Origin of the sequence: Dechloromonas sp. CZR5, from assembly GCF_008711155.1 — a bacterium.
In the GTDB taxonomy this organism is placed as follows: Bacteria; Pseudomonadota; Gammaproteobacteria; order Burkholderiales; family Rhodocyclaceae; genus Azonexus.
The window spans coordinates 1-57,671 of sequence record NZ_VUYQ01000012.1 but is presented as its reverse complement, the minus strand read 5'-3'; the positions used below and the strand labels follow the sequence as shown (position 1 = coordinate 57,671).

General features: G+C 58.5%; 55 protein-coding genes and 1 tRNA gene (1 of these 56 running past the window's edge). 24 read left to right on the top strand and 32 right to left on the bottom strand.

The genetic code is table 11. The features are described from left to right. A protein-coding gene (locus F1002_RS19720; protein ID WP_150430761.1) for a DUF1376 domain-containing protein crosses the window boundary here: on the top strand, positions 1 to 393 show its 3' portion. It extends 27 nt beyond the left edge of the window; the window shows 393 of its 420 coding nt (coding positions 28-420); the start codon falls outside the window, past its left edge; it ends in the stop codon at positions 391 to 393. A gap of 872 nt (positions 394 to 1,265) precedes the next feature. After that, positions 1,266 to 1,736, top strand: a complete 471-nt coding sequence (locus F1002_RS19715) for a hypothetical protein (protein WP_150430760.1) — start codon at positions 1,266 to 1,268, stop codon at positions 1,734 to 1,736. Between the two features lie 277 nt (positions 1,737 to 2,013). Here F1002_RS19715 and F1002_RS19710 read toward each other — a convergent pair. The 3 genes from F1002_RS19710 to F1002_RS19700 form a co-directional block, all read right to left on the bottom strand. Then, positions 2,014 to 2,106 (bottom strand) — tRNA-Ser (locus F1002_RS19710). Between the two features lie 55 nt (positions 2,107 to 2,161). Continuing rightward, positions 2,162 to 3,382: an aspartate kinase gene (locus tag F1002_RS19705; RefSeq protein ID WP_150430759.1), complete on the bottom strand. Its 1,221-nt coding sequence runs from the start codon at positions 3,380 to 3,382 to the stop codon at positions 2,162 to 2,164. Between the two features lie 83 nt (positions 3,383 to 3,465). Then, positions 3,466 to 4,392, bottom strand: a complete 927-nt coding sequence (locus F1002_RS19700) for a histone deacetylase family protein (protein ID WP_150430758.1) — start codon at positions 4,390 to 4,392, stop codon at positions 3,466 to 3,468. Between the two features lie 120 nt (positions 4,393 to 4,512). On the opposite strand from F1002_RS19700, the gene F1002_RS19695 reads away from it, so the two are divergent. From F1002_RS19695 to mltB, 4 genes are read left to right on the top strand one after another with little or no spacing between them, the layout of a single operon-like run. Then, entirely contained in the window at positions 4,513 to 5,460 is a 948-nt protein-coding gene (locus tag F1002_RS19695; protein ID WP_150430757.1) for a MoxR family ATPase, read from the top strand. Between the two features lie 3 nt (positions 5,461 to 5,463). After that, entirely contained in the window at positions 5,464 to 6,417 is a 954-nt protein-coding gene (locus F1002_RS19690) for a DUF58 domain-containing protein (protein WP_191090480.1), read from the top strand. Next, entirely contained in the window at positions 6,414 to 8,354 is a 1,941-nt protein-coding gene (locus F1002_RS19685; protein WP_150430756.1) for a DUF3488 and transglutaminase-like domain-containing protein, read from the top strand. Before F1002_RS19690 ends, F1002_RS19685 begins: the two co-directional genes overlap by 4 nt. Then, a complete protein-coding gene (mltB, locus tag F1002_RS19680; protein WP_150430755.1) occupies positions 8,351 to 9,397 on the top strand; it encodes a lytic murein transglycosylase B in 1,047 nt (348 codons plus the stop codon). The genes F1002_RS19685 and mltB overlap by 4 nt, the downstream gene beginning before the upstream one ends. On the opposite strand, the gene rpoS is transcribed toward mltB, so the two are convergent. The 5 genes from rpoS to F1002_RS19655 are packed head-to-tail and all read right to left on the bottom strand — an operon-like array spanning position 9,360 to position 12,923. Then, positions 9,360 to 10,292, bottom strand: a complete 933-nt coding sequence (gene rpoS, locus F1002_RS19675; RefSeq protein ID WP_150430754.1) for an RNA polymerase sigma factor RpoS — start codon at positions 10,290 to 10,292, stop codon at positions 9,360 to 9,362. The two genes, mltB and rpoS, sit on opposite strands and share 38 nt — an antisense overlap. Then, the gene (locus F1002_RS19670; RefSeq protein WP_150430753.1) at positions 10,289 to 11,209 is read right to left on the bottom strand and encodes a peptidoglycan DD-metalloendopeptidase family protein; all 921 of its coding nucleotides are present in this window, start codon (positions 11,207 to 11,209) and stop codon (positions 10,289 to 10,291) included. The genes rpoS and F1002_RS19670 overlap by 4 nt, the downstream gene beginning before the upstream one ends. After that, on the bottom strand, positions 11,206 to 11,838 hold the full coding sequence (locus tag F1002_RS19665; RefSeq protein ID WP_150430752.1) for a protein-L-isoaspartate(D-aspartate) O-methyltransferase: 633 nt from the start codon (positions 11,836 to 11,838) through the stop codon (positions 11,206 to 11,208). The genes F1002_RS19670 and F1002_RS19665 overlap by 4 nt, the downstream gene beginning before the upstream one ends. A 26-nt stretch (positions 11,839 to 11,864) precedes the next feature. Then, positions 11,865 to 12,605: a 5'/3'-nucleotidase SurE gene (surE, locus tag F1002_RS19660; RefSeq protein ID WP_150430751.1), complete on the bottom strand. Its 741-nt coding sequence runs from the start codon at positions 12,603 to 12,605 to the stop codon at positions 11,865 to 11,867. Positions 12,606 to 12,608: 3 nt separating this feature from the next. Next, entirely contained in the window at positions 12,609 to 12,923 is a 315-nt protein-coding gene (locus F1002_RS19655; protein WP_150430750.1) for an H-NS family nucleoid-associated regulatory protein, read from the bottom strand. Positions 12,924 to 13,258: 335 nt separating this feature from the next. On the opposite strand from F1002_RS19655, the gene F1002_RS19650 reads away from it, so the two are divergent. Continuing rightward, positions 13,259 to 14,695, top strand: a complete 1,437-nt coding sequence (locus tag F1002_RS19650; protein WP_150430749.1) for a site-specific integrase — start codon at positions 13,259 to 13,261, stop codon at positions 14,693 to 14,695. A gap of 226 nt (positions 14,696 to 14,921) precedes the next feature. On the opposite strand, the gene F1002_RS19645 is transcribed toward F1002_RS19650, so the two are convergent. From F1002_RS19645 to F1002_RS19635, 3 genes are all read right to left on the bottom strand, one after another. After that, a complete protein-coding gene (locus F1002_RS19645; RefSeq protein WP_223879699.1) occupies positions 14,922 to 19,640 on the bottom strand; it encodes an AAA domain-containing protein in 4,719 nt (1,572 codons plus the stop codon). A 322-nt stretch (positions 19,641 to 19,962) separates the two neighbouring features. Then, entirely contained in the window at positions 19,963 to 20,268 is a 306-nt protein-coding gene (locus F1002_RS19640) for a hypothetical protein (RefSeq protein WP_150430748.1), read from the bottom strand. Then, entirely contained in the window at positions 20,261 to 21,295 is a 1,035-nt protein-coding gene (locus F1002_RS19635; protein WP_150430747.1) for a PRTRC system protein D, read from the bottom strand. Before F1002_RS19635 ends, F1002_RS19640 begins: the two co-directional genes overlap by 8 nt. A gap of 1,175 nt (positions 21,296 to 22,470) precedes the next feature. Between F1002_RS19635 and F1002_RS19630 the strand changes: the two genes are divergently transcribed. Next, positions 22,471 to 23,670: an integrase domain-containing protein gene (locus tag F1002_RS19630; RefSeq protein ID WP_150430746.1), complete on the top strand. Its 1,200-nt coding sequence runs from the start codon at positions 22,471 to 22,473 to the stop codon at positions 23,668 to 23,670. Between the two features lie 140 nt (positions 23,671 to 23,810). Here the strand turns inward: F1002_RS19630 and F1002_RS19625 are convergent, their stop codons facing one another. Both F1002_RS19625 and F1002_RS19620 read right to left on the bottom strand, forming a co-directional pair. Then, the gene (locus F1002_RS19625) at positions 23,811 to 24,083 is read right to left on the bottom strand and encodes a hypothetical protein (RefSeq protein ID WP_150430745.1); all 273 of its coding nucleotides are present in this window, start codon (positions 24,081 to 24,083) and stop codon (positions 23,811 to 23,813) included. Positions 24,084 to 24,122: 39 nt separating this feature from the next. Beyond that, entirely contained in the window at positions 24,123 to 24,335 is a 213-nt protein-coding gene (locus F1002_RS19620) for a hypothetical protein (RefSeq protein ID WP_150430744.1), read from the bottom strand. A 201-nt stretch (positions 24,336 to 24,536) separates the two neighbouring features. Here F1002_RS19620 and F1002_RS19615 point away from each other — a divergent pair, with 201 nt between their 5' ends. Further along, positions 24,537 to 24,833: an integration host factor subunit beta gene (locus F1002_RS19615; protein ID WP_150430743.1), complete on the top strand. Its 297-nt coding sequence runs from the start codon at positions 24,537 to 24,539 to the stop codon at positions 24,831 to 24,833. 18 nt (positions 24,834 to 24,851) lie between these two features. Here F1002_RS19615 and F1002_RS19610 read toward each other — a convergent pair whose 3' ends face one another. From F1002_RS19610 to F1002_RS19570, 9 genes are all read right to left on the bottom strand, one after another. After that, a complete protein-coding gene (locus F1002_RS19610; RefSeq protein WP_150430742.1) occupies positions 24,852 to 25,640 on the bottom strand; it encodes a PRTRC system ThiF family protein in 789 nt (262 codons plus the stop codon). Then, entirely contained in the window at positions 25,628 to 26,332 is a 705-nt protein-coding gene (locus tag F1002_RS19605) for a PRTRC system protein A (RefSeq protein WP_150430741.1), read from the bottom strand. The genes F1002_RS19610 and F1002_RS19605 overlap by 13 nt, the downstream gene beginning before the upstream one ends. Beyond that, positions 26,329 to 27,069, bottom strand: coding sequence for a PRTRC system protein B (locus F1002_RS19600; RefSeq protein ID WP_150430740.1), 741 nt, complete (start codon positions 27,067 to 27,069; stop codon positions 26,329 to 26,331). The genes F1002_RS19605 and F1002_RS19600 overlap by 4 nt, the downstream gene beginning before the upstream one ends. 17 nt (positions 27,070 to 27,086) lie before the next feature. Beyond that, positions 27,087 to 28,106, bottom strand: coding sequence for a PRTRC system protein F (locus F1002_RS19595; RefSeq protein ID WP_150430739.1), 1,020 nt, complete (start codon positions 28,104 to 28,106; stop codon positions 27,087 to 27,089). Then, positions 28,103 to 28,537, bottom strand: coding sequence for a PRTRC system protein C (locus F1002_RS19590; protein ID WP_150430738.1), 435 nt, complete (start codon positions 28,535 to 28,537; stop codon positions 28,103 to 28,105). Before F1002_RS19590 ends, F1002_RS19595 begins: the two co-directional genes overlap by 4 nt. A gap of 89 nt (positions 28,538 to 28,626) precedes the next feature. Next, on the bottom strand, positions 28,627 to 29,052 hold the full coding sequence (locus tag F1002_RS19585; protein WP_150430737.1) for a PRTRC system protein E: 426 nt from the start codon (positions 29,050 to 29,052) through the stop codon (positions 28,627 to 28,629). Positions 29,053 to 29,128: 76 nt separating this feature from the next. Then, positions 29,129 to 30,895 carry a PRTRC system ParB family protein gene (locus F1002_RS19580; RefSeq protein WP_150430736.1) on the bottom strand — a complete coding sequence of 589 codons (1,767 nt, stop codon included), beginning with the start codon at positions 30,893 to 30,895 and terminating at the stop codon, positions 29,129 to 29,131. 109 nt (positions 30,896 to 31,004) lie between these two features. Next, positions 31,005 to 31,244: a hypothetical protein gene (locus F1002_RS19575; protein WP_150430735.1), complete on the bottom strand. Its 240-nt coding sequence runs from the start codon at positions 31,242 to 31,244 to the stop codon at positions 31,005 to 31,007. A gap of 1 nt (position 31,245) precedes the next feature. Continuing rightward, positions 31,246 to 31,821: a hypothetical protein gene (locus F1002_RS19570; RefSeq protein ID WP_150430734.1), complete on the bottom strand. Its 576-nt coding sequence runs from the start codon at positions 31,819 to 31,821 to the stop codon at positions 31,246 to 31,248. Positions 31,822 to 32,121: 300 nt separating this feature from the next. On the opposite strand from F1002_RS19570, the gene F1002_RS19565 reads away from it, so the two are divergent. From F1002_RS19565 to F1002_RS21090, 3 genes are read left to right on the top strand one after another with little or no spacing between them, the layout of a single operon-like run. After that, positions 32,122 to 32,577: a hypothetical protein gene (locus tag F1002_RS19565; protein ID WP_150430733.1), complete on the top strand. Its 456-nt coding sequence runs from the start codon at positions 32,122 to 32,124 to the stop codon at positions 32,575 to 32,577. Between the two features lie 17 nt (positions 32,578 to 32,594). Next, the gene (locus tag F1002_RS19560; protein WP_150430732.1) at positions 32,595 to 33,572 is read left to right on the top strand and encodes a hypothetical protein; all 978 of its coding nucleotides are present in this window, start codon (positions 32,595 to 32,597) and stop codon (positions 33,570 to 33,572) included. Further along, a complete protein-coding gene (locus tag F1002_RS21090) occupies positions 33,481 to 33,972 on the top strand; it encodes a hypothetical protein (RefSeq protein ID WP_191090479.1) in 492 nt (163 codons plus the stop codon). The genes F1002_RS19560 and F1002_RS21090 overlap by 92 nt, the downstream gene beginning before the upstream one ends. 64 nt (positions 33,973 to 34,036) lie before the next feature. Here F1002_RS21090 and F1002_RS19555 read toward each other — a convergent pair whose 3' ends face one another. Beyond that, positions 34,037 to 35,503, bottom strand: a complete 1,467-nt coding sequence (locus F1002_RS19555) for a hypothetical protein (RefSeq protein WP_150430731.1) — start codon at positions 35,501 to 35,503, stop codon at positions 34,037 to 34,039. A gap of 198 nt (positions 35,504 to 35,701) precedes the next feature. Then, a complete protein-coding gene (locus tag F1002_RS19550; RefSeq protein WP_150430730.1) occupies positions 35,702 to 37,117 on the bottom strand; it encodes an OmpA family protein in 1,416 nt (471 codons plus the stop codon). Between the two features lie 117 nt (positions 37,118 to 37,234). Here F1002_RS19550 and F1002_RS19545 point away from each other — a divergent pair, with 117 nt between their 5' ends. After that, a complete protein-coding gene (locus tag F1002_RS19545; RefSeq protein WP_150430729.1) occupies positions 37,235 to 38,578 on the top strand; it encodes a hypothetical protein in 1,344 nt (447 codons plus the stop codon). 58 nt (positions 38,579 to 38,636) lie between these two features. Here F1002_RS19545 and F1002_RS19540 read toward each other — a convergent pair whose 3' ends face one another. The 3 genes from F1002_RS19540 to F1002_RS19530 are packed head-to-tail and all read right to left on the bottom strand — an operon-like array spanning position 38,637 to position 39,590. Further along, positions 38,637 to 38,912, bottom strand: a complete 276-nt coding sequence (locus tag F1002_RS19540; protein ID WP_150430728.1) for a hypothetical protein — start codon at positions 38,910 to 38,912, stop codon at positions 38,637 to 38,639. Further along, complete coding sequence (locus tag F1002_RS19535) at positions 38,903 to 39,412, bottom strand: hypothetical protein (protein WP_150430727.1); 510 nt, start codon at positions 39,410 to 39,412, stop codon at positions 38,903 to 38,905. The genes F1002_RS19540 and F1002_RS19535 overlap by 10 nt, the downstream gene beginning before the upstream one ends. Continuing rightward, positions 39,405 to 39,590, bottom strand: a complete 186-nt coding sequence (locus F1002_RS19530; RefSeq protein ID WP_150430726.1) for a hypothetical protein — start codon at positions 39,588 to 39,590, stop codon at positions 39,405 to 39,407. Before F1002_RS19530 ends, F1002_RS19535 begins: the two co-directional genes overlap by 8 nt. Positions 39,591 to 40,047: 457 nt before the next feature. Here F1002_RS19530 and F1002_RS19525 point away from each other — a divergent pair, with 457 nt between their 5' ends. Continuing rightward, entirely contained in the window at positions 40,048 to 40,299 is a 252-nt protein-coding gene (locus F1002_RS19525) for a hypothetical protein (RefSeq protein WP_150430725.1), read from the top strand. Between the two features lie 8 nt (positions 40,300 to 40,307). On the opposite strand, the gene F1002_RS19520 is transcribed toward F1002_RS19525, so the two are convergent. Next, positions 40,308 to 42,020, bottom strand: a complete 1,713-nt coding sequence (locus tag F1002_RS19520) for a phospholipase D-like domain-containing protein (RefSeq protein ID WP_150430724.1) — start codon at positions 42,018 to 42,020, stop codon at positions 40,308 to 40,310. 604 nt (positions 42,021 to 42,624) lie between these two features. Between F1002_RS19520 and F1002_RS19515 the strand changes: the two genes are divergently transcribed. From F1002_RS19515 to F1002_RS19500, 5 genes are all read left to right on the top strand, one after another. After that, on the top strand, positions 42,625 to 47,637 hold the full coding sequence (locus tag F1002_RS19515) for an Eco57I restriction-modification methylase domain-containing protein (protein WP_150430723.1): 5,013 nt from the start codon (positions 42,625 to 42,627) through the stop codon (positions 47,635 to 47,637). Positions 47,638 to 47,852: 215 nt separating this feature from the next. Next, positions 47,853 to 48,308, top strand: coding sequence for a hypothetical protein (locus F1002_RS19510; protein WP_150430722.1), 456 nt, complete (start codon positions 47,853 to 47,855; stop codon positions 48,306 to 48,308). Beyond that, a complete protein-coding gene (locus F1002_RS19505) occupies positions 48,305 to 49,774 on the top strand; it encodes a caspase family protein (protein ID WP_150430721.1) in 1,470 nt (489 codons plus the stop codon). Before F1002_RS19510 ends, F1002_RS19505 begins: the two co-directional genes overlap by 4 nt. A 460-nt stretch (positions 49,775 to 50,234) precedes the next feature. Then, complete coding sequence (locus F1002_RS21085; RefSeq protein WP_191090478.1) at positions 50,235 to 50,408, top strand: hypothetical protein; 174 nt, start codon at positions 50,235 to 50,237, stop codon at positions 50,406 to 50,408. Positions 50,409 to 50,410: 2 nt separating this feature from the next. Next, the gene (locus F1002_RS19500) at positions 50,411 to 50,632 is read left to right on the top strand and encodes a hypothetical protein (protein WP_150430720.1); all 222 of its coding nucleotides are present in this window, start codon (positions 50,411 to 50,413) and stop codon (positions 50,630 to 50,632) included. On the opposite strand, the gene F1002_RS19495 is transcribed toward F1002_RS19500, so the two are convergent. Beyond that, positions 50,603 to 50,833: a hypothetical protein gene (locus F1002_RS19495; protein ID WP_150430719.1), complete on the bottom strand. Its 231-nt coding sequence runs from the start codon at positions 50,831 to 50,833 to the stop codon at positions 50,603 to 50,605. The two genes, F1002_RS19500 and F1002_RS19495, sit on opposite strands and share 30 nt — an antisense overlap. 128 nt (positions 50,834 to 50,961) lie before the next feature. Here F1002_RS19495 and F1002_RS19490 point away from each other — a divergent pair, with 128 nt between their 5' ends. From F1002_RS19490 to F1002_RS19470, 5 genes are all read left to right on the top strand, one after another. Continuing rightward, positions 50,962 to 51,465, top strand: a complete 504-nt coding sequence (locus F1002_RS19490) for a hypothetical protein (protein WP_150430718.1) — start codon at positions 50,962 to 50,964, stop codon at positions 51,463 to 51,465. A 247-nt stretch (positions 51,466 to 51,712) separates the two neighbouring features. Beyond that, positions 51,713 to 51,952, top strand: coding sequence for a hypothetical protein (locus F1002_RS19485; RefSeq protein ID WP_150430717.1), 240 nt, complete (start codon positions 51,713 to 51,715; stop codon positions 51,950 to 51,952). Positions 51,953 to 52,064: 112 nt separating this feature from the next. Next, a complete protein-coding gene (locus tag F1002_RS19480; RefSeq protein WP_150430716.1) occupies positions 52,065 to 52,736 on the top strand; it encodes a hypothetical protein in 672 nt (223 codons plus the stop codon). Positions 52,737 to 53,111: 375 nt separating this feature from the next. Then, positions 53,112 to 53,693, top strand: coding sequence for a DNA repair protein RadC (gene radC / locus F1002_RS19475; protein ID WP_150430715.1), 582 nt, complete (start codon positions 53,112 to 53,114; stop codon positions 53,691 to 53,693). Positions 53,694 to 53,964: 271 nt separating this feature from the next. Next, a complete protein-coding gene (locus F1002_RS19470) occupies positions 53,965 to 54,270 on the top strand; it encodes a hypothetical protein (protein WP_150430714.1) in 306 nt (101 codons plus the stop codon). 18 nt (positions 54,271 to 54,288) lie between these two features. On the opposite strand, the gene F1002_RS19465 is transcribed toward F1002_RS19470, so the two are convergent. The 3 genes from F1002_RS19465 to F1002_RS19455 all read right to left on the bottom strand — a co-directional run bounded on the left by F1002_RS19465 (position 54,289) and on the right by F1002_RS19455 (position 57,368). Next, on the bottom strand, positions 54,289 to 55,260 hold the full coding sequence (locus tag F1002_RS19465) for a DUF2726 domain-containing protein (RefSeq protein WP_150430713.1): 972 nt from the start codon (positions 55,258 to 55,260) through the stop codon (positions 54,289 to 54,291). Next, positions 55,257 to 56,924, bottom strand: coding sequence for a glyoxalase superfamily protein (locus F1002_RS19460; RefSeq protein ID WP_150430712.1), 1,668 nt, complete (start codon positions 56,922 to 56,924; stop codon positions 55,257 to 55,259). The genes F1002_RS19465 and F1002_RS19460 overlap by 4 nt, the downstream gene beginning before the upstream one ends. 210 nt (positions 56,925 to 57,134) lie before the next feature. Next, entirely contained in the window at positions 57,135 to 57,368 is a 234-nt protein-coding gene (locus tag F1002_RS19455) for a hypothetical protein (RefSeq protein WP_223879698.1), read from the bottom strand. Positions 57,369 to 57,671: the final 303 nt, after the last annotated feature.

Below are 57,671 nucleotides of genomic sequence, written 5' to 3'. Positions count from 1 at the left end.
GACCGCCTGTCGTGGTTCAAGATGGATGCTGGGGCATTCCTTGCTGACACTACCGGCCTCCCTACCGCTCACGTTGGGATGTACGCTCGATTGCTCAACTTGTACTGGACTCAAGGGTGCCAACTTCCCGACAACCCGGTCAGATTGAGACGCCTGATCGGCGCCAGCACTCCGGAAGATGAGCAAATCCTTCAGGAGGTTCTAGAGGAGTTCTTCCCCGGCAACCGTAACGAACGCCTCGACATTCAGCTTGAGGAGGTTGCAGAGAATAGCCGGGCGCAATCGGAAAAGGCCAAGGCACGTTACAGTAAGGTAGCACCTGAACGGAAGGAGGAGAGCCGGGCAGCGAATCAAGCCCGTAGCACCGCCCCAGACGACTCAGCAGATTTTTAATCTGCCATAACTTGCCAGTGCTGTGCAGTGGCAGTGCATGTGCATGTGCATGTGCTATGCGATAGAGAAATAAATAACCAGAAAGACAGCAAGAGAAAAATCTTGGCGACCTCAATCTGGTAACTGATGGTAGTTGTAAACCTTCAGCACACCTTGCTATCGCTTCCATCAACCGGCAATCCCACTTTGTTGAAGTACCAAAGTTACCTGCGGCGAAACAGAAATGAAGCCTCAACTTTGATGTCTTCCCTGCCGCGCAGGATTCTGTCTTCCCTAGCCAGACCCAAGCAGCAAGCCCCCTCAGGTCAACGCAGCATCCATATTACCAACCGACCTCATAGCAGCACCCACACGCTCACTCTAGGCATCCCTGCCACGTCCACCGCTACACAGAGCAATCCAACCAACCAGCCCGATTCGTAAAGCCCGTGTGTCGCCATGTCAGTCCCCCATAGTAGCGGGTGCTGGTGGCTGGCATGGATGGGACTTCACGCGGGTATTACCGATCCGAAAGCTACCAAAATGACCAATACCCGTACCGGCGCATCCGTGCGTCACAGCCCTAGCAACTGCCCAGCCCACCTCGCAATCACTTGCGGCTTTACCGAAGAGCAAGCCCAGCGAATGATCCGCGTCCGTCGAGTGCTTCCGTTTTCCGACGATCGATCCACTCCCTACCTTGACGCTCGGAAGCTCTGGGGACGGCTCGGCAAGCCCCACGGAAGATTTAACGATTGGGCCGATGCTTACATCAAACCGTTAAAAACCGTCCTGATCTTTATACGGAGATTTCCGTAAAACTCACCAAGGGTGCAAAGGGTCGTCCTCGCGTTCACTATGACCTGAGTCGAAACATTGCCGCCCACATTGCCATGATGGTCAGCACACCTCAGGCTGAAGACATCCGCTGCTACTTTCTAGACATGGAAGAGTTAGCCCTGAAGCTGGCGGTACGTATTCTGCTTCGTGTCTCATTGATCATGGAAAACGACAAGGCGGCGACTGCTTACCTCAGGAAGCACAACGGTGACAAAGCCAAGGCCGGTAAGTTGAGCCGTGGCGAGGTTATTCCTAAGTCACTTGAGCAGGAACGACACCTGAAGAGCATGGTCTGCGAAGTCCTTACCGGATACCCTACCAAGGTCTTCAGGGAGACTCACGGCAAAGGCGTTCGGGACATCTTTGAGACGGACGATTTGGCTATCTACTCCAATGCCTACTCGATCGCCGTCTGCGTAATGAAGGCTGGCAAGAATCGCTGTGACGTTCGCCCGATCCTGCTGCCTAGCTTCGAGAATCGGATTGATCCGCACAAATACTGCATCGGCCTGAACGGCTTCTAACCATCAGCAACACCAAAGCCCGTACATATCGATTCACTTCGGTATCTACGGGCTTTTTTCGCAAAGCTGGCACGTTTCCTGTGAGCGTGCGTCAGTATCTGTCTATTTTCGCTTATACCTTCCGTGACACGAATATCGCCAAAGTGGTTATTCCGGCTATTTGGAATGGGCTGATTCTGACGAAATCGAGGATGTGGTAAGCACTAGTGGTAAACAACCAAACCCAAAAAAGCAAAAAGCCCTTAATAATCAGGGCTTTATGCATCGTTGCAGGTACTGGCGGAGACGGAGGGATTCGAACCCTCGATGCAGGTTTTGCCCGCATGCTCCCTTAGCAGGGGAGTGCCTTCGACCTCTCGGCCACGTCTCCAGTCCCGCTACAACGAGGCGCGGATGATAGCCATTCCGCGCCTTTTGGTCAAACCTTACTGATCCAGACCGAAGGTACGGTGCAGGACGCGGACAGCCAGCTCCAGATATTTCTCGTCGAGAACGACGGAAATCTTGATCTCGGAGGTCGAAATCATCTGGATATTGATGCCTTCGTCAGCCAGTGCCTTGAACATCTTGGAGGCGACGCCCGGGTGGGAGCGCATGCCGACGCCGACGGCCGAAACCTTGCAGATTTTGTTGTCGCCGGTGATCTCACGGGCACCGAGCTTGGCCTTGACGGTTTCCAGGAGGCCCTGAGCCTTGGCGAAATCGCCGCGATTGACCGTGAAGGAGAAATCGGTCGTACCGTCATGGCCGACGTTCTGGATGATCATGTCGACGTCGATGTTGGCGTCGGCAATGGCACCGAGAATTTGATAGGCGATGCCCGGGGTATCCGGAACGCCGAGCATGGTCAGCTTGGCTTCGTCGCGATTGAAGGCGATACCGGAGATGATCGGTTGTTCCATGTTCTTGTCTTCCTCAACAGTGATCAGCGTCCCTTCCCCTTCGTCCTGGAAGCTGGAGAGAACGCGCAGTTTGACCTTGTACTTGCCGGCGAATTCGACGGAGCGAATCTGCAGCACCTTGGAGCCGAGGCTGGCCATTTCCAGCATTTCCTCGAAGGTGATGGTATCGAGCTTCTTGGCTTCCGGCACGACGCGCGGATCGGTCGTGTAGACGCCATCGACATCGGTGTAGATCTGGCACTCGTCGGCCTTCAGTGCAGCCGCCAGCGCAACGCCGGAAGTGTCAGAACCGCCACGGCCGAGCGTGGTGATGTTGCCGTCGGCATCGACGCCCTGGAAGCCGGCAACGACGACAACCTTACCCTCGTCCAGATCGCGGCGCATGTTGCTTTCGTCGATCGACAGGATGCGTGCCTTGGTGAAGGTGCTGTCAGTCAGAACCTTGACCTGGCCGCCGGTGTAGCTGCGGGCCGGGACACCAACAGATTTCAGTGCCATCGACAGCAGGCCGATGGTGACCTGTTCGCCGGTGGAGCAAATCTGGTCCAGCTCGCGCGGGTCTGGATTGGCCTGAATTTCCTTGGCCAGTGCAATCAGCTTGTTGGTTTCGCCGCTCATTGCGGAAACGACCACCACGACCTGGTGGCCCTGCGCGTGGAACTTGGCTACGCGCTTGGCAACGTTCTTGATGCGTTCGGGGTTGCCGACCGACGTGCCGCCGTATTTTTGAACAATCAACGCCATGGATTTATCCGGTTAAACGTTGCAAACATAAAAAAGAGGCTGGATTTTAACCCAGCCTGCCCTTTTCCTAAAGGCTTTAGCGCTTAGAGATCGGCCAGTGAGCGCAGATGCGCGCCGACGCTACGGGCCAGCGAAGTCATCACGTAACCGCCTTCGAGCATGGCAACGATGCGCTTGTCGCACATTTCGGCGGCCAGTTTCTTGAGATGGTCGGTCACCCAGGCATAGTCCTTTTCGAACAGCTTGAGCCCACCCATATCATCCTCATAATGGGCATCGAAGCCGGCGGAAATGAAGATCATCTGCGGTTTGAATTCGCGCAGGCGCGGCGTCCACACCTGCATGACGGCGTCGCGGAATTCCTCTCCGCCGCTCCCTGCCGCCAGCGGCACGTTGCACATATTGGCCGCCGGCTTGTCGGTTCCGCTATACGGGTAGAACGGATGCTGGAAAATGCTGCACATCAGTACCCGTTCGTCACCGGCAAAGCAGTCTTCGGTCCCGTTGCCGTGGTGCACATCGAAGTCGATGATGGCAACGCGCTCCAGGCCATGGGCCTTGATGGCATGCATCGCTGCGACACCAATGTTGTTGAAGAAGCAAAAGCCCATCGGCGTGGACTTTTCGCAATGATGGCCCGGCGGGCGAACCGAGCAGAACGCATTCTCGATCTCGCCCTTCATGACGAGATCCACAGCAAGGCATCCGGCTCCGGCAGAACGTAGCGCCGCTTGCCAGGTATGCGGATTCATGGCGGTATCGGGATCAAGATGCACAACGCCCATTTCGGGAGAAGCACGCTTGATGCGCTCCAAGTGCGAAGCCGGATGGACGCGCAACAGCTGTTCGAAAGTTGCCAGCGGTGCGTCGTAATAGACGAAGTAGGCATCGATACCCTGAGCAATCAGGTGGTCATTGATGGCGGTGAGACGTTGCGGGCATTCCGGGTGATGCGATCCCATATCGTGCAGCTGACAGTCACGATGGGTGATGAAGGCAGTGGTCGTCACTTGTTCTCTCTCTGCGAACCGGCGCACGAAGAGGCGCACGTCGAAATGTCATTATCGTCCCAATATATCGGCTGCTTCAAGCATTAGAATCGTGTAACGCTGCAACGACGGACATCGATGATGCTAAAAAGCAAAATTTCGGCTCTCCCCGGCCCTCCCCAGCCCTTCGACAAGATACTGAACGATGCCGGACAAATCATTCTCGGCAAGCACACCGAGATAAGGCTGGCCCTCTCCTGCCTGCTCGCCGGCGGCCATCTCCTGATCGAAGATTTGCCCGGCATGGGCAAGACGACGCTGGCTCACACGCTGGCACGCCTGCTCGGGCTGCAATTCTCGCGCATCCAGTTCACCAGCGATTTGCTGCCGGCTGACATTACCGGCGTATCGATCTTCGAACGCGACAAGAGCGAGTTCCGGTTCCTGCCCGGGCCGGTCTTCGCGCAACTGGTGCTGGCCGACGAGATCAATCGCGCCACGCCGAAAACCCAGAGCGCCCTGCTCGAAGCCATGGAAGAAGGCCAGGTCACCGCCGAGGGTCAGACCCGCCCGTTACCGCGGCCATTCTTTGTCATCGCCACGCAGAACCCGACCCACCAGATCGGCACATTTCCCTTGCCCGAATCCCAACTCGACCGCTTCCTGATGCGTATCGAACTGGGCTACCCGGACCGTAGCGCCGAAAGGGAGTTGCTCGCCACTGGCAGCCAGCGCAATCGGGCGGAAGCACTGTCCAGCCGGATTTCGCCGGCCGAATTGCCAGCCATTCAGCAGGCCATCGCCAAGCTTCATGCGGCATCCCCGCTCATCGACTATATTCAGGCGCTGGTCGATGCGACACGTCACGACCCGGCTTTCCAGCACGGCCTGTCGCCCCGCGCCGGACTGGCATTGCTGTCGGCCGCCCGCGCCTGGGCCTGGCTGGATGGCCGAGAGATCGTGATTCCGGATGACGTGCAAGCCGTGCTGCCGGCAGTGGCCCGCCATCGCCTGCGTACGGCGCAGGCCGGTGGCCAGGCCCAAATGGAAGACATCGGCCGGCTGATTCGCAGCGTGGCGATTCCCTGATCCGTGAAAATCGCGCCATCTCTCAAGCAACTACTTTTTCGCTGGAAGAGCGATGGAACGGGGCCGCTGCGACTCGGCCAGCGGCGCATTTTCATCGTCCCTTCGCGCGGCGGCCTGCTCTTCGCGCTGGCCCTGGTCGTCATGCTGCTCGGCGCCATCAACTACAACCTGGCGCTGGGTCACGCCCTGGTTTTCCTGCTGGCCGGACTCGGCATCGTCGGGATGATCCACACCTTTCGCAACCTGTTCGGCCTGACGATCACGCCGGGACGTTGCGAACCCGTATTTGCCGGCGAGATCGCATTTTTTCCACTCTCGCTCGACAATGACCGGACGGCCCCTCGCCTGGCGCTTGAACTGGCCGCCGATGCAGCATTCCCCGTCGGAGCGGCCGTCGACAGCCTTGGCAAGGCCCGGGTTCGCGTACCGCTGCCAGCGCCTCGACGAGGCTGGCTGGCCTTGCCGCGGGTACGCCTGACAACCCGCTATCCGCTCGGGTTGTTTACCGCCTGGTCCTATCTTCAACCCGAGATGCAATGTCTGGTCTACCCGAAACCCATTGACGCCCCCTTGCCGTTGGCAGGCAGCAGCGATTGGGGCGGCGACCGGCATGGCGACGGCGGGCAGGAGGATTTTTCCGGATTTCGCGAAAGACAGCCTGCCGACTCGCCACGGCACGTCGCATGGAAGGCCAGTGCCCGCCATGCCGGCGAAGCGCCGCTGCTGATCAAGACATTCGCGGGCGGCACCCAGAGCAAACTGGTTTTCGAGTGGCAACACACGGCACCTGAACTGTCGGACGAAGTGCGCCTCGGCATACTGACCGGATGGATACTCGCCGCCGAGGCGGCAGGCAATGCTTACGGACTTCGCCTCCCCCACCTCTCCCTGCCGCCAGAGCGTGGCAGCCGGCACTGCCAGCGTTGCCTCGAGGCACTGGCCCTGTTTCCGTCATGAGCACGCGCGCCGAGGAAGCGCTCGACCGGCAAGCGACGCCCTGGCTGTTTGCATGTGCGATAGCCACGGCGCTACCGCACGCTGCGCATCAGGCTTACTGGTTGAGCGCTGCAAGCCTGTTGTTGCTGGGCTGGGCAGTAGGCTTGTGGTGGAAGAACGAGCGCCTGCCCGGCCGCTGGCCGCTGATCCTGCTCGTCATCGCCGGCTGTGGCGGCATTCTGATCGAGTTTCGCACCTTGTTCGGACGCGATGCCGGCGTCGCCATGCTGGTGCTTTTCATGGCGATGAAACTGCTCGAACTGAAGTCGCGACGAGATGCCATGGTCGTCATCGTGCTCGGTTACTTCCTGCTGCTCACTCACTACCTCTACTCCCAGAGCATCCCGACCGGTATCTGGCTGCTGTTGGCGCTCTGGTTGCTGACGGCCACCCTGATCCGCCTGCACGGGGGCGCATCGAGCACCAGGAGCATGAGCCTGCGTTACGCAGCGAGGCTCTGCCTGCAGGCCGTTCCGTTCATGCTGGTCCTCTATCTTCTGTTCCCCCGGATATCCGGCCCGCTCTGGGGACTCCCCTCGGATGCGCATGCAGGCATGACCGGCCTGTCCGACACCATGTCGCCCGGCAGCATCTCCCGCCTGGCACAAAGTGCCGACATCGCATTCCGAGCCCGCTTCGTCGACACGCTGCCGGCAAGGCACAAGCTCTATTGGCGCGGCCCGGTGCTGGAGAATTTCGACGGCACGACCTGGCGGCCACACATCGGCCAAGGCACCCCGGCCGCGCTGGACAAACTGTCGCCTCCGGTACGCTACGAACTGACGCTGGAACCGCACAACCAACGCTGGATCCTGGCCCTGGATGCCCCCGTCCATCTGCCCGAGGGTCTGTTGCTGAATGCCACCCTCGCGGCCACCCAGCGCCAGCCAGCCACCGAACGGCAGCGTTTCCAGCTTGCCGCCAGCCTGGACTATCGTTTCAATGTTGCCGAGGATTCGCGAACCCTGCAGCGCAACCTGTCCACGCCCCGGGAATCGAACCCGAAGGCCCGCGCCCTGGCACTGGGCTGGCGGCAAACAAGTGGTGGGCCGAAGGAGATCATCCGCAAAGCGCAAGACCTGTTTGCCGCCGAATTCACCTACACCTTACAACCGCCCCTCCTCGGCCAAAACGGTATCGATGAATTTCTGTTCACGACCCGACGCGGTTTCTGCGAACACTACGCCGGCGCCTTTGTCTTCCTGATGCGAGCAGCCGGCATCCCGGCTCGCGTCGTTACCGGCTATCAGGGCGGTGAATTCAACCCGCTCGATAGCCATCTGGTTATCCGGCAATCCGATGCCCATGCCTGGGCAGAAGTCTGGCTGGATGATCAGGGCTGGCTGCGCGTCGATCCGACTGCATCGGTCTCGCCGGCCCGCATTGAAACCGGCATTGTCGACGCCCTGGCTTTCGACGAACCCCTGCCAGCCCTCGTCCAGCTGCGCACCGACTGGCTGCGCAACCTGCGTTATCGCTGGGAAGCGGTCAATAACGCCTGGAATCAACACATCCTCGGCTATGATCCGCAACGCCAGCGCGAACTTCTCTCCCGCCTCGGCCTCCCCGAAACCGACTGGCGCAGCTTGGCAACGCTGCTGGGCATTGCCTGCAGCCTGCTCGTTGCGGCCATGACGGCGTGGACACTCTATCAGCGACCGCGACTCGACCCGGCCCTACGGCTCTGGCAAAAAGCCCTGCGCCAACTGGCCCGAAGACAGGTACACTGCGCGCCCTGGGAAACGCCGATGGCATTGGCGCAGCGTGTACGGGAACAACACCCGGCGCTGGGTGAACCTTTCCAGAATGTCGTTGATGCCTACCTTCGGGTCCGCTACGACGACGCCAACGACAACCTGACCCCGCTGCGCGAGGCCATCGCGCGACTCCGACGATGAATCTCAAACTCAAGAATACCCTGGCAGCCCTGGCCCTCGTGTCGACAGCACTACAGGGCCACGCCGGCACGCCGGCCGCCAGCTTTGCCGACGAACCGGCTGTCATCGACTTCGCCCGCGATCTGGAACAGCGCCACGGTTTCAATGCCGACACGCTGCTTTCCCTGTTTGCGCAGACCCGCCCGAATGCGAAGGTTTTGCAACTGATCAAGCCGCCCAGCTCGCCGCTGCAACGCTCGTGGGAACGTTACCGCCCACGCTTTCTGAACGACCGCCGCATCGATGGTGGCGTGCGTTTCTGGCAGGAAAACGAGGCCCAGCTCGTCAAGGCCAGCGCCCTCTACGGCGTGCCGCCGGAAATCATCGTCTCGATCATCGGCGTCGAGACGGAATATGGCCGCAACACCGGTGGCTTCCGTGTCCTCGAAGCGCTGGCCACGCTCGCCTTCAAATACCCGCCACGCGCCGAGTTTTTCCGCACCGAACTTGAGCAATTCCTGCTCCTCTCCCGCGAAAACGGCCTCGACCCGCTTGCCGTGAAGGGCTCTTTTGCTGGCGCCATCGGGATCCCGCAATTCATGCCGGGCAGCCAGCGCCGCTATGCCGTCGACTTCGATGGCGACCAGCGCGTCGATCTCGGCAACAGCGTCGACGATGCCATCGGTAGCGTCGGCCGCTTTCTCGAGCAACATGGCTGGCAAGCCGGACAGGCCATCGCCGTACCCGCCGCAACGAATGGCACGCCCGATCAGGCGCTGATCCAGGCCGGTATCCGCCCCAGCCTGAAGGCTGGCGACCTGGCAGCCCACGGCATTCGTGCCGATACGGATCCGCAAGGCACGGTCGCCCTGATCGATCTGGTCTCGCCCAACAAGGAAACCGAATATTGGCTGGGTTTCGAGAATTTTTACGTGATCACCCGCTACAACCGATCGACTTTCTATGCGATGTCGGTTTTCCAGCTGGGCGAGGAAATCCGCAACCGGCTGTGTGCCCAGTTGCCGGCTACAGCAGAGAATCGCGGGAGATATTGCCGCGCTTGATGATCTTGCGCAGGCGATCCAGCCCCTCGATCTGGATTTGACGGACCCGTTCGCGGGTCAGTCCGAGGTCGGTGGCAATGGCATCCAGCGTCGCCACGTCGGCCCCGTTCAAACCGTAGCGGCGCTCGATCACCGAGCGCTGACGCTCCGAAAGCTGCCCCAACCACTCATCGACCAAGGAGCCGATTTCGCTGACCTGCAGCAATGACTCCGGATCGGCACCGCTATCGTCGGCGATGTTCTCGCCTATCGTATGGTTGGGATCGATTTCCAGCGGCGCATCGAGCGACGCGATGTGTTCGTTGAGCGACAGGATACGGCGTACATCGTCGACCGGCCGGTCGATCAACGCCGCGACGCGCTCCACCGTCGACTCGCGCTTGTCCTCGGACTCCAGATGCCGCATGGCACGGAGCACAACGTTGATTTCCTTGACGATATGGACCGGCAGCCGAATGGTCCGCGACTGGTTCATGATGCCGCGCTCGATATTCTGGCGTATCCACCATGTGGCATAGGTCGAAAAGCGGAAACCACGTTCCGGGTCGAATTTCTCAAGTGCGTGGATCAGCCCGAGATTGCCCTCCTCGACCAGGTCGAGCAGGGGGATGCCGCGATTCAGGTAATGCTTGGCAATATTCACGACCAGCCGCAGGTTATGCTCGATCATCCGCTGGCGGGCAGCAAAATCCCCCTGGCGCACCAACCGCGAGGTCGCCAATTCCTCTTCCGGGGTCAGCAAGGGCTTGGCGCCGATTTCGGTCAGATAAAGCTGTGTGACATCCTCGAGCAGCTCGATTTCCGGGGTCGCGACCTCCGGCTCCGGCGGCAACAGGGATTCATCGGGTTGCCCCTCGAAATCTCCCTCGATGTTGTCGCCGCTCTCACTCGTCATCGTTTCGGGAGATACGCCGAAGGATCGACCGGTTTGCCCTGCTTGCGGATTTCGAAATGGAGCTTGACCGAATCGGAATCGGTATTTCCCATTTCCGCGATTTTCTGGCCTCGAGTAACCTGCTGCCCCTCCTTGACCAGAATCTTGCGATTATGGGCATAGGCCGACAGGAAGGTTGCGTTGTGCTTGACGATAACCAGTTCCCCGAAGCCCCGCAAACCGCTTCCGGCATAAACCACCTTGCCGTCGCCTGCCGCGAGAACCGGGTCGCCTGCCCTGCCTGCAAAATCCAGGCCCTTGTTGCCGGAGTCGCTGTACTGCGCCGACACCTTGGCCGTACTCGGCCACATCCAGGCCACATCGTCCGGCCCCGATGCTGGCGCTGGAGCAGCAACCGGCGGCGGTGCCTCAGGCTTCGGCTCGGGCTTGGCTTCGACTGGTTTGGATGTCTCGGCGGGCTTGTTCAGGCGAGCATAGGCTTCATCGGAATAGGGCTCCTTGCCAACTCGCGGCTCCCGTTTCAAGGCGCCCGAACTGGCAGCCACCGATGGTGCTGGCTGATCCAGCGACCGCGTCTCGACACCGGAAGCCGTGGCGATCGGCTTGCTCACGGCCCCGTCAGCCGGCTCCGCAGCCCCCGGCGGAACGACCCTGAGCACCTGCCCCTCCTTGATGGCGGAAGGGTTGGCAATATTGTTCCAGGCGGCAATATCGCGATGATCCTGCCCATGATCAAGCGCAATACGATACAAGGTATCCCCCCGCTTGACAGTGTAGTAGCCCGGGCCAAGCGGCTGTGTGGCAGCGGTCGAGCGGGTCGCCGCCGTACCCGCACGATCCACGGTGGGTGCCGGCTGCTGGGATAGACAACCGGTCAGCAATACAGTCGGAATAACGGCAGCAAAAAAACGAATCATTGTGTTCCTGACAATAGCGGGACGAAACGCACGGCATCGAGACGGGTTTCGATATAGCCCTGCGTTGTGTGCTCAATGAAACTAAGATACTGCTCACCGGCCCCTACTGGCAAGACCAGACGCCCATCCGGTGCCAATTGCTGCAGCAGCGCCGGCGGCACCTGTGCACCTGCAGCGGCGACAATGATGCTGTCGAACGGCCCTGCCTCGGGCAACCCAAACTGCCCATCCGCATGCTTGAGGCGAACGTTGAACTGCTGCAAGGTCCGCATATGAGCCTTGGCCTTCTCCAGCAACGGCCCCAAACGCTCAACCGCATAGACCTCGTTGGTCAACTGAGCGAGGACAGCGGCCTGATACCCGCAACCGGCACCGATCTCCAGCGTCTTGCCAAGGGTTTTCCGGCCGTTGAGCAACAATTCGATCATACGGGCAACCACATAGGGCTGCGAGATGGTCTGCCCCATGCCAAGCGGCAATGCCGTGTCTTCATAGGCACGCGACGCCAGCGCCTCCTCGACGAACACGTGTCGCGGCACCGCAGCCATGGCCTTCAGGACGGCCTCGTTGCGAATTCCCTTTTCGCGCAGGCGTTCAATCATGCGCGCCCGCGTGCGCTGCGAAGTCATTCCAATGCCGTGCAACACCAGTTAACTCACTTCATCCACTGAATGATGGAGGGGACTTGAACCGAATGCGTCAGATCGATCTGCAAAGGCGTAATCGACACAAAACCGCGCTCAACCGCATTGAAATCGGTTCCCGGCCCGGCATCTGCAGCAGCCCCGGCGGCACCGATCCAATAAAGCGTTTCATTACGCGGAGAAATCGTTTTGACAACTGGCTCAGCCTTGTGACGCCGCCCGAGGCGGGTAACTTCAAAGCCATTCAATTCAGAATAAGGAATATCCGGAATATTCACATTCAATAATACCGGTTCCCGCAACGGCTGGCGCAGATGGCGCTCGACCAATTCACGTGCCACCCGCCCCGCCGCAGCAAAATTTTTCCCTTCAAAACTGGTCAGGGAAATCGCAATGGATGGAATACCAAGCAGATATCCCTCAGTTGCTGCGGCAACCGTACCGGAATAAATCGTATCGTCGCCCATGTTGGCACCTAGATTGATTCCGGAAACAATAATATCCGGCATCATTTCCAGCATGCCGGTAACCGCCAAATGGACGCAATCCGTCGGCGTGCCATTGACGAAATAAAATCCGCCCGGGGCTTTCTTCAAACTCAACGGCCGATCAAGCGTCAGCGAATTGCTGGCGCCGCTGCGATTCTGCTCAGGCGCCACGACCACCACATCGCCCAGATCGCTCAGGGCCTCGGCCAGAGCGATAAGCCCTGGCGCGAAATAACCGTCGTCGTTACTCAGCAGAATGCGCATAAGTCAAACCAAAAGGCTTTCCAGGGTATTTCCGCCCGCAACCCATGCCTCAATCCATTTCGGCTTGCGGCCACGGCCGGTCCATTCCAGTTCCGCATTTTCCGGGTGGCGGTATTTGACCTTGACCTTATTTCCCGCAACCTTGACTTTGGTTTCCTTGGCCAGCAATTCCTCAATGGCATAACCACGGGCTTTTGCGAAAGCACGCAATTCATTCAAGACATTTACTTTTTCTTGGGCTTCGCGGCGTTTTATTTCAGCCGGAATCTGTTGCTGCAAATCGCGCAATTGTGAAACACTCAAACTGGACAAATCCATGATTACCTCCTTAATTAAATTACAGTAATAATTTAATTTGTCCTGATATGTTTTTCAATGCCATAAATTAAAAAACCGGCCAAGGCCGGTTGATTAATTTGGTCGGGGCGGCGGGATTCGAACTCGCGACCCCTTGCACCCCATGAGGGTAAAAGTGCATCCCAGAGCATCCAACGGCATCCCAAAAACCAAGACAACACATTGTTTTGTATGTAGAAAAAGGCCTTTACCATTCCAGCATCGTCTCATACAATCCAACCACATCCGGCAAAGTTGTGGGGGGAAATGTGGGGGGAATTTTAACCCACTGACCTCCCCCGGGCAAGGAGGCAAGCATGAGTAAGCTGACCGTCAAGGAACTTGAGGCACTCGGCACCAAGGACCACGGCAAGAAACTTCGCGAAGATGGTGGCCTGATCGGGTCGGTACGCTGCGGCACCAGCGGGGTGTCGGTCTACTTCGATTGGCGCTACCGCTTCGACGGCAAGGTGAAGCAAATCGCTGTCGGCGCTTGGCCAAAACTTTCTCTCGCATCAATCCGCTCCGAACGAGACCGGCTGAAAGTCGAGGTTGACGATGGGTCCGATCCAACCGAACGCCGCAAAGCAGAACGGCTCAAGACCAAAGTCGACCAGTTAGAAGAAATAGAAAAACAACAGAAGCGCCTTGACGAAATTGTCGCCCAGCAGACGAGGCTCACCGTCCAAGGACTATTCGAGCATTGGAACGACGTCGATCTTGTACGCCGCAAAGATGGAGGGAAAGAGGTCCGGCGCATGTTTGAGAAAGATGTGCTGCCGAAGCTAGGCTCCCTGCCTGTCACGGACGTCAAGAAAGGTCATATCACACTGGTCACTGATCCTCTGCTTGCAAGAGGTGTAAACCGGATGGCCAAAGTTGTATTTTCTTTAGTGCGGCAGATGTTCCGGTTTGCGGTCGATCGAGACTACATTGAAGCCGACCCGACCGCCAGCATCCGAAAGGTCAAGATCGGCGGTCCGGACACGGAACGTGAGCGCGTTCTGAGCCGCGCCGAAATTCAAACGCTGCGCCACCAATTGCCCAAGGCAAGACTGATGCCACAAACAGAGGCTGCGGTCTGGATTGTTCTTGCAACACTCTGCCGTATCGGGGAGTTGTCGAATGCGAAATGGGCTGACATTGATCTTGATAACCAACGCTGGCGCATACCTGAAACCAAGAATGGCAAACCTCACGAAATCTACCTCTCGGACTTCGCCGTGGAGCACTTCCGTAAGGTGAAAGCACTTAGCAATCCCAATATCGCCTGGGTTTACCCAGGCAGAGATCCCAAGAAAGCACTCTCAAGCAAGTCGATTACCAAGCAGCTAGGCGATAGGCAACGTAGCAGCGAGCCGATGAAACGGCGATGCAAATCTACGTCGGCCTTGGTGCTACCAGGTGGCAAATGGGGACCTCATGACTTAAGGAGAACTGGCGCCACAATGATGACCCAGCTACATGTGCTACCCGACGTCGTTGAGCACTGCCTGAACCATATCGAAGAGAATCGGACAAAGCGCGTTTACCAACGGCATACATACGAGCACGAAATGCAGGCAGCCTGGAAGGCCCTTGGTAAGCACTTGACTCGCCTAGTGACGCTCCATGTGAGCACTGCAAACTCCACCACCGACGACACCCCGCCCTCCAAGCAATCACCCGAGGCTCGCAAAAACACCGCCTCACCAGGGGCCAAAACACTACGTCAGCGCCGCAAACCGTCGCTGGAAACTGCACCCACAGCATAGATAGACCGAACGCTAACATCGGGAGGTTGCTTTGCTGCCATTCTGCAGAAGAGCGGCCAATGGCAGCTTTATACAAAACTCCGGACACGCCTGCTGCTCCATGTCGAAGTCTTCCGCTGGCGATTGGAAGCCCACTAAACGTGGGCCTATTCGCCCCGTCCAATCCTAGAAATCACCCCACAGTCATTCGGTTGTTCAAACCCCGAGGTCCCCTCAATATAAGACTTCAAAATCCGACCGACGGAAGAGACCACGTCCTTCTCTGCACTGATGAATCCGACGGGAAAGCTGACAGGGTACCCTGGTTGAACTTCTGGCGTATCAGCCGCTTTTGTTCGGCATACATGCAGATGACACCGATCAGCGCATCATCCTTGTCCTTGAGGTCTGAAAGGTCGTTCAGGAATTGTCCGCTTTCCGAAATCTGCTTAAGCAGATCAATGACCTGTTCTGCCTCGCAACGGTTGTAAATACTGACGCCACGGTCGCTCTGGTGATTCGCATGTTCGCCAAGCGATGATGTGTCTAGCCATGTCACGGTAGAGCGAAGCGGACTCGGAGCACCCGCATAGATATCGGGAATTGCCCGACCCCCATTATTCAGTTTGCCGTCGTAGAAGGTATGGGAAACCAGATTGCCGATGGGAGGAGCCATCCGATACTGGGTTAACAGTGTGGCACTCGCCTGCTTTCCATATTCCGAATTGAAGGCACGAGCAAAGTCGCTTCGCAGCACTTCATCAAGTTCGGTGTGCTTGTCGTTGATACCGAGTCGGCGAGCCAGTGCAGACTTGTGAGCGTCGGAATACAAGGGGGGCAGTTGCAAATGGTCGCCGACCAGAAGAACGCGTTTTGCGGACTGCATTGCGATCGCCAGTTCGCTCGCGATTGAACGAGCCGCCTCATCAATGATTACAAAATCGTAGATGTTGTCGTGAATGCCAATGTGTCCTTGCCCGATACCGACACAGGTACCTGTTACCAGTTGTCTTGAACGAGCATAAAACTCGTCGATATTGACCCTCTCAGCCGACAGTGCATCCTGGATGTCACGGGATATACGAGCCAACGCCCGAACCCTTTTGGCTTCATTTGGACGGACTCCATACTCGGAACAGATATTTGAGAGCAGGATGGATTTCGCTTCTGAAACGGAGCTTTCCTTCGAGAGCGTGATTCCGTAGTCCGTGTAAAGTTTGGTTCGGATGCCTTCATCCAGTTCAACGGCGATCGGTTTCAGGGCTTTGATATCACCCTCGTCGTCAACGTTTTCGAAGCTCTTGAGGAGAAATTCGAGATGGTCAATTTGCTTGAACAGCTTCAACTCAGCGTCGACGACCTTGGAGATGAATTCGGCGTCGAGACCTAGAGCATCCGACAGTGCCTCAACTCGGTAGCGGTATTCTGCATTGAACAACTCGCGCTTTTCTGCGGTGATGGCGTGGGAATACACGTCTTTCAGACCATGCGAAACCGCACCTTCTCGGTTGCTGAATCTGACGACCTCAAGCGTAGTCCCCAACCTTCCACAGTGCTTTCTTATCCGCTCAGCAGCCGTATTGACCGCTTCGTGAGACTGGCTGACCAGCAGGATTCTTCGCACGTTCAGTTTTTCAACGAGAAAGTGGACGAATGCGGCGATGAATTCCGTCTTCCCTGTTCCAGGCGGTCCCTGCAAAAGCGACAGAGGACCGTAGTTCAGGAGTTTGGTGAAAGCCTCCCGCTGCTGCTCATTAAGGCTAATCTTGTTCCCGTGCAGGTCTTCGCGGTCGTATCTCGCGAAGTCCTTGTCAGTAACGGCAATGTTATAGGGGGTTGCATCCTTATTGCAGGCTGGGTCGAACAAATCGAGGAGTTCAGGCAATACCCCTTCCCTATCAAGCAGCCTTTCAAGAGCAGCTTTCCGCTTGCGGTATGAAGCTCTGTCCTGTTTGGTCCTGAAGAACACGGAATCGCCATCTTTAAGACCATATGCTGAACTGCGCACCTTGTTCAGGCGGACTTCGTTCAACGCTGATTTTTTGAGGAAGACCTCCCCAATGACTTTTTCCGCACCATCCTGGTCAATGAGTAGAGCCTCGACTTCATCCGTGCTTGCGAATGTTCCCAAGGGGTCGATGTCTGCTTCATAAGGAAGCACCAGTTCGGATTCAGAGTCCGACGGCTTGAATGAGACACCACTCAATTCGATATTCGGGCTTGACTCAGTCTCCGTGGCGAGGATTGCCCGCCAAAGTGCCTGTGTCGAAATATCGACCGTAATTTCAGAGTGATCTTCTCCAATGGAAGCTTCCGCCCTCTGAAAAACGTCTTTGAGTTGCTGGCTCAATACCGATTCATCAATTTCGGGCGGAACCATCTGGAGCATCTCGATAGCACGATGGAAGGCGTCATCATCGCGAAGATGCTCCGACAAGCCTGAAAATTGTGCCGGTCGTCCTGGTTTGATGCGAATTGCCGAACTGATTTCGAATTGGCTCTCTTCCGCCACCCTGAAATGAACATCAGGTCTGATTCGGGGGGCTAACGCTCCGACAAAGCATCGCTGCTCCTTGTCGTAGAAGGCGACAAACGAACCCCCAATGCCAGAAAAAGTCACCGAGAAATCAGTCTTGCCAGGCTTCGGCGCCTCCACCTTGACATAAAGATGCCCGTTGTCGGGCAAAATCGTAATCGGCTCACTAACATTGGTGTGTGTTATTTCGACGAATTGCTGTGCCTGCACTTCGTCTTCGGTCGTCAAAGCTTTTTTGAACCGACCCAAATCCCTGAAACCAAACGCCAGATCGTTCAGTTCCGACTGAACAACCTCCGAAATTCTTGGATAGGCATTGGACTCCTCTCCCCACTCCAATCCGAGCAACTCGCAAGACATACGGAGTACAGCAAAGATGTCACGCTGTTCGGATGAGCTTCCGTCGATATTCTCGGGGCTATACCGATGATTTTTGGATTCGGCGGTGTTGTGGGAAAAGTCAGGAATATCTACCAGATACACATTCCCGCTTTCCCTCCCCAGCATCACATTGCCAGGGTGAAGGTCGCCATGCGAAATGCCGAGTCCATGAAGATGCTCGACGGCATCTGTCAGCTTCTCGATTACCCCTAGTTTGTCCGCATCATCAATGTCAGCGTCCGCCCACGTCGTTCCATCAACAACGTCGGTCACCAAATACATGCTGCCCGACCTCGAAGCCAGTCCGTACTCATGAATGCGTGGCAGGTAGGTAGGATTCACTGCTGCCAACTTGTCCATTCGCTTCAAAAAAGCAAGGACACGGAAATTGCTTACCGAATCATCCCCTTTGCCACCGACATTCAACCAAGCTTTAACCAGCTTGCCTTCCGAAACATAGACCTCTTTGTCATCGGTCGAGACAAGAAACTCACCAGGATCGGGGAACTGCCGCATGTGGTTTATCGAATGACGATATGCTTCAAGTTCCGTGTCATCGAAAGTCGGTATCGACTCGCCTTGCGGTTCTGCCCTCTTCAAAGCATCAAAGAATGCCGATGCATCCTTGAATTGCCCTGCCACTGCTTCAAGAAGAACCCCTGCGTACCATTCGCTGCTTGAAAGTATCTCGTTCTGAATGTTCTCCAAGCTCTTCGGAGACATTCTCTGTGCAGTTAGGAGATGCCATGAGACAAGTCCGAGGGCATGAACGTCCTTCTGAAACGGGGTTATTGATGCATCGTCCAGCATCTCTTTAACTTCAACAGCCCCCACCGAAAGGCTGCTCCGATAATCGCCAACCGTACCAATTGGCTGGTGGTAAGCGGAGATGAAGTTGGAGAGCGCAATTTCCTTGGACGGCGACAGCCACAGGCTGTGGTCAGCAATGTCGCGATGGGCAATCTTGATGCCATGCAGGTCAGCAAACTTCGCAATCAGTAGCTTCGTGAGGTTCAGTCGATCGGTCTGATTAAACGACTGACCGTACTTGCCCACGAATTCATTGAACCGCACATGTCCAGGCGGCAGTTCATATACCTCACTGTACTGGGATGTAACCTCATCCTTTTCGAAACTGGTCAATGAGCGAAGACAGTGGTTGTACAGGTCGCGATTCTGGTGGTTGATGAACTGCAACACCTCCCTCTCGCGGGACACGATTTCAGCCCTGCCCTGTGAGGTTATTGCCTTGTTGCCATCGAGCTTCTTGAAGTTCCATACTCGCAGCAATGCTTCGGTACCCTTGGATATCTCAGAACTTGCCAAATACTCTTTGTAAACAGAGTTCGGATGTTGGAAAACCTCTTCGACCGCCGTGTACCCACCAATTTTCAGGGCTTTCGGTGCCGTGTTGCCATTCAGGAACAATTCGTCAAATATCGGAAAATCTTGATTTAGCACTTTTGCGGCGGGATGGGGGCGAAAGTGCTTTTCGAAAGCCCCCTTGTCTGCAAACTTGAGAAAGTCCTTCAGGGACATCGTATGGCGAAGTTCGACCTCGGGAAGCTGACTGAAATCAGCATTCCCCGTCATCACCACGAAGTATTCAACAAACGGGGTGAATCCCTTGTTTGTAAATCTCTGACTAAGCTTTTTTAGTTTGTTAGCGAGCGTGTATTGCTTACTTCTCGTGACGCTAACAGGCGACCGCCCCATGTTCTTGTCGCCTTTGAACCAAATGTCGCCATTTGCCGTGATGGGGGCATGGTTCCAGTCCTTCAATTCTACGATGATGACATTACAGTGAGTCACGATCACCAGATCAAACTCACCTTCCTTGCCCTTCGAATCGACAAACCTGAATCCGGCATACCCTTTCCACGGGAACATGCCGTTGCGCCCGAGCTTGTTTTGAAGCTGATCTCGAAGTGAACCGCCTCTTGCTTGGGACTTGTCATCAGGCTGGGCATCAGAGAACGCCGCCCCGATTTTTTTGATTGCCTCAATCTCTTGTTCTTGAAGACCGCCGTCCCAAATTTCGATTTCCAAGTTGCTTCCTTTGTCTTTGTTTTCTGTGAATCTGCCTGATAGGCTGGCTGCTCATGCCGAACGAGTAAGTCTATCTCACAAAAGTCACGGCATGACACCGAATCCGCCTATCAGAGCCGGTTTACGTCCAATTTTCGGTGTATATGGAATCTTGTGAAAAGTAGGCCGCGATGAGCAAAAATGAGACATTGGCCAGCACTTGCCGGTGATAATCCAGATCAAACGTCTGTTGTGTCTAAGTAAACCGATAGCGCGGAGTGTCTTGCACTCGATCGTGAATGATCACGGGTATGTTTTTTGAATAAATTGATTCTCCTTTTTCTCAACGGTCCGTAATGGGTTCGCCAAACACCTCTGAGGCGAGCGGCATGGGAATCGCCGGCCTGCTCGGCGGTTCGGCGGAGGAAACATTGGCTGCAGAAACCTGAACCACGCGCTGGAGAACGCCCCCAGCAGCCAGACCGAGTTGGCCGAGCACACCTTCGCGAGCCAGCAGTCGTAACCGGTTGATTCGCTTCGTCCCTTTCTTGAAGCGGATCAGGTCGTCATAGAGCTGAGGGTCATCCACGCGATCCAGTTCGAATAACAGGCGGATCGTTTCGCGCTCAGGCATTGTCTTCTCACTCATCACGCCCCCCTTGAGCCACAGCGCTGGCCCCACCGAAGATCTTGTCCACATGGTTCATCCCGGCGATCTGGAAGCCACGCACGTTGGCATGCAGTGGATCCTTCACTTCCAGAATTTTGTGCTTCGGAAATGCCTCTTTCACCGCCTTCTTGAAGAGGTAGGCTCCGCCGCCCACCAAGATGATGTTCTGGAAGCTGTAGCTCGCATCGATCCAGCGCATCATCGACGCCACAGCCTGCTGGGAGATGGAGTGCGCCATCGGCATGGCCCGCGAGATGTCATAAGGCTTCTGGTAGATCATCGGGTTCTTGCCGGTCCGCAAGGCTAGGTCGATGGCCTCGATATCGTTGTAAGGCGTGCCGATGTCGTGGCCGATCTCCCCTGCAATCGCTTGCAGGATGTCGAACACCCCGCGGTTCACCGAATGGCTTTTGTTCTGCACCAGCCGCATGCCCCGCGCCACCAGCCAGTCGAAGGTCCGTGATCCTGGGTCGAGGATCAGGCTCTGCTCCCGCTCGATGCTGGCCGTCTTCCCGTGCTGCACGGCGAAATCGACCAGGGCACCTTGAGGCTGCGCAACAGCCAACGCTTTACGGACTATCACGCTCTTGCCGTTGCCGATGTCGTGCGTTCCGGTCACCGCCTTCTCGAGGGCGGCTTTCTTGGTCGTGAGTGCCGCCACCGGCAGGCCGACCACTAGCAGATCGATGGCAGGCTGTTTCATCAATGCCAGGGCCCCTCGCAACAGAGCCATGTACTCCGGCGTCTCGGTGTAGCGATCGTGCATCTGGGTGGCACGAAAGGTATCCGCGGCCAGTTCGACCTCGGGACCGACCTCATAGAAGAGGCCGTTGACCGGGATCGCGACCGTCTTGCGCCGCTCGTAGCCGGGCTGGCCCGAAGGTTCGCGCATGGTTGGATAGGCAACCGAAGGAAAACTGGCGCAGCGGATGTCACCGCCGACCACGCTGCTGACATACTTGGTGTTGCCGAATCCGACATCCACCGCTCTGACGACATAGTCCATATGAGGCTCCAATAGAGGGTTACGAGCGGCCAGCATCGGCATCCCGACCTGGCCCGTCCAAGCGAAATTCGGTCTGCTTTGCCCGGCTATCGCAATCAGCCTCGACTGCATTCGAAGCCCAATCGATCTGAGCTTCGATGAAAATCGAGTTCTTGCGCCGGGAGCAAAACCGCCTTTCGCGTCGATGTAAGGTCTCACTGAACTGGGGTGCGTCAAGGTCACATTTCCAGCGGTCGAACCACCCAAAACAGCAGTACGTGATCGAAACCCTCACAGTGGAAACCAGAGGCCGAGTTGGTGCCCGTCAAGCCCTGATTCAGCCTCGGTTTGGTCGTCCCGCGAAAAATAAACGCACCCTGAGTTTCAATTTCAAGTGCCATCCGCAAGCCCCAGCATCCAAGGCCTGTCGGCGGTTCAGCCCATTGACCTTCGCTCCTTCAAGGAGTGAACTAAAGGCTCCCGAGGCCTCCTGGCCTGCTCCATCGCGGAGTAAAAGGCGTTGCGGTCGTTACCCGCCTCTTCAATCCCGACCCCGAGTCGGGTTGGCATGGTCCCCGAGGCCATGCGTGAAGCCGCTCCACCCGTAGTGCAACGCTAGACCTTGCCGGCAATCCGTCTCGGACGCTCCTCGAGGGCGCGTCTTGCGTTCAGTTCAAATGGCCGGCACCCGATGCCGCACCACTGCTCCCCGTCATCGTTCGAGCACGCGCATTGCGCAGCACACGTCGTGCGGCCCCCATGGGCTCCGCGTGTGAAGCCGCTCGTACGCCTGTACTGCCCTGGACTTTCGGTCAGGGGCGGCCCCATGCAGGTGGATGACGCTACGAATCGAGGACTGATCCCCCTACTGCGCAAGGCGAGACCTTTGCGCCGATGTTGTCCCCACCTTCGAGGCGAGGCTGCATCACCCATCCCGTCGAACGCAGAAATGCGGAAGCGGACAGATCACCGTTTCATTTTTAAGACCGACCGAGCCGGAGGGATAACGCATGAGATGCGACACCGGCAAACCCTGGGTAGGCACGGTGTGCTCGTGGTCGCACACCTTGCCGAAAAACTCGACCACGCCTTACGGACGCGACGGAATCTGCACCCGTACTGAACTGATAGATTCCACCCAACACATCTGCTGTGGGCTGACGGGACAGCACACGGTTCGCTTTCGGAGATTTGCGATGTCTGAATCCAACGTTCGTCATACCACCAGGCGGGTCCAAGGCACCATCGGCACCGGCCGTGCCACCAATCACCAACCACCGCGCCGTCAGGAATGGGCGCTAATGACGCCAGCCGAAATCCTGGAACGTTACCGTCCGGGTAAAGCCGACCCGCTGCGGGTGCTCGACGTCCTGCTGGAGCTATTCAACTCCCAGCACACCGCACTGGAAAAGACGGTCTCGCACAAAACACGGCAGGAGCGAGCCGACTTCCTGCGCCGCTTCTTCCGCGACCTCAAGATAAAGGCCCGGTTCGCCACCGTGCCCGATCCGCGCAACCTGGGTGACCGCCACATCCGTGCCATGATCAATGTCTGGCAGCAAGAGCAGCTCGCTCCCGCCACCATTCAGACTTACCTCAGTTTCCTGCGTGGACTGGCGCTGTGGCTGGGCAAGCCTGGATTCATTCGCACACCGGCCCATTACGGGCTGACCCCGGCCGAATACCAGCGCCATGAATATGCCCAGCGCGACAAGAGCTGGACTGCGGCGGGCATCGACATCGATGCGTTGATCGAGCGAGTCAGTGCTTATGACCGCTACGTCGGCGCTTCACTACGGATGATCCGCGCAATGGGGCTGCGACGCAAAGAGTCGGTCATGTTCCGGCCTCATCAATGCGTGCTCTCCTTCGAAGCAACGGGACTGCCGCTCGAACAGCGTCAAGCGGATCGCTACGTGCGAATCAAGGAAGGAGCGAAAGGAGGGAGACTGCGCTTCGTGCCGCTGAATTCAGCGCAACGCATCGAGGCTTTGGCGTTCGCCCAGGCAGTTGTCCAGGGTGATGACGCACACCTGGGCGATCCTCGCCACAGCCTGAAACGCAATCTGCGACGTTTCGACTACGTGATGGCCCGCTTTGGGATCACTGCAGAGGGATTGGGTGCTACGGCGCATGGACTGCGCCATGAAGCGATGATCGACCACTACACCGACAAGGCCGGCGTCGCGCCGCCAGTGCGTGGCGGAAGCGACGTGCCTCCGGACCTGGACGCAGCAGCGCGACTCTCGGCGGCACATCTGGCCGGGCACAACAGGGTCAGGGCATCGGGCGCTTATTTAGGGGGGCTACTCGCCCGGCAAGCAGCGCGAGCGGCAGAACGGCAAGACAATACTTCGGGCATATCCGGCGATGAAGGCTTGCTTGAGGGACGTTGAGCTTGGGGTATGCGGCCTGCGGCCAACAGGAACATGGGCTTTGCGGCCCATGTTCCTGTTGGCTATTCAGAAAATGGTCTGCAATCTGCCGTGTGAAGAGCAATCTGTAGCAGCATTGGCAAAGCTACGGCGCTGGGTCTCTAAGCAATGGTTGCGCGTGTCAGATCATGGAAAATGATTTCAGGCAAAGCTATTGCCTCCCTTGCTTTTTTGAATGCGCGCAGCACTGAGTAACGCTTAACGGCTGGTAGCGTGTGCGCAGAGAGTGGGGTCTTGTTCTCCACAGCTTCGCGGACTAGTCCGCGGTATTGCTCTGGCATGTTCTCCAAGAGGAGTGCGAGTTGTTCACCGCTAATGGTGATGATCGGCCGTGCAACTGGCCGTTGGCGTGGTTTCACCACTGGCTTTTTCATAGTCAATGAATCCTTTCGCTGTAACGCAGTATCAAAAGATCACGGTTTCATTCCCATGCGGCGCCGCAGTCCTTCGCGATAGAGCACCGCCCCGATGTGGCAGAGTAGTGCTTCATCATCCTCGGAAAGATCGAGACCATCCATCCAGGCCGCCAACTGAACGATGGCATCGTCAATAGCTTCGACACTACCGCTGATGTCCAGCAATTCGGCATGTACTTCGAACTGCTTGATGATGGGGTGGTCGATCATGGGGCACCTGCCGCTCTCGGAAAATGCGATGGAAATCATGGTAGTACGAAGCCACTGAAAGCGATAATCCGATTCGTCATTGTGCTTACCCTCTTTTCCCTGCCGCCAAAGAGCGTAAACGGCTGCACCGTTCTGAACCGGTACGGCCTCGGGCAAGGTTCGCCGCTTTGCCCAACACAGTCCCCACATTAAAATATCGACATGACCCGCTCCGAACTCATCATCCTGCTTGCCGAACGTTTTCCGAAACTCGTTCAAAAGGATGCTGAGATAGCAGTCGCGGAAATTCTCAAGGCGATCCATGCTGCACTGGCAGACGGAAATCGCGTGGAAATTCGCGGATTCGGCACCTTCGGCCTGAACTACCGGCCGCCCCGTCAGGCTCGCAATCCAAAAACCGGCGCGGCAGTAGCGGTCCAGGGAAAATGGGTTCCCGCATTCAAGGCCGGCAAGGAACTACGGGAACGCGTAAACGTTGCGGTAACCCCTACCCCTTAAAGTTCTCGGGGAACAAGTTCAGGCCACGCTTCTGCAGCCAAAACGCTCCCAGGTTTGCGGATCGACGTCGATGGGGCCGGCCCGTTTCGACTCCAGATTGACGACGACGCCGTGCTGGCCGAGCCGCCCCTTTGAAAAGAGCTCATACAGCAACTGCGCCGCAAAGCGCACGGCCACGTCGTTGATGAAAAGCCCCTGGGAAGCGAGCGACACCCGGACCGAGCACGATGGCCGGTTATCATCCGGGACGTTGGCGTCCAACAGTTCGGGAAACAATTCGGTGACACAGGGCAGGCGCAGGCTTCCCTCCCCCTTCGCCTTGCCCACCCCCTGCCCAAGCACTACTTGGGCACTCGCCTCGGTGTTGCCGAGATCCAGCCAATACTGATAGCGCCCGCCCCCATCGAACACAGCTTCATGCAGAGTCCGCCGAGCCGCCCGGCTATCCACGCAACTGATCAGAATGTCGGTGTTCGGCGGTGAGTAGCGGTTGGTCTCGAAGGCCTCGTAGCGCACCGGATGCGCGATCCAGTCCAGTCCGTAGAACTGGTTGAGGCGGTGAATCGTCACGATGGCCTTGTGTCTACCGATGTCGGCAGGGCTGTAGAGTTGTCGGCCCACATTGGCTTCGCTCACCCGGTCGGCATCGAAAGCGGTGACGTGCAGGCCGTGGGGATGGCCGAGCGCCTTCATGGCGATATCGAGCCGCGCAAGGCAGCCCGCCATCTGCGCCCCATTGCCGCCGACGCCGACCAGATGAATGCCGACGCGACGGTCGAGCAATACGGGATCGATCAGGTGTTCCACGGTCCGAACCTCCTTCCTTGGTAGAAATTCAGTATCCGGCGCAACAGGCTGGGCTCAAGGTCGGGCACCGCGTCATACGCTGAGTCGGTATCGTCCTGCCAAGGATGGGGCAAAGGGCGGAACTTGCCGTTGACCACCAGCCGGAACAGGGCTTGTGGTTTGGTCTGATGCAGGCAGCCGAACACGCCGGCCACCTTGATGCCCTGATCGTCGCCGTCGTCCTTGGCCGACCAGAACGCTCTGCCGTAGCCATGGGTGTGCAGGTCCACGGCCAGCGTTTCGTCGGCATCCATCGCCGGTAGCCGGTAGTCGATCTGGTGGGGCGACACGACAATCGGTTCGCACAGCGCGAGCCGCAGGCTTCGGCTACGCCGGGCATAGATCAGCGCCCCCGCCACTTCGTTGGGAAGGCCCCGGCGACCAGCTTCGAGGAATGCCTCGATCAAACGGATGGGCAACACACCGAAGGTGAAGGCCAGCCGCTCCTCGATACCGCCATAGGGCAACGGGAGCGGCAGCGCGGGTGAAAGCCGCTGGATGCAGTCCAGCCAGTCGAGCTTGATCTGCACAAACACGCCATTGGCGGCGAGGATAATGCGCTGTCCGTTCGCCATGTCGGGCAATTGACCGAAGCGCGGGGCGGCGATGACAGGGCAGGCCGTTTGCAACGCGAGGTCGCGTACGTCCATCATGCGCCCTCCTTCAACCCCAGGAGTTCCCCCAGCGTCGTCTTGACGTCGACCAGCACCCGCTCGGGAAAGCGCCGGAATCGCCCGTCGAGCATGTCCCGCCAGAAGGCGTAAGCGCCGCCGCGATAACGCACCAGCTTGCCGGGGCCATTCGGGTGGGTGAAATAGCTGCGCAGAAAGGCATCGTTCCACGCGGCGATCTTCTCGACCGTCGTGCCCTCGGGCACCGGTGCGTTGCCTTGGCAAATGTTGCCCCGCACATCGACGTTGAAGTAAGGCACTTGGTACAAGGCAGTGGCCGGGGTCGGGCGCACCGCTCCCTTCACCGCCCATACCCGCCAGACCCGGCCGGATGCCGCAAAGACCAATCCCGGATGAGGTACGCTCTCACCGCGTTCCCGCCCGCCAAAGGCCTCGACATGATCCTCGTCGACACGAAAGGCGATGTGGCGGCGGGCCGGGGGTACCCACCAGACGATTAGGTCTCCCTCCATGTAGAGTACCGTCTCCGGCAGAAAACCGCCGTGGGCGGCGCGCTTGAGCAGCGCCTTGGCAAGCTCCATCGCCGCCCGCGGCGTCATCGCCTGCCCAGCGCCGATGACGGCTTCGCCATCGACTTCTTCGATGTCATGCACGGTCGCCAGCGCACTGCCCTGCTGGCCGTCGTAGATCAGGACCGCCCGGCGCAGATGCACGGTGCCGGTGCTCGGAGCCTGTATGAAAAACTCGGCTTGGTTCATGGTCGTTACCTCCACGATCAGTTTCCTGCCGAGAGGTGGTGAATCAAGCGGTCGATCAGCCGGATGGCCTCGAAACGGCTAGCCATTGCCCGCTGCCACGCGGCAAAGGCACCGGGATCGTCGAGCGGCACCCGAATCTCGCCCATGTGCTCACAGTATTCGCCTTGATGGGCGAGGTTGAGCAGGTCGTCGTAGATGCGGGTGGTCACGTCCCCTTCTCTCCACGACAGCACGGCACCAAAGCCGACGAACTCGCCATCGATGTCAGGACGAAAACTGTCGTCGACCTCCAGGCGGGTCAGCGCCAGTGCATCCTCGGCCATCGCCTTGGCACTCGGATCGGACAGCCGCTTGATCGCCCGGCGCAGAAAGCGGGCGCACTGCGTCAGTTCCAGCCCTCGGGGCCAGCGCCGCGCCCAAGCCGGGAAAGACGCTTCCAAGGTCGCCTTGCTGACCATTTCAGCCCGCATCGCCTCGCGTTCTTCCTCGTCCTCGCCACAGTTCATGTCGAGTGCGGTTTCCTCGTCATCCTCTCCACACCAGTAGAGATAGGTCGTTACGTCACAGGCGATGTCGGGTGTGAACAGCGGATAGACGAAGGCGCTCTGGCGGCACAACACATGCAGGATGACGCCCCCCAAGCCGGGTAGGCGGGCGCTCAAAGCCTCCAGCCCAGGCCCCACAGGCCATTCCTGCTCGTGGTATTCGCACCACGATGCCTCCACTGCACCGAAATCGAAGTCCTTGGGCGGCTGGCTGCCGTAGTAGCGGTAGTAGTCGCCATCGCGAGACACCATATGCAGTGCAAAGCGCGGCGTGAGGCAATGCAGTGCGCCGATCTGGCGTTTGAGCCAGCCATCGAGCGCCTGCCGACACGCATCGAGAGAGTCGCTCCAAGTCACCGGGATGTCATCCTCGTCGAAGGCCTCGGCCTCGATCAGGAAGCGCGACACCGTGGCATTGGCCGCCAGCAGCGGCCCCGGTGCGATGCTGCGCGGCACCTGCTGGCCGATGCGGGGCAGCGCCAGGGCCATCATGGCAGCGGTGCCAGCATGTCGCTGGGCGGCAGAATGCGGGCCGTCTGGCGTTCGTTCGCATCGCGCCGGGTGCGCAACACGAAGGCCCCCCAAGCGCTACCGCGCTCCTGCGTACCGCGCCGGGTCAGTGCCCTGACGAGCTTGCCAGTGCTGTCCGTCCGCCCCTCCGATTCCACTGCCACAGCAGCCTTGAGTGCGGCGAGCCGCTCGCCTGCGCCACCGGTCTGGCCCTTCGTGCCCACGGCTTTGCGGAAGGTGTATTCCTGCACGCCATTCACGATCTCCCCCGCCTCGACCTCGGCGCTAATGAGCTCGGGATATTGGGCGCTGTAAAGGTCGCGGACCTCACGCGGTTCCATGCCCGGCACGTCGGGCAACTGCACACCGTTGTAGCGGAAGACCCGCCGGATTTCGTTGATGGCAATGCTCATCGTTGGACTCCTGTCGTCTGGATGGCCTCCCGAGGAGGAGGCCCTTGCGATCAGTCTCTCGCCGCCCTGCCCGTTTTCAAGGCCGGGACTCAACCGAACAGATCGTAGGGGGCGCCGCTGGCAGCGGTCGCGGCAGCTTGTTGCGGCACGTTGCCCCCCTCTTCGGCATCGCCATCGCCCAAGTCACCGACTGTGACTGCCTTGCTCATTGCCTCGCCAGCCTTCTTGGCCGACGCTGACTTGGCCGCTTGCAGCACTTCCTGCGTGGCTTCGGCCTGCTCGGCGAGGCTCTGGCGAACCTCCCGGTAGCCCTTCAGCGCATCTACGAAACCGGCATCGAACTCGGCGGGCGTTGCAGTCAGGCTCAACGCCTTGGTCAGCGCCGGCTCGTTCACGTCCTTCTTTGGCTTGGGAATCACATTGATCGTCATCCGCCCGGTCTTCTCGTCAGCACTGAGCACCATCGTCAGGGTGGCGTTGGTTGCCAAAACAAACATTTCTTCGAACATCGTCATGTCATGCTCCTCCAAAAAAGGAATGCCTTCGAGACCATGCTACGAAGGCATTGGGGGTTTTCCAGTGGGTTGCCGATCACTCGGCGAGAGCCTCTTCCTCGGCGACTTCGAGCAAAGCGCCAGGAAATTCCTCGTCTGTCCGCCCGCTGGATGCTGCGGAAACGACGCTGCGCGGGTATTGCATGACGGCGGGTACGGTGCCCTCGTAGACAAAACCCGGTGCCGCAAGTAGCGATTTGATGAAGTCGCCCTTCTTCTTCGCCCGTGCCAACTTGAAAGCCATTCCCATCTTCGCTTTCAAGCCACTCTCTTCCGCCAGGGATTCCAACTCGCTCATGGTGAACAGTTCGAGGAACTCGGTGTTCCATTTGAAGTGGTGGCCCTCGTCGACCTCAAGATAGTTGAGCAAGGATTCCAGGTCGCGCAAACCGACGCCAAATGCTGCCGAAGCGGTGACCGCCAGCATCAACGGCTCCAGATGCCGCGCATCGATGGCATCGGCCTCGGGCAGGATGCCGGCGAAATCAAGACGCTCGACCACCCACGGCCCGGCGATCCGTTTAGCCGCTGCCCCGAACTCGATGGTTTTTACATCGCCGGTATGGCCGGAGCGGGCCAGCGCGATCATCACGCGCCGGTTGCGCTCGGGCTGCGCCATCAGTTCCTTGGCTGCCCATTTGCGCCACTGCGCAATGCGATAGTCCTTCACCCGCTGTGGGGTCTGGTTCGATAGCGTCGCGTTGGGCTTGGCTGTACCGGAGGTATCGCGCTTGGCTGTCACCTTCGTCAATGCTGGCGGCTCTGCTTCGCGTTGTGCCTTGCGCCAGGCGGCGACCTTCTGGACATTGCAGGAGGCATCGAAACACTGAGAGTGCGTCACATCGCCGTAGCTACCGGGCAGTCCCGACACCGCGCAACCGAACGATGCGCAACCTTGGCAAGCGGCATACTGGGCGGCTCCGACGCCGAACTCGCCATCTGCCGAGACCGGCAGACAGGGACTGCCATCGCTCACTTTGACGATCTGCACCAGCGGATATTGGTCGCGCAGGACTTGAGCCTTGGCCTCGATGCTTTGTATGGTCAGTTCGTCGTAGTGGGAGGGATGCTGGCAGTAACCTTCGCCGAGGGATTCGTCGAAGAGGCCCGCCTGCCGGGCGGAATTATGCGGACAGGTCGAACATTGGGCGGTGTCGAAAATGGCAGCGGCCAACTGGCGGGCGAAGCGGCCCAACTGCTCTTTCAGTACGCCCACCGGCACCCTGTGCGCGAGCACGCCAGTCAGCACGTTGTCTTGCTTGTCGGGGGGTACGCCGGCCAGCAATTCGGCGTGGCCGAGTTGAATCTGGCGGTGCGTCAGCGCGGACAGCACGGTGGGCGTGCAGGTCAGGAGCGCCAGCCGGCGTTCGAGCAGTTCTGGCTTCCAACCGAGGCTTGCTGCCGCCTCTTCCTTATCCCCCTTGTTCCGCATTAGCTGGCGCTTGGCGGCCTGCGCTTCCTCGGCATGTGACATGGGGGCGCGATGGTGATTCTCGATGACGGCAATGGCTTCCGCTTCCTCGTCGCTCAAGGCCTCGATCACCACCGGCATGTCGTAGCCGTCGCCGAAGACGTTCTTCGCCGCCCGCCAGCGCCGCTCGCCGGCGACGATCTCGTAGACTTCCGAGCCGGGAATGGAGCGGACGATGATGGGCTGGACAACACGACCGGCGGCGCGCAGGCCGGCCTCAAGGTCGGCCATCTCGACCGGATCGAAGTATTCACGGGGGTTCTTGCCTTGTACGATACGGTGCAGGGGTAAGGTTGGGTTGGCGAGGGGTTCCAGATTGGACGGGGCTTCCATGAAGGTCTCCTGCTGTGGGATACCTTCATGTTCTCGCGGGATACTCGGCCAGCAAGGGCAGCCCCGGGGCGCGTCTTCCATCGCTTCGCTCTCAGGCCCAGCATCAAATTTATATTGGCTTGCCCACTCCCTGGGTCAGTTCGATCAACTCATCCACAGCCTGCATGCCCCAACGCAGGCAGTACGCCAGTGAACTTTCCTCATGGTGCATGGCATTGAGTTCGCATCGCTTGCCGCTATCGATCCGATGCCATGCCTGCTCCACTTTCGAAAGCAGACCGCAAACTTCCAACAACGCTTTGCGATCTTCAAGCGTGATCCGGTCGAGTAGTTGTTGCTCCATAGGCATGTCAGACCTCCATTGAATGGGAGCGGCCAATGAAACGCTTCAAGCGCTCGATCAACCGCCGATGGTGATCGGGAAAACGGGTCAGGTTCGGGTCAGAGGCATCCTGCTTCCACCAGATGCTCGCGTAGTCTGAGACGACGCCGTTGTAGCCACAGTCTGGCCCATCCGCATCGAACTCGGCGCACAGGCTCCTGATGGCTTCCCGGTGGCTGAGGCGGCGCACTGATACCAGTGCGTTTGGTCTCCATACCACCCAGACGTTGCCGCTGAAGCTGCGCACCGCATCCATACCGGAGGACACAAAATACGCATCCCAGGCATTACCCTGCGTGCAGCGTCCATCGACGCGATCCGTCCAATGGGTAGCCGGCGAAAGCCATGCCTCCAGCACACAACCGCCCGTCTCGTACATGCCGTACTCGTAGGCGACGGTGAGCGACTCGCTAAGGCAGATGCCGGTGCCGGTGTAGCTGCGTGAACGGGAACGCCGGAAGCCATCGCGCAGGATGGTGCGGGCTGCTGCTTTGCGGGTGCCGTGGTACAGGGGACCGATGGCTTGAACAGTTGAGGTATTCATGTCCCCCAGCGTCTCACCGGCCCCAAGTCATGCAAGGTCGCCCCCACTCGCAAGCACCCTCCCCACTACGTGGGTGGGTCACGACACCGCCCCATGGATAGCCGCCAATTACGTCGATTGCCAAGCCTGTCCGGTAAGTGGATAATCGGAACTCAAGGCCTCGTCCGCCTGAGCTTCGAGCGGCTCAATCCAGACTTTCCTGCTTTACCCCGCTGCTTCCATTAGCCATCACCATGCGACTTCGCCTGGGCGTAGGCCAAGTAAGCGCTCGATTGGTCCACGCTAATCTAGGAGATTCGCATGCCCGTCGGCATCTCAAACCTCGCCCATTCCGTTCGCAAGAACACTTCGACCGAAGTTGTTTCGGTCTCGCTCGGCCACGCCCACCAGCTCGTCGCGGCGGCCATGGGTTACAAGACACTCGCTTCATATCAGGCAGCCCAGGCCGCTGGCGGTGACCGGGTGCTAATGATTTGTACCGAGACATACGTACAAAAAGCACAACAACGCCAAGGCGGTGTGGGTTACGAGCAGATGCTGGTCACGGCACAAATCATGAGAGAAGTTGGTACAGCGAAGTTCATCCCGATCATCCGGCAAACAGCGCAGCCGCGCCAGTTGCCTGACGAATTAGCCGGGCGCTTGTATGTAGACCTCTCCGACGGTCCTGGACAGCACGGAAATCTTCAACACCTTATACGAGATTTGCACGGCCTGAATATCCCGTTGCCTCCCCTTGGACCGCGGCCATTCTAGACCGCAGAGCTTTCCCTATGCCCCCACTCGCCATGCCCACACTTGACGACCTGGAGTTCTCGCCGGACTTCTTCGATCCACCGGAGCACCGCCCCGATGCCTGGCCAGACAACCCGGAACTGCGCCGGGCAGTGGAGTGGTTCAAGAGCTTCATGTCGCATGAACAGTGGATACAACGCCGAAAACGAGCGGCGCATCGGCTCTATCTGAGCGCGATGGGTATTGATTCCGGGGATGGTCGCTTTTTCGATACCAAGGATAGCTTCGGTTGGTACCTCTTCCTGGCCGAAGCCTTGCTGGATCACATCGGCAACTATGACTATGTTTTTGGCTCTCGTGTCGTACCTATATTCCAGAGCATCGGGCGTGACTTGGACCTCCTCCTGCAGGTCGAAGGCATCGGGCCACGTGTCCAGCGCATCGTCACGAAGGAGCAAAGGCAACCCAATGGAGGCCTCTTCGAACTATTGGTCGCAGCGTTCTATCGGCGTGCGGGAGCAGATGTTGCCTTCATCGATGAAAAACCCGGTGAAGGGCAAACTCACGACATGGACGTCACGCTCCGGGGACAGACTTGGGCTATCGAGTGCAAGCGCATGGAGGTCGGCGAGTATGGAGAAGGTGAGCGACTACAGGTAGGAAGACTTTGGGGAGCTTCCGCTGAGCACCTTGCTCAGCTCGAGAGAAGCACATTGTGTCGGGTGAGTTTCCATGTGGAACTCTCTGGCATCCCACCAGACTATCTGGCCGAGAAGGTTCATCGCTGGCTTGCATCTGGTCTAGAGGGGCTGGCATGGAACGATGCCATCGCAATGGGCAGCATCGAAATGCTGGACCTGAAGCCACTTCAGAGTGGTCTTGGCGACGGACATGGTACTGAGCAGCAGCCATCGGATTCTCGAGTTGCTGACAGGACGCTACATCCGCAACGCCCAATACCAGACGCTGCTGAAAATCCATCCCAGCGACAACCCGCGCTACATCGAAGCATGTGAGCATGCGGTAGTCTTACACTGGGAAAGTCTTAGCGATACGGCCCTGAATGCCAAAGCGCGCGACATCCGCAAGAAGCTCTCCGAAGCGACGGCTCAGTTGCCCGAAGGCCGCCAAAGCGTCATCCACATTGGCTTTGAAGCAGTCGAAGGCGACCGGGTTGAACGCCTGAGGTACGAAAAAATCCTCACGACAGCGCGCCAGTTTGATCCCGGGGAGAAGGAACTAGAGTATGTCTACTGCCACTATCTAGTGCCGGAAAGTCCCCCCGACCAATGCTGGGCGTTCGACGAAACAATGCAGTGGTGTGCGATCCGTGCCAGGCATGCCAAGCCTCTCGAGGATGGTTTTCTGGTCCTGCCGGCGGCCGGCAATCGGACCGGGCCGCACTGGCAGGACTAAGGTGCACACGCTTATTGAATACACCGCCCCCGCGTTTATCGCGGATGCTGTGAAACCACACTTTTCAGCGTCGTGATACCCGCTGAACCGAGGCGTCGATCAGTGAATTCCAGCCCTCCAGAGAACCTCGTCGCGTCTTCCCTTCCTCGCGATCACGCTGCCAGTAACCTTCCCAGTACTCCAAAAGCTCCTTCTCGGCGGCGTGCACAACCGGTTCCGCCAGAAAAGAATGGCACTCGCCCCGCAACCCCGGAATAGCACAGTACGCGGGCCAGGCAAAGGCAGCAAACGTCTCGACATCAGGAATTGTGCCGCGATACCCTTCGTCGTTCGCAAGCAAAGCATTGGGGTCATTGAGCAGGAAGGTGCGTAGCATCGGGAAAGTAAACAGTGCCAACGCCAGTTCCTTTCGAAAACCTTCGATGTCTCCGACTGCGAAGTAAACGAAAGCGCGAACGGCAGCAACGGTCAGACCCGATTCATCCGCCACAGGTTTGAGCGCACGCTTGGCGCCAGGATAGTCTCCACATTCGAGCAGGATGAGTGGAAGCACGTAACGCACACCGATATTGTCATTGGGATTGAGTCGAAGCATCCTCCGAGCAAGCTTGGCGGCGAGAGACAGTTTTCCCTGCTGGAAATTGAGCTCGAGTTGTAACCAAAGAAGTCGGTGGTAGAAGCGATTGCTAATGTGCCCCCAGATGATCCGCCCTCGGTAACCCTTTGGAATAAGGGAGTCTGCCTGTTTGACGAGACGGTTCACCATTGGCAAGGCGCTTGGGTCGCCTTCTTCGTGCAGTATCCACGCCAAAGCCAATCCCCCCTCCAAAAAACCCGGTTGTGCCAGCAGAACCTTGCTGATCCAACGACGCGCCTTGTTTCGCTGGGCTTTGGTGGGTTGCTCATTGCTCAACCAGCGCTCATCGAGTTGATCGGCCAACTGCACACACGCCGGACTCTGCGAAAAACAACCGCCCAGATCGCCAGACATCTCACCAGCCGGCGTCACAAAGCTGTACAGGGGCGTATTCGCTTGAAGAGGTGTTCTGGCCCGAACCTCGGCCCAGGTCTTCCCCGCACACAGCGGAGAAGCGACGCCATCGAGAATGACCTGCTTCGGAACGTCAGTGAGCATCGACAAGGTTTCCGCAAACCGATCAAATGCGTTGATCTGGCTTCGTGGCAATGCCACTTCGTCCTTGGCCTCAATGAGCAGAACGCCTACCGCGCTGAAGTTATCGAGCCAATTTGGGGGCAAGCGCTCTATTGGCACCTCCTCCAGCATACGTAGATGAGATGACAGGGCATGCCAAGAATCAAACCGCAAAGTCTGAGCAATCGCCTCATGCGCTTTGCATCTCTGAATTCCACCCGCCAGACTTAATCGCTTTGCAGCCAGCTTGATGCGCGGCGTTAACTGCTCTGACAGAATGTTTGGGTAATGACTGAACCAGAAGGTTGTCATACCCAGATCGATAGCATCGAAGGCTTCCTCGAACGACTGCTGCTTGGGGGGACTAATAAAAGACACGATCACTCCTTCCAGGCTTCCATCTGGTGGTCCGCTCACCAGTCGCCTGTAAAGAGGTGTCTGGTCAAATACGATGATCGAAGATCTAGTCGCTGTGGCTGCTTTTCCAGTGCGGACGGAAGGCGTGCGACGAACACCCAGGTTCGAGTGTAGTCGAATTGCGATTTAGACGGCAACAGGAACTAAGTAACAGCCGACTCAACGTAATTTATTCTCAACAGTCGTGTCTGGCGGCTTCATTTCTGCTGATTTTTTTGCAGGCACGAACTCATAAACCAACTCGAGTTCCACACGCCGATCGACCGTTCGGCACTCGCGGGCAGCCAAGCCAGACATTTCGGCTTCACATTTTGAGAGACTGTTGCGCACCCCCATCCCGATAGGGGTAACCGTGACGGCTCCGAGAGCCAACGGTACTAATTTCTCTCGGACAAACGCAGCCGCAGTCTTCGCCCTTTGCTCCGAAAGATCGGCATTCCCGTTGTTTCGTGTACTTGGGGACATATCGGCATAGCCCCTCACAACAATGGTTGTGAGTTTCCGCTGCTCATTGGGAGATCGACCAACGCCTCTTCCCCCCAAGTAGCGTTCGATCTCACTGCGCTGGGCGGCATTCAAATCAAACACGCCATTGGCAAATGCAGTTTCCAACGTGTAGTGAGCACATGACGGAATACCCATCCCATCAACTGGCCGGGCCATACGGGAAATAAGAATCGATTCGGATGGAACTTCGACCATCAGCGCATTTTTCAGATATCCGAAAATACTATTTTGTTCCGTGGCATTCAGGGTACCAGCCTCGAACGACAACAGGCTTCTTTCCCCCACGCCATGCCAAAGCACATTGACATCATGAATGAGGTGATCCGACTCCCCTTTCGATGGACAACCAAATACCGGTAAATTGTGGCGTTGTGCCAACGACTGGAGAAACAAAAACTCGTCCCCTTTGATACTGATCGTTGCACTCCGTCGATTTAGGCCAACGGTGTTCATCGTGCTACCGAGCGCCACAGTCCCGATAGAGCCGACCAAGCCAGGCAAGGCAATAGCTGTAGCGAGCATCGCCAGACGGGATAGAGATCGCTCCCCTCGGCTGACTTTCTCCCGGTATTCAGCTGGGAGGTCATCGTAACGCTTCCAAAATTGAGTCATGAAAGAGATGAGGGTACCGGCCCCCAGCAACCCAAGTAGATTTCCGAGAACGTCCGAGAACCCAGAAATCACAATTAGGAAAAGCCCAAACACGAGCGCGCCCATGATGTCGAGGAACGCGTCCCACCATCGTCTTGTTTTAAATGCTCGGCAGCCAGCAACGCATAGACAAACGGTGGCAGCACCGCATGCGACGAAAAAAAGATAAATGAACCCAAAGCTCAGAGCGGTAACGATGAAAAGCAAGCTATCGCCGACCGTCAATCCCTTGGGGAAAAAGTGGATCACCCCAACCAGATAACCTATGACGACAATGAGGCCGATAGCTGAAGCTATCGGTAATGTCAGCTTCGCGATGGAAAAGACCGTGTTGATTCGCTTAGCCCAAGACTCTTCCGGGGTTGCGACCGGTTCAGGAGTATCCGGCCCTGTAGATTGTTCAGCTGCTTTATTCATGATTTTTCCAAAATGCTTTTTTCATACCCTGTCAGCGGCGGCATTATGCCAATATTCCAAGAAGATGTATCGACGAGCGACCTTTAACGAAATGACAGCGATCTGGAGAGCACGTTGGTGACCGCATGGCACATAAGCGCTGTCGCCCCCGGCAGCCTTGAACGGGACGATTCTGACCTGACGCAACTTCCCATGAAGTGGGCGCATGACGCCGCATCCGGCAAGCCCTTATATATCCACGACGATCCGGTCGTTCAGGGAACGTGCCAATGCCTCTGCCCCGCCTGTAAGCAGGTTTTGATTCCCGTTTTGGCCGGACAACCCTTGCGCACCGACCCAACGGCTCACTTTCGCCATCCTCCAGGCACGCGAAAGGATGCTTGCACTATTGTTGCTGCGCGCCTTGCTGCAACCGAGCACTTATTAGAAACAGGTTTTATCGACCTCCCGCGAAGAACCATGTCCAGAAGTGCAGTTGGCTTTAGCGGAGAGCGCTACGAAGTATGGGTCGAAATCCCCGAAGAGCGACGAAAAATCAAGGCGGCAGGACTGATCGACCGGACAACGGCGGAATTGATGCTCGATGACGGTCGAATTCTGCTGGTTGATCTGACAGGGCAAGCAACGGCAGCCACATCCGCAAATGCTGCCATGGTGACAATCGCCCTGTCCGATCCAATATTGGCCACGCTCAGTGTTGAAGAGATTCGCTCGCGTTTACGCATTCTTCCGGGTACCCGCATCCGCCGCGGGCGCCTGTATGAATGGGGAGATGGTTCCCTGCAGCAGACATGGTATTTCACGCCGCACCCCGCTGAGCCCATGGATCGCGATCATATGACGATGGACGGCCGCCTTAACCGAACACTCTGGACCTACCGGCCTGCCCAAAGCTTTTCATCACTGTTTCCGAATATTCTGCGCGCGCAGTTGGTTCTCGGGACGCAATCCGCCCCGACCGTATGGCAGGTAGTCTCAGTGGAAACGGTAGCCTCGGGCGAAGAGTTGCTTACATTACGCGCCCGCTCCAGCTTTGGCGCCTTGCCTGAACTCATTGAGGAACATATCCCCGAAGGGGCCAAGACAGAGGTTTTGGCAACATTGGCGCATGTCGCTGATGGCGCCTTCCGATCAAGTCCGGTCTCCTTGGTCGACTTGTGCCGCGCCGCGGCCACTGTCGTCCTTGCACATTGGCTCGAGTCGACTGGAGATGCTCCGGACAAGGTTCATTATCTTGATCTTGGCGCTTTGTTGAAGGCATTCGAAAAGCAGCAGGGCAATCCCGACACCAATTCACCATCCGCGGCAGGTTCAGCCATCCGCTTGCTGCAACGCTTTCATTCGCGAGGAAAACCCAACGAACAGAAGCGTTACAACACCCGACCACCGACTGAGGAAGATGCCCAACTGGTTCTGGGTGCACTGGGTTTTCTCCTCAGGGAAGTTGGCTGGGCTCGATAAATAGGAGATGCCCCGATTTCCTGGTGGATCAGCAATGGCCCTTCACCAAGGCAATTCATTAAGAAGTAGCTTTAGGTGAAGGAGTTGCGCTGACCATGACCGTTGGCGGTAGCTCCTGGAGAATCTGCGGGTAGCGAACCTTGTGGAAGGCTTCGATGGTAATCGCGTAACCGGGAATGGCACCGCGAAAGTCAATACCGAAATCCCTGGAAACTTTGCGGCCGGCACCGCTCTTGGCGACCTTGACCACGTATTCAATGACTTTAAGCCCATGCTTTTGACCATCCGGCTGGTCCTTTGCGATTTCCTCGATATAGTTGCGGGCTACCAGCACCCCAGCTTGGCCTGTTCGATTCCCTGTGGATTCTGTTTTTCGGCAAGCTGGACCAGGTTCTCAATGCGGCTCAAGAAGACATCAATGGGGTGCATCACCAGGAAATCTGTGCCCCCCACCGTGGCAATGGAAGCCCTTTCCCGCACGCTCTGGGGATTCAAGCCTACCAAGCGGTGCAGCACATCGACATTGACGTACTCATGCCGGGAAAGCGGTATCTTGATTTGACCGACCAGGGCCGACAAGAAGCGCGGGGACGTGTACTCGGGAATGCCGTCTACGCGCCGTGCGATGGCCGTAACGTCGTCCCGTCCGCCGAGGAAGTCAGCGTCGTCGCTGATGGCACCGACCTGGAACTGGGGCGGCAGTTGAATGCGGTAATGGGAAACCCAGAAGGCAAGGGACTGACCACCGACCAGAACGGCGTCGGAGGTAACACTGGCGAGGATTTTTTCCAGGAGATCCTGGGGAATACTGACTTCGACCTCCGTCTCAGCCAAAGCTCAGAACCCGGTGACGCACCTTGGCGGCTCTAGCAATGGACGGTGCGATGAAGAACATGCTTTCCTGAGAACGCTCCCCTGACTCGACCAAGACACGCGACTTCTCCTGACGCTCGCGCTTGGCGGCGATCAAGACTTTGTCTGAGTGCTTGAGTTTGCGAGTATGGGTCATCATGGACAGTTTCGGAGAATGAGCAAAATGGTGTGCTGATTACCATTGCTTTGCAAGTCCAAAAATTTCTTCGCCGCGCTTGCTGTAGGTTTCTGGCCAGGGCGGCTTGGTGGGAAGAGCCCCTGATTTGGTCGCGGCATCTCGACCACCGGAAACTTTCCGGATATGGCCTCCTGAACAGTTGGAGAAACAACGTCGGAGCGCATCTCCCTTATGTTCAACCTCTTACAGCCAAAGCACTCCAAGAGCCCTACTCCGTCACCATGCCTTGTGGTGCGCCGCGCATTGCGGACAGGCAAGATACCCGTCCTATGAACGGAATACTACCGGTCTCGTATTCAACGAAGATTTTATCGCCTCGGGGGAAGCAGCATAAAAATGATGATTGGGTCTTGAAACTCCGCTCGTCGCCCTTATATCTCCGGTGCCTCAAGTGAGGTTCATTCAGGGAGAAAGAAACATGGCAACATTGGGCGACTGGTCGGATCACGACAACAAAAAGTACGTCGGCAAGCTGGACCGCATCTATGTCTCGATGACGGAATATTACGAAGTTGGCTATTTCATCGATCACTATCTCAAGAACCGCAACTATGCGGTATCTAACGCGAATCGCGACAAGGTCACCGCGGCACTGGAAAAATACCCGGGCAAAGCGCCCTTCAAGCGCGACGACTTGAATCAGTATCTCGACAACTACTGGAAGAAGTAAACCAAGGACTACGAGGAGAACAAGCGCCGGTCTTTTTCCTTCTGTGAGCCTGGAACATACGAACTCTCAAACCAAGCCGGCTCGCCGCTGATGGCGGTCGGTTTCTTGAGGGTGAGGGATTTGGGTGCAAGCTGCGGCGCCGCAGGGGCAAACGTTTCCTTCATCAACGTGCGGAAATGCAGGTGGTCGAACATCCGCAGCGCCTCGATGGCATAGGCGGTGGCAACCTTGCTGTCCTCAATCATCATCAGGTTGTCGCCGTTACCGCTCTCGCCGCTTGGGGCCAGGTTCGAGGACCCGGTAAACACCTTGGCGCTGGCCAAGCTGAAATCGGTGACAATGAACTTGTGGTGGATGTTGATGCCTTGGCCGCCCGACCATTCACGCCGGAACGGTTGCGGCGCCTTGCCAGCCAGGTAGGCGAAATCCACCAACCCGACCGAACCGTCGGGTTTACGCACGGCAAGCCCCGCGTCGTTGTTCACCACCCCATAGCTGAAGACTGGCCGGCCGATCAGCCTGTCCAGCGCCTCCCGGGTGGGGCCGGAGTCGATCTGATTGAGGAAGGCGACCGAATACAGCACCGACGACGAGGCCTGGTCGATGGCGGCACCGACCGGGTTCAGAGATAGCGCGCTGCTCTGGTGGGGAGAGAAACAGAAATGGAGCGCTGGCTTGCCGTCCACCTTGATCAGGTGCCATTGCTGCGCCAGTGGGTTGGCAGCGAAATGGCCGGGATCGCGGAAGGCTTCTTCGAAGACCTGCGCGAAGAGCGCTGCCGCTTCAGGTGCCCGCACGACGATCAGGTTGTTCGCCTGGATGTACAAGCCGCGGAAACTGAAATTGGTGGAACCGAAAAGCACCTGCTCAGGCTTGCCATTGCGCTTCACGACAATGACTTTATGGTGCTGCAATCCTTGGAAGTGGGTCCGCTTGACCTGCATACCACCTGCCGTTACCGCTAGGCGGGCCGCCGCCTTGCTTTCCGCGCTGTCGTGTTTCCCATGTTCCCCTGAGTTATCGATGATGGCACGCAGACGCCCCCCGAGGCGTTCTAGCCGAGCGACGATGTCCGGTTCGTTGAGGTCGTAGGCCAGAAGATCGACCGTGTAGTTGGGGTCGGCGATAGCGGCCTCGAGGAGGTCTTCGAGCAGTTGGAGGGCCTCGAAGCCAAGCCACTGATAGACACCACCGTTCGCCTTTTGGTATTCCAGCCCCGCGCTGGCCTTGTCTGGAATCAGCTCCGGCCGGTCGCCAAATTTTTCGGCAAAAGCCTGGGACGAGGCGAAGTTCCGGGTGAATCCAACGTCGAGGAAGCCGTCGTAGGTCACCGGATCGAGGGAAAGCCCGAGTTCGATCTGGCGCCCCTGGACGAGCTTGCCATCCAGAGACATGTGCATCTTGGAAACGCGATAGCGGTAGGTGCCGTTTTTCACATCCCAGGGAAAATGGATCCAGCGGAACTTCTGGAAAGGGGCATCCAGGGAGGAAAACAGACGCCCGCCGGTCACCGCCGCACCGGCTGGCTGATCGTAGGAAAAATTGAGGCGGTTGTTGAGGGGGACGAAGTTCCGCCCCCCGGGCTCCATTACCTCGATCGAAAAACCCACCAGATCGGCTTCCGGTTGATCTACATCCATGCCGAGAAGGCACATGCGCTCGCCGCGCCAGAGCTTAACCCGGAAACCTTGTGCAATCTCCGCAACGCTGAAGTCGTCCATCGCTACCCCCGATGAATAAGCTGAGTTCAGTCAGCATAGGCAAAAACCGTTGTAATTGCCATATTCATATTTCCGTAGCATTTCATGCTGCAGCGAGTGAGAAAAATCCGTCGTCGCCGAAGTGCTTTGCCGCGCCATCGAGATAGCGCCCAATCTTGTGCGATACCCCCTTGGCTTTCAGGCGCTTGCAGGTGGAAACAACCCAACCGCCTTGAGCCGAAGACCTGACCAGCGCCATACTGCAATGGCATTTTGCAGACATTGTGTCTGCACAGCCTTCATCGGTGACCGCGGTTACCCTGAGGTCCAGCGTCGCTGGCGTCGCAGTCGTGACCTGCCTGCCTTGACGATTCGCCGCCGCCCTGTTCGGGTCCGTACTTCATCACGAACTGAGACCCATGCCTGCCGACGCCCGTCGGCTGGTTCCCTGAACCCAGGTACCTCCACTTTGCCCACGCCGTCGACTTCGCCCTGAAGTCCGACACAGTTTTGTTGCGCCTGTCCGTGACCGAAATATCGGTCGCCGCCATGCCTTTGTCATCCCAGCGGGGAGCACGCCTCCTCCGGGATCGGTGTGCTCCTCTTTTTTCTTTGGAGAACACCCATGGTCCGCCGTTCCACCACGCCATCCCTGTGGCTGCCTGGATTCGATCCAGACGAGCCCGAGACCTCAACCCTGCCGCAACTGCCAAACCCCATCGTCGTTCCCATGGTGGAAGCAGTCCTGGGAGAAGGCATCGAAGCGCCCGAGGTCGAGCCCCCCGGGCCAGCTGCGGTTGTAACACGCGCCAATTGGCGTACTACCAGCCAAGTCGTCGAGGCCGCATCACGTATCCTGTGGCCGCGCCTCACCAACAACGGCCGGCTCTACCCGGCCGGCGCAGTTGCAAAGTTCGAGGCGAATCTGGCAGCCATCGGCACCTTGCTCCGGCTCGAAACCGAGCACCGTCCCCCCGATGCTGAAGAACGCCTGTCCCTCCTGCGCTACACCGGCTGGGGCGGTCTGCCGGCGAGTTTCACCCTCGATGGGGATGAATCTGCTTGGGCCGAACGTGCCCGCCGGCTGCAGGACCTACTGCCGGCGGAGGACTACGAGTCCGCAAGAGCCTCGGTCAACAACAGCCACTACACCGAGGTCCACGTGATCGAGGCCATGTGGCAAGCGATACGTGGCTTCGGCTTCAGCGGCGGTCGCATCCTCGAACCGGCGGCCGGCATCGGCCATTTCATCGGCGCGATGCCCCGCGACATAGCCGAAGACAGCAATGTCATGGCCATCGAGATCGACCGCCTCTCGGGGCGCATTCTGCAAGCACTCTATGCACATGGCGGCGCGGACATACGCATCGCGCCCTTCGAGAAGACACCGTTGCCCGAGAACTGGTTCGACCTGGTGATCGGCAACGTCCCCTTCGGCAAATACCAGGTCGCCGACCAGAGCAACCGGGCTTACGCCCACTACAGTATCCACAACTACTTCATCGGCCGAGCCCTCGACCTGGTGCGTCCCGGTGGATTGGTCTGCCTCATCACCAGCAGCCAAACGATGGAGTCCAGGCAAGAAAAGGTGCGCCAATACCTCGCCAGCCAGGCTCATCTGCTGGGGGCCATCCGCCTCCCCAAGGGCGCTTTCGCTGGCATTGCCGCGACCGACGTGCAGACCGATATCCTGTTCCTGCGCAAGCGGCTACGCTCGGAGCCGGTCGAAGCCGAATGGTTGGACATCACCGCGGTAACCGAAGGGCTGCGACACCCCTTGGCGCCGACCAACCGCTACCTGCCAATCAACGCCTGGTATGTGCGACACCCGGAGTTCTGCATCGGGCGTATCCGGAGCGAGAGCAACGGATACGAGGAGGTCCCAACGGCCGTCTTCGAAGGCGACTTGGAGACGGCGCTGCGCGAGCGCATCGCCTTGCTGCCCACCGGCGTCTTTGCGCCGGTGAAACATGCCCAGGTTCCGCTCCGTCAGGTCGTTCCTGCCGAGGCCGGCGCCCACCCCGGGAGTTTTCGCGTGCATCAAGGGCGTGTGCATCGGGTCGAAGACGGCGAATTGGCCGATGTCCATGACCAGTTCAATGCCACGCAGCGTGCCAGGATCACCGGGATGTGCGCGATCCGTGACCATGCCCGAGCCCTGCTCGACGCCCAGTTGGCCGATGAGCACGATGGCCCGCTGGGACACTTGCGGACGATGCTGAACGGCACCTACGACCGTTTCGTCGCCAAGTACGGTTGCTTGACGGCCCGGGCCAATGCGTTGGCGTTTCGGCGCGATCCGGCCTATCCGTTGCTGCTGTCCCTGGAACACTACGACGAAGAGTTGGGGACGGCGCGCAAGGCTGCGCTCTTCTCCCAGCGCACCTTGAGCCGCGTGGTCGAACCCAGTCACGCGGGCGAGCCGAGCGAAGCCTTGGCCGCCTCGGTGCAGTGGCGCGGCCGGGTCGATCCTGCCTACATGGCCGAACTTCTGGAAGCACCGGAAGCTGAAGTATTGGCTGCACTGGCCAGTGCTGGCCACATTTTCCAGGATCCGGGCGACGGAAGTTGGAAGACCGCCGACGACTACCTGTCGGGCAACGTAAAAACCAAGTTCAAGCAGGCGGCGCTGTCCGGGCCAGCCTACCGGCGCAACGTCGAGGCGCTGGACAAAGTGCAACCGGATGATCTGCCACCGGCGTCCATCGAACCGCGCCTCGGTGCGGTGTGGGTACCATCCCACGACGTCGAGGCCTTCGTCCGAGAAGTATTGGAGTTGAAGGACTGCAAGGTCGCCTACTCAGCCGAAGCCGGTGCCTGGTCGGTGACCTACGGGGAGTGGGAAGCCCGGCAAAACGTCAAGGTAACCCAAGAGTTTGGCACCTCGCACATGAACGCCATCGAACTGGTGCAGTGCGCGTTGAACGTCCAGGTGCCGACGGTGCGTGACCGCGACCCGGTGACTGACAAGTATCACGTCAATCCTGACGAAACCCTGGCCGTCCGAGAAAAGTTGGGCCTGGTCAAGGAACGCTTCGCGACCTGGGCTTATTCGGAGACCGAGCGCCGCGAGCGCTTGTGCCGCATCTACAACGACTTGTTCAATGCGACGCGGCCACGGCGCTTCGACGGCTCACACCTGAAGCTCCCCGGCTTCTCGCGCTGCTTCGAGCTGCATCCGCATCAGCCGGACGCGGTATGGCGCATCGTGCAGTCGGGCAACACCGGCCTCTTTCACGTGGTCGGCGCAGGCAAGACGGCCGTCTGCGTCATTGCCGGCATGGAGCTGCGGCGTCTGGGATTCGCCAACAAGCCTTGCCATGTGGTCCCCAACCACATGCTGGCTCAATACACCGCGGAGTTCGTCCGGCTCTACCCGAACGCCTCGGTACTAATGGCGAGCAAGGAAGACCTGGAGGGCGATCGCCGGCGCGAGTTGGTGTCGCGTATCGCCACGGGCGACTGGGACGCAGTGGTCATCACGCACTCGAGCTTCGAGCGCATCAAGCTCTCGCCACAATTCACCGAGGGCTACATCAAGGAGATCATCCATGAAATAGAAATGGCGGTACGCGCCGAGAAAAGCAATGACCGGTCGAACCGGATCGTCAAGCAACTCGAGGCGATGAAGAAAAGCTGGCGGGCGCGGCTGGAAAAGCTGTCGGCCGACAGCAAAAAGGACGACTTGCTGACCTGGGAGCAACTGGGCATCGACTGGTTGTTCGTCGATGAAGCCCACTTGCACAAGAACCTCTACCGGTTCACCAAGATGACGCGGGTGGCAGGGCTACCGCTGAGCAGTTCGGAACGCGCCTTCGACCTCTTCCTGAAGACGCGCTACACCATGCAGCGCCACGGCAATACCCAGCGTGGCGTGGTATTCGCAACGGCGACGCCGGTGGCCAACACCATGGCCGAAGTTCATACCATGATGCGCTACCTGCAGCCCCAGCGGCTGGAGGAACTCGGGCTGCAGCAGTTCGACGCCTGGGCAGCGACCTTCGGGGAGAGTGTAACGGCGCTGGAAATTGCGCCGGATGGCAGCGGCTACCGCATGCACACGCGCTTCGCACGTTTCATCAACGTGCCCGAGCTGATGACGGTGTTCGGCGAAGTGGCCGACATCCGTACGGCGGAAATGCTGGACTTGCCGGTGCCGAAATTGCGTGGCGGCAAGCCGCGCATCGTCGCCTGCCCGGCCAGCCCGTCACTGAAAGCCTTCGTGCAAAGCCTGGTGCTGCGCGCCGAGGCGATCCGCAACGGCAACGTCGATCCGAAGGACGACAACATGCTGGCGGTGACCACCGACGGCCGCAAGGCTGCGCTGGATTTCCGGCTGGTGGCGCCGACGGCGCGCTTTGACGATAGCGGCAAGGTGGCCGCCTGCGTGCGGGAAGTGCATGCCATCTGGCAACGCACGATGGATTTCCGCAGCGCCCAGTTGGTGTTCTGCGACTTGTCGTCCCCCAAGGGTGGCAAGGCGTTCAGCGTTTACGACGACTTGCGGGCGCGGCTCATAGCAGCGGGCATTCCCGAAAAGGAAATCGCCTTCGTCCACGATGCCGACACCGACGCCCAGAAGGCTGCGCTGTTCAAGGCGGTCCGGGAAGGCCGGGTGCGGGTGCTATTGGGGTCCACCGCCAAAATGGGAGTGGGCACCAACGTGCAGACGCGCCTCGTGGCCCTGCATCACCTGGATGCCCCGTGGCGTCCCTGCGACGTGGAGCAACGTGAGGGGCGCATCCTGCGTCAGGGTAACCTGAGCGAGGAGGTGGAAATCTTCCGCTACGTAACCCAGCAAAGCTTCGACAGCTATTCATGGCAGACGCTGGAGACCAAAGCGCGTTTTATCGCCCAGGTCATGGCTGGCAACAAGGGCATCCGCTCGCTGGAGGATGTGGAACTGGCGGCGCTGTCCTATGCCGAGGTGAAAGCCTTGGCGTCGGGCAATCCGCTGGTGATCGAGAAAGCCGGCGTGGATGCGGAGGTGGCACGTCTCGCCACCCTGTTCTCGGTGTGGCGCAACCAGCGCTACGCTAACGAGAGCGAGGTGAGCCGGCTGCCGATGATGATCGAGGCGCTGGAAAGCAAGATTGCGCTCCATGCACTGGATATGGAACAGGTGGAAGTCCTGAGCTTGCAGAACCTCTCCCTGGGTCTCGGCCGCCGGCAGATCGTCGGCGCCGATGCCGTGGGCGAGGCACTGCGCGGCATAGTGAAGTCCGCGAAGGACGAAGTACGGACGGCAAGCCGCCCGATCGAACGCATCATCGGCCGCTTCGGCGGATTCGATCTCGGTGTGTGCGCCGCCCGTAATGGTGAGGTGCCCAACCTCTACCTGGCCGGGCACTGCCTCTACCAGGCCGATCCTTATCAAACGGGTCCGTCACTCGTAGCCGCCCTGCTTGGCAGCTTGGAATCGATAGCCAAGCACCACACCGATGCCGGAAGGCTGTTGGCAACCCGGCGAAAGCGGCTGGAGGATCTCCGGCTGGAACTGACCCGACCCTTCGAGTACGAAGATCGCCTGACCGATCTATTGGTTCGGCAGCGGGAGTTGCTCAGGCAACTCGACTTGGATAAGGACGAAGCAGGCATCGGAAAAGTTGACGCTGAAGAACTGCGGCAAGCCGCTTGATTCCATTTACCCCCATGGCCGGAAGGCTGTGGGGGTTTCTTTTCTTCGGCAGCATCTTTCAATTGCTTGCAGCCCCTATCCCCTACGACATCAAAAACTGTCCACCCAATGCCCTCCTCGCCCTGCATTAATGAAGTACAAATCGCCATCAATCAGACTGGCACTCCCCAATGTCGTTGGGCTATAGTTCCGCGCTTTCATGCTCGCCCACAATCATGGACACCGTCGAAGGAATCTCAGTCAGCGCCCCCCTCTTCCTCGTCAGCGCTATGCAGCCATGTAGTCTCTGCGGCAAGGAGAACAAGGTCGCCGCCTTGGCCACCAATAATCTTTCCGTCGAGGAGGAGGACGATGGGTTCCTGTTGAGCTACGTGGAGCAACTGCCCGCGGAATTGCTTGTTGAAATTCACAAGCGTCATCCGAATTTTGCCATTCGTTACAGCATGACCGCCGGCGACTCATATTTCATGACAGTTTGCCAATGTGGCGGCCATTACGGGGATCACTACGTTCACAAGCAGCTACTCAACCAGGCTTTCCGTGCGCCGGACGACGTCACGGTACAAGAACTACCGCTGGCTGGCACCTGGGTGATCCCCTGCGCTTACAGCCAGAGCCTCTCGGTCGGTGAGTTGCTGGATCGAGAGGCAATCCGGACTGCGAATTCATGAGTCGGCGACTAACCGCCCTGGTCATCGGCAATGGCGCGTATGAGGATGCCGGCGAACTCGAGAATCCCGTCAACGACGCTGACGATGTTGCCGCAAAGCTTGAGGCCTGCGGCTTCTCGGTGATCAAGGAAATCGACTGTACAGCTGCGGACATGGACCGTGCCCTCAAGCGATTCAAGGGAGAATTGCCAGACAACGATGTCGGCCTTTTCTTCTTCGCCGGGCACGGCATGCAGATCGAAGGCGAAAACTATCTGGCGGCGGTAGACACCGATACCGCCGGGGAAGTTGAAGCCAAGTACTCTTCTCTCGCCTTGAACCGGGTCATCGAAACCATGGAAAAGGCGGCAACGTCGACCAGCATCATCATCCTGGATGCCTGCCGCGACAATCCCTTCGAGCGGGCCTGGCACCGTTCGGCGGCAGCCCGTGGCCTGGCTCCTGTTTATGCGCCCAAAGGAACCTTGATCGCCTATGCCACGTCGCCAGGCCAAACCGCCAGCGATGGGCACGGGCGCAATGGGGCATATACCGCTGCCTTGCTGCAGCATATTGCCACTCCCGACTGTTCGATCGAGAACATGTTCAAGCGGGTCCGCAACACGCTCAGTGCCGCCACGCACGGAAAACAAATTTCTTGGGAGCACACTTCGCTAGCAGGCGAGTTCTTCTTCAATCTGAGCCTTGGAGCGCGCATTGACGACTACTCCGGCAGCGCACTCAGCGACGGCCTGTTCGTACCGGATGAAGCCAAGGCATCTCATCGGATCATCAAGGCCCTGAAAAGCCTGACCTGGCCGGTGCAGAATCCGGCAATTGACGAGCTCTCGTCCGATATCGCCAACAAGGCGTCGCTGGACTCCCTCTTCGTTCTCGGGCGAAACATCTATCAGGCGGCATGCGGCGGATCGAACAGCGCCGTTGCCTACCTGAACGACTTTGCCGCTCGGACCCAAGCGGTAAAGCCCGAGAAACAAAAGGCGCTGCTGGACGGCATGCTGTTCGAGGTCTTCTTCGACCCCAAGGCAAAACTCCGAAAGGAGTTCAAGACTCGCAAGTTCGAGGATCTATTTTCCCTTCAGCAGCACAAGGATCTCTCATCCAGCTTCGACTTCATCACCGAATGTCTGCTTCCCGAGGCTGGCCGCTTCTACTCGATCCCCGGCAGAAAACATCCCGTGGTGGTCGATGTCGCCACGACTGCCGACGGTGCCGCCAACACGCATCGACTCAAGTCGATCCACTGCGGCGGCGCCGGCATCATGTGGTTGGAGGACGAGGACTACGCAGTCGAACCGGGGGAAATCCCCAATGCCGAAAAGATGACCATCGCGAAATTTGAGGCGCGGCTGGCCGAACAAATGGTGGTTCCTTCTCATCTACTGACTGTCAATTATCTTTCATTCGACAAGCAAGGCCATGAACGCATCCTGTTTCCGTATGGCTGGACAGTTCGAAAACGGTGATGTCGAGAGAAAGCGATCTCGATCCCGGACGCTTGCAGGTGGCAAACGACCATGCAGCCTTGAGTCGATGACGTAACCTGCGCAATACTGCAATGGCTTTCTGCGGACATCGTGCCCGCTCAGCCTTCGTCGGCAACCTCGGTTGCCCTGAAGTCCAGCATCGCTGGCGTTGCAGTCGTTACCTGCCTTCCAGAGTTCACCGGCTTCGGCCGGGTCCGGTCGTTTTCACGGCCGAGTATCTATTTCAGCCAACTGGCTGACCGTTGCGCCGCCGCACGACTTTCGGGTCATACGGCAGTAAGCGAAGGTCCCGTTTTGCAAGAATCGGGGGCCTTCACGCTACACATGCCGCATGGCATGTATTGAGCCGCGCCGCCATCCTGGCAGCGCATCCCGAACGGGGAACCCCAAGTTCCCCGCCAGGGACGGGTGTTCCCTTTCATTTCCGAAGGAGAACACCATGTTCGCAATCCCCGTGATCAAGATGTCGCGTCCGGTCGCCGTGTTGTTGGGAGGTTCTGGCTACGCCCAGCCATCCCAGCGCATGCCAACTGTCCCGGCGCTGTTGAAGCCGCAGCCACATGTCTCCGAACGTGCCGGCAGCGCTTCCGAGCCTCGTACCGTGGGAGGCTGATCATGTCGATCAGTCTTTACCGCCGGCGCATTGCCGCCACCGTGGTTCAACTGGCCAAGGACGACCCGTTCCTGGTCAAGGAGGTTATCACCCGCTTGCGAGAGTCGGGTGAGATCGAGACCGACGACCTGGTTTATCTGGACCGGATCGCCGACCGCTGGATTCGGATTGCCGAATGCAACGGCCAAGTCGCATCAACGCACCCGCGTCAAGCGCGCGGGTAGCGGGATGCCCTTGGCCTTGGCCATTTCTACGGCGATCTTTTCCAGCAGATCGGGACATTCGTCGTTCAGCGTATCGGCCCACCGGGCCAACACGCTTTCGAGATCGTCCGTCGTTCGCGCCCCGTCGAAGTCGAGTCCAAGTTTTTGAAAGGCCTCGATTTCGTCGGGCGTGAACCGTAGTGCATTGCCTGCACGCAGCATGGTGTGGGCACCTATTGACCTGTGAGTGTTCAGCTTATCAGCACCGCAGGTCCATGCAACCTCGGGGAGCCCACCGTTTCCCCGACAGGGGACAAGTGTTCTCTCCACTAGCCTCTGGAGAAAACATCATGTCTTCTGATAAAACCCGCCCTCGTGCCCGGCGCGCCAGCATCGAAACCGAGGAGGAACGGGCCTGGGTTGGCTTCTACCAGCGCGTCGGCCACGACCCGGTCATCGCCACTGAAGTCCTGGCTCAGCTCGAGTCCGATCCGGAAATGAAACGTGCTCATCTGGCGCTGTACTTGGGCTGCAAGGAGTCCTTGCGCCGGCACAAGACCCGCGTGGTACGCAACCAGCGAATCGGACAGTTCGTCCGCCAGGTGTGCCACGAATTGTTCGTCCGTCCCTGGCGCAGTCTGCAATCAGGACTGCGTGATGGCAGCGACCTCGCCGTCGAGTGCTTACCCGAAGTAACCAAGGAAGCGGCCGTAGCCAAAATTGGCCGTCTCAATCGAGAGGCCAAGCCCGCTACCGCTCGTACAGCTTTCGGGCAACACGCTCCCGAGCTGTCACCCGCGCCCACCGAAATCCAGTCTGCGCCCAACACAACCGCAAAGCGCGCGACCGCCTGAGCCGAGAGTCGCCGGGCAAGCGTCGGCTCATCCGTGATGTCGGGATTTTCTCCCGGCTCACGGAGCGGAGCCCACCAACGCTCACTGCTTGCCCAGCTGTGCGCCCGATCCTTCGAATCCCCATACCCATACGTGCAAGGGCCATCCCCGGCCACTTTGCATGAGCTAGTCCCGTACAGCCGACCCGCATTCGCCAATCCGAGCCGGCACCTGAACCCTTTTCCTCAGCAATGAAAGGAAGCCATTGATGATTACCATCACCGCCATCCTGAATGCCATCGAAGCGCACGCCGAGAATGCGGCCGTCCAGCAGCTCCGTATCATGAAAAAGGAGCTCGAAAGATTGCGTCCATCCTTGTGCCTAGATGACCAAGAGCACGCAGATGGCCTGCTGTTGAAACTCGATCGACTGATTTCAGAGCAGATCGTGCTCCCCGACGCTGTCACCAGCGAGCGAGTTCCCCGGCCTGCAATGCAGGCAGCCTAAATCGCCCATCGTCATAGTTCGGCCTTGCAGAAACACGGCCGATCACGCAATACTCCGTGGGGCCCACACCCCGCGGGGAGCGGGTTCCACGCGACCGCGAAAGGAACCCAAGATGAGCAACGTGCAAATCAATGCCGATCAGCAACTCTATGTCATCGATTGTGGCAAAGGCCAAACCTGTTTCGGCTTCGCGAATGCCCGTGACCATGCCAATCAGATCGCCCGGAAATTGGACTGCCCCGACTTGGTCTTCACCGACCAGGATTATGCAACTCTGGCGGGCTACGAGAAGTATTGCAATGCCGTCCGGGCCTGGGGCCAGTCGCCCCTGACACGCAGCACCTATTTCGATCCAGGCACCGACGCCAAGGTCGCCAGGGTTCTGGAGTCCTGTCGCATCAAGCAACGCCGGGTGCGTTTGATCCTGGGCGATACCACTACGGGCTCCCCCTGGCTCGAAGAACACGATGTCGTCGGCCATATAGGGCGCTCCGGCGGAATTCTTAAGGTGCCGCTGCTGATTGAGCCCGGCGAGCACGGCGGAGGCGCCATCCTGTGCGCTCATCTCCTTGCCATCGTAGATTGGGCATCGGGTGATTTTCTGTATCGTCACGCCGCCTACCGGGAAGCCGACCTGATCATCAAACCGTCCGGCGATATCGATCGCCCCTGGGCGGTCCTGTGGCGAGAAGAGCTTGTCGCGAGTTTCAGCGACATCGGCAAGGCCGGTGCCTATGTCGAATTCATGCGTGGTGCGACGATCGAGCCTCGCGTCTTTCAATGAGTTGGATGTGTCTGATCCAAGGATAACCATCCATCTGCCCGGGTGCGGGAACACGCTTACTCTGGCCAGGAATTCAGAGAACACGACCATCGCCATGGGCGCCATTCGCAAACCTGCTGAATTTCCTGCGCTTGTGGATGGCCGCCCCATCCTCCCTCTTGAGCCCCAGTATCCACTGCCGGAAACTGATCCAGCTAGTACGCGTTCCATCGTGGAATGCTTCCCGGCCTTGAACCGGCGTTGCAGTCGATACCTGCCTTACCTATCGTGCCCGACCGAAGTTGATAGATTCGTCCGCGCACTTTCATCCTCAGGGGAAGCGATTCCTCTGGGGATTGGCTTTCCCCTTTTCTCGCATTTTTTGAGGAGAACGCCATGAATATGTCCGCCTTGAGCCGTGCTGACCTCGTCAGCGAATTGCTCTCGCCCCTCGCCTACCCTTCAGCATCCGGCGCATCGCACATCTGTAGCCCGACCATTTCGGTTGCAAGGGATGACCCAAAAGCCTCCCTATTGGCCCGGCGCCTCGACGTAGCTCGTGAATTGCTTTTGCGCGACTTGCGCGAGCAAATGCGTAGTGCCCCAATCATGTCTTCGCCACAGGCGCTGCGTGATTGGCTCCGCCTGCATTGTGCGGGGCTGGAACATGAAGTGTTCCTGGTCATCTACCTGGACACCCATCATCGGCTGATTGAGGCGGAAGAGTTGTTCCGGGGAACGCTGACGCAGACCTCCGTTTATCCACGCGAGGTGGTCAAAGGTGCCCTGGCCCGCAACGCGGCGGCACTGGCCATCGCCCATAACCACCCCTCGGGCGAAACCGAACCGTCGCGAGCCGACGAACTGCTGACGCACAACCTGAAGTCGGCACTGAGTCTGGTGGATGTACGGGTCATCGACCATTTTATCGTGGCGGGTGACCAAATCCTGTCTTTTGCCGAACGCGGCCTGGTTTAGTGCCATGCCCCGGCCAACTTCGATGCAGCTTTCGCCGTCCCGCAGCTCCCACAGCCTCGCCTATGGCATGTTCTGGCACTTCAAGGAGGCATCGCAACAATGAACACACCTCCTGGATGTCCGCTTTGCGCAGGTACTGGCGAGCCGCTGGGTTTATTGGGACGCTTGCGCTGGTTCCGTTGCCGACGCTGCGGCATCAGCTTTCACCACAAGGCAGCCACGCGCTCGAAAATCATGAAGAATACGCCCCATAAAAAGGAAGGAGACACAAATGGACCTATCTTCGGTGGCAAGCCTGAGAACTCAGGCTGAACCACTTGTCGAGCTATCTCTATTTCATCTCAGTCCAAGCACGCGCCTGAAACTGGCCGACGACGACCTGTCGGTCAACGCCTATCCGAATGACTGCGGCGGTCTCGTCTATGTCGGCGCCGCGTGTTATCGGATTCCAGAGGAAACCGACCTGGCCGCGATCTTCGAGATCGCGGAACAGGCCGGCGTCGTCTGGTTGCTGTTCGATCGCGAGGCAGCCATGATCGAAGGCCTGCCAATTTTCGAATCTTCGGCCGCTCCTTGAAGGTGCGATACAGGTCGGCTACACGCCCACCCCGGCGCGATGTATCTGCACCTCGGCCGGAATCAGCCTGTCGTGATTCCGGCGGGGGCGCAGGCGCCGGGGACGCAAGCGGTCCAGCATTTCACTCTCGGCGACCAGCAAGTCGAAAAAATCTTCGGCCCGCACATTGGCTGTATCGTCGGCCCTGATGCGGACCAGCGGCAAGGATGCCTGCGAAAACAATTCATCCTTCAACCTATCCCGCTCGCATGCTTCGTCGGAATCGTGCATTACCGAATCCAACTCGAAGCCCGCGACGGGATCCTCGTCTTCAGTGCAAAGAAGCACATCCACCTGGGCCGCCCAGGAATACTGTCGATGGCGATCGGACAGGCGCATGACGAAACCGTCGACATCCATGAAATTGCGCAAGGGCACATTGGGATAGGCACGCAGGCTGGGGAAATACTGTCGTATCGCCAGCAGGAATTCCCGCTCTTGCGAGCTGGCGCACATATTCTTCCGGAAAGACAGGACATCACTCAGATGCACCGGGCCGAGCGTAAATGCACTGGCCACTACGATACGGCGCATGGGTATTTCACCACCGTCCTTCGTTGCAGCCGCAGCCGGTCGCGGAACGTTCTGTGCCGGCCGCGATTCTTGCACATCACGAAAAGTCACCAGTTTTTGGGGAAGCGGCGCATCCGGACCCTCGACTTCGCGCCACGCCGCATCAAGCAGCGCGTTGATGCCGTCGAGCAATTCATTGTCGATCACCAGCAGCCGGCCGCTGCGTACCAGCCGCCAGAGCCTTAGCGTATCCACCCCGGACAGAGCGCCATTCGCGAGTTTCTCGCGCAGCACCGGCGGAAAGATTCGCTGGGTAATTCCCGTAAGGTCGATCGTGCGAACATCACTTCCCGGCACGACATTCTCGTAGGCGGTGAGAAAGCCGCCAACATCACGCGTTTCAAGCAAGCCACGAAGATTCTCGACGACGGCATTCATTGCGTGCTCCCTTCCGCGAAATCGATGTCGAGATACAAGCTGTGCCCGAACGCATAGGACCACATGTTCGGCATTTTCTCGATCACGCCCTCGGTCGGGAACAGATGGGGCATTACGCCGGCATGCATTACCAGTCCTTCAGACTCGAGTTTCAAGCGCAGTTCTTCGCCATCGCTGGCGTAGACCAGATAGGGCAGCGGATCGTCCGGATTGGTAAGCTGCCCCGCAGCCGTCAGAGCCTGCATCCGGACCGACGTACCGAACTCCTCGACGGCTTCGCGGACGGTCTGTCTGCAATCTTCGGAGGCATCCCTGGCCAAGCGATAGCGAACGATGCCGATCCGCGGTAACAAGGTCCGGAGCAGCGAGTCGTCATCGACGCGTACCAATTCCGAACGGCTAGGTACTGCAAAAAGCACGTTCGGATCCTTGGGCTTGAGCCGCTCGATCACGGTCATGACGAAACCGACAGGCAGTTCAGGCACCATTTCCTGCTGCACGTCGTCCTGCCGGCAGAGGTCGTCCCAGGTCAATCCGACCTTGTTCAAGACCAACAGCAGCTTGTGCAGGTCGACACGATAGGTATCCGAGGGGCCGCTCAGATACTGCAGACGTTTCGTCACCTCGTGGTGCTTGAGGCGGTCCGAGAATATCCGCTTCACGAGTTTGTACCGGCGCAGCAACTTTTCCGAGTCGACCTCGCTCAGCACGGTAACGACCAGACCGGGAACGAAATCCTTCGGATGAATGGTCGACAGTTCCCAGACGTAACGGCCTGCCCCGATACGCCAAGCCCCGTCATCCAAGGTAATCTCGGCCGACGGATGATCCTTCATGGCCAATTCGAGTTGCGACCAGCAGGTCATCTCATCCCCACGGGCAATCTCATAGCCCGAGCCGGGCAGGAGTTCGTTGTCCTCGTGCAGCAGAACCAATTCGGAATTGGCGGCATCCGTCGGACATACCGGCTGCGGTATTGCAGGCAGGCGCGCAAGGACGTCCTCGCTATAGCGATTGCACAGCTGCAGCACGGCGACGCCATCCAGAACGGCCTTGCCGGATTCCTCTAGATGGCGACGCAGGGTTTCGAACGCTGAAGGAGCTTTCTGCAACCAATGCTCGCTGTCGCCGAGCGGGGTGATCAACAGCAGCGGCACCTCGTCCTTGCTTCCCGCCGGCCCGCCTTCCCTGGGAACCGGAATGCAAACCATGATGTAGCCGGCCCCAAAACGCACCTGGAAGATCTCGCTCCCTCGTTCATGGAGCCAGGCATCGCACCAGTCGCACAGGCGGGGAGCCAACCGGCGCCAATCGGCAAACATCTCTTCCGGGGCCTCGGCCATTATCGGCGATAGTTTGAGAGTCGCCGCCGGCTGTTCACGACTAACTGCATGCCAATCGGCGTGCCCGAGCAGGCGGGCTGCCGCATCGAGCGCATGGACATGCTTGAGGGCAACGCCCTGTTCGCCCAAGGCGGTGCGAAGCCGTTTGGCAAGCTGCTTCGGGTTTTCGCCGATGATCGGCTTCAATTGCCGGATCACATCGAGTGCAACGGCGGAGGTAAAACGGGGCGTTTTCAGGTGGACAAAGGTCCACAGTGCCGCGGCCTGAAATTGTTCAGAAGGGAGATTGGCGTCCGAAGATGCCGTAACGGTAGCTGTCATTGATGAGCTCCATAACGGAAAGCGCTTCAGGACGGCACGCGTTGTCCGGCTTTCCAGGAGTTCATCCAGCCGAAACGAGGTCTGCGACTAATCAACTGGCTTTGCCGTGCCGGAGAGCCTCCGGTGCGTGCACTGACGGGCGCCAACTTGCCCACGGTTCGGCATGAACCGCAGACACATGATAGGTCAATGAAACGAATTCCGTCAATGCTATGCAGTGGCCGATAAAGCCATCGCCTCCAGATCGATCGCTGCATCGGCCATGGCCGTCAGTTCAGGCGTCTGCGACACAAAAAACTCCTGCCGGTAGCCGCCCAGCCGTAGGACTTCTCGTTTCATCGCCATGAACATGCGCTTACGCTCGGGATCGAGCGGCCCATCCGCCTCGTCAGAAAACAAGGTGTCGTACTGCCGCCCGGCGTGCTGGGCGAGGTACAGCGCCACCGCCCGGATCAGGCATTCGTTGATCCACTATGCCGCGAACCGGGTTATGCCGAGTAGCTCTCGATGGCGAGGTATCCGCACCTCTACGCATCGACCGGAATCGTGCAGCCATGGTCGGCATAAAACGCGCTTCGGCGCCGTTGATCTGTCGGCAACACACCATGCGCATTCAATAACCCCCTCGCAGAACGGTAGGGCGACGGAATATTTTCGACGTTGCCGAACGGGACTTGAAGACGAAAAAGTCCGTGATAGCCTGAACTGAACCTTTCTTAAGGACACCTCATGCGACCTCTCACACTG

Coding starts and splice junctions, on each gene's coding strand:
- F1002_RS19615 (WP_150430743.1), top strand. CDS start 24,537: ATGACCCGCTCCGAACTCATCATCCTGCTTGCCGAACGTTTTCCGAAA.
- F1002_RS19510 (WP_150430722.1), top strand. CDS start 47,853: ATGGACACCGTCGAAGGAATCTCAGTCAGCGCCCCCCTCTTCCTCGTC.
- F1002_RS19550 (WP_150430730.1), bottom strand. CDS start 37,117: ATGAATAAAGCAGCTGAACAATCTACAGGGCCGGATACTCCTGAACCG.
- F1002_RS19695 (WP_150430757.1), top strand. CDS start 4,513: ATGCTAAAAAGCAAAATTTCGGCTCTCCCCGGCCCTCCCCAGCCCTTC.
- F1002_RS19500 (WP_150430720.1), top strand. CDS start 50,411: ATGTCGATCAGTCTTTACCGCCGGCGCATTGCCGCCACCGTGGTTCAA.
- F1002_RS19705 (WP_150430759.1), bottom strand. CDS start 3,382: ATGGCGTTGATTGTTCAAAAATACGGCGGCACGTCGGTCGGCAACCCC.
- F1002_RS19465 (WP_150430713.1), bottom strand. CDS start 55,260: ATGAATGCCGTCGTCGAGAATCTTCGTGGCTTGCTTGAAACGCGTGAT.
- F1002_RS19590 (WP_150430738.1), bottom strand. CDS start 28,537: ATGAGCATTGCCATCAACGAAATCCGGCGGGTCTTCCGCTACAACGGT.
- F1002_RS19585 (WP_150430737.1), bottom strand. CDS start 29,052: ATGACGATGTTCGAAGAAATGTTTGTTTTGGCAACCAACGCCACCCTG.
- F1002_RS19460 (WP_150430712.1), bottom strand. CDS start 56,924: ATGACAGCTACCGTTACGGCATCTTCGGACGCCAATCTCCCTTCTGAA.
- mltB (WP_150430755.1), top strand. CDS start 8,351: ATGAATCTCAAACTCAAGAATACCCTGGCAGCCCTGGCCCTCGTGTCG.
- F1002_RS19520 (WP_150430724.1), bottom strand. CDS start 42,020: ATGGACGACTTCAGCGTTGCGGAGATTGCACAAGGTTTCCGGGTTAAG.
- F1002_RS19650 (WP_150430749.1), top strand. CDS start 13,259: ATGAGTAAGCTGACCGTCAAGGAACTTGAGGCACTCGGCACCAAGGAC.
- F1002_RS19485 (WP_150430717.1), top strand. CDS start 51,713: ATGATTACCATCACCGCCATCCTGAATGCCATCGAAGCGCACGCCGAG.
- radC (WP_150430715.1), top strand. CDS start 53,112: ATGAATATGTCCGCCTTGAGCCGTGCTGACCTCGTCAGCGAATTGCTC.
- F1002_RS19525 (WP_150430725.1), top strand. CDS start 40,048: ATGGCAACATTGGGCGACTGGTCGGATCACGACAACAAAAAGTACGTC.
- F1002_RS19595 (WP_150430739.1), bottom strand. CDS start 28,106: ATGATGGCCCTGGCGCTGCCCCGCATCGGCCAGCAGGTGCCGCGCAGC.
- rpoS (WP_150430754.1), bottom strand. CDS start 10,292: ATGACGAGTGAGAGCGGCGACAACATCGAGGGAGATTTCGAGGGGCAA.
- F1002_RS19665 (WP_150430752.1), bottom strand. CDS start 11,838: ATGACTTCGCAGCGCACGCGGGCGCGCATGATTGAACGCCTGCGCGAA.
- F1002_RS19620 (WP_150430744.1), bottom strand. CDS start 24,335: ATGATCGACCACCCCATCATCAAGCAGTTCGAAGTACATGCCGAATTG.
- F1002_RS19600 (WP_150430740.1), bottom strand. CDS start 27,069: ATGAACCAAGCCGAGTTTTTCATACAGGCTCCGAGCACCGGCACCGTG.
- F1002_RS19470 (WP_150430714.1), top strand. CDS start 53,965: ATGGACCTATCTTCGGTGGCAAGCCTGAGAACTCAGGCTGAACCACTT.
- F1002_RS21085 (WP_191090478.1), top strand. CDS start 50,235: ATGTTCGCAATCCCCGTGATCAAGATGTCGCGTCCGGTCGCCGTGTTG.
- F1002_RS19490 (WP_150430718.1), top strand. CDS start 50,962: ATGTCTTCTGATAAAACCCGCCCTCGTGCCCGGCGCGCCAGCATCGAA.
- F1002_RS19495 (WP_150430719.1), bottom strand. CDS start 50,833: ATGCTGCGTGCAGGCAATGCACTACGGTTCACGCCCGACGAAATCGAG.
- surE (WP_150430751.1), bottom strand. CDS start 12,605: ATGCGCATTCTGCTGAGTAACGACGACGGTTATTTCGCGCCAGGGCTT.
- F1002_RS19530 (WP_150430726.1), bottom strand. CDS start 39,590: ATGATGACCCATACTCGCAAACTCAAGCACTCAGACAAAGTCTTGATC.
- F1002_RS19565 (WP_150430733.1), top strand. CDS start 32,122: ATGCCCGTCGGCATCTCAAACCTCGCCCATTCCGTTCGCAAGAACACT.
- F1002_RS19640 (WP_150430748.1), bottom strand. CDS start 20,268: ATGAGTGAGAAGACAATGCCTGAGCGCGAAACGATCCGCCTGTTATTC.
- F1002_RS19515 (WP_150430723.1), top strand. CDS start 42,625: ATGGTCCGCCGTTCCACCACGCCATCCCTGTGGCTGCCTGGATTCGAT.
- F1002_RS19505 (WP_150430721.1), top strand. CDS start 48,305: ATGAGTCGGCGACTAACCGCCCTGGTCATCGGCAATGGCGCGTATGAG.
- F1002_RS19570 (WP_150430734.1), bottom strand. CDS start 31,821: ATGAATACCTCAACTGTTCAAGCCATCGGTCCCCTGTACCACGGCACC.
- F1002_RS19560 (WP_150430732.1), top strand. CDS start 32,595: ATGCCCCCACTCGCCATGCCCACACTTGACGACCTGGAGTTCTCGCCG.
- F1002_RS19575 (WP_150430735.1), bottom strand. CDS start 31,244: ATGCCTATGGAGCAACAACTACTCGACCGGATCACGCTTGAAGATCGC.
- F1002_RS19630 (WP_150430746.1), top strand. CDS start 22,471: ATGTCTGAATCCAACGTTCGTCATACCACCAGGCGGGTCCAAGGCACC.
- F1002_RS19715 (WP_150430760.1), top strand. CDS start 1,266: ATGATGGTCAGCACACCTCAGGCTGAAGACATCCGCTGCTACTTTCTA.
- F1002_RS19655 (WP_150430750.1), bottom strand. CDS start 12,923: ATGGATTTGTCCAGTTTGAGTGTTTCACAATTGCGCGATTTGCAGCAA.
- F1002_RS19685 (WP_150430756.1), top strand. CDS start 6,414: ATGAGCACGCGCGCCGAGGAAGCGCTCGACCGGCAAGCGACGCCCTGG.
- F1002_RS19480 (WP_150430716.1), top strand. CDS start 52,065: ATGAGCAACGTGCAAATCAATGCCGATCAGCAACTCTATGTCATCGAT.
- F1002_RS19580 (WP_150430736.1), bottom strand. CDS start 30,895: ATGGAAGCCCCGTCCAATCTGGAACCCCTCGCCAACCCAACCTTACCC.
- F1002_RS19625 (WP_150430745.1), bottom strand. CDS start 24,083: ATGAAAAAGCCAGTGGTGAAACCACGCCAACGGCCAGTTGCACGGCCG.
- F1002_RS19635 (WP_150430747.1), bottom strand. CDS start 21,295: ATGGACTATGTCGTCAGAGCGGTGGATGTCGGATTCGGCAACACCAAG.
- F1002_RS19670 (WP_150430753.1), bottom strand. CDS start 11,209: ATGATTCGTTTTTTTGCTGCCGTTATTCCGACTGTATTGCTGACCGGT.
- F1002_RS19605 (WP_150430741.1), bottom strand. CDS start 26,332: ATGATGGACGTACGCGACCTCGCGTTGCAAACGGCCTGCCCTGTCATC.